At 63.0% G+C, this 57,671-nt stretch carries 48 protein-coding genes, 1 pseudogene and 1 riboswitch (1 of these 50 running past the window's edge); of the genes and pseudogenes, 32 read left to right on the top strand and 17 right to left on the bottom strand.

Annotation, left to right across the window (positions count from 1 at the left end; translation table 11 throughout):
• Nucleotides 1-507: 507 nt before the first annotated feature.
• Nucleotides 508-819 carry a DUF485 domain-containing protein gene (locus PFU01S_RS04295; protein WP_023533810.1) on the top strand — a complete coding sequence of 104 codons (312 nt, stop codon included), beginning with the start codon at nt 508-510 and terminating at the stop codon, nt 817-819.
• Complete coding sequence (locus PFU01S_RS04300) at nt 816-2,480, top strand: cation acetate symporter (RefSeq protein WP_027915845.1); 1,665 nt, start codon at nt 816-818, stop codon at nt 2,478-2,480. Before PFU01S_RS04295 ends, PFU01S_RS04300 begins: the two co-directional genes overlap by 4 nt.
• 48 nt (nt 2,481-2,528) lie before the next feature.
• Here the strand turns inward: PFU01S_RS04300 and PFU01S_RS21615 are convergent, their stop codons facing one another.
• Nucleotides 2,529-2,681: a DUF3309 family protein gene (locus PFU01S_RS21615; RefSeq protein WP_012271016.1), complete on the bottom strand. Its 153-nt coding sequence runs from the start codon at nt 2,679-2,681 to the stop codon at nt 2,529-2,531.
• Nucleotides 2,682-2,904: 223 nt separating this feature from the next.
• On the opposite strand from PFU01S_RS21615, the gene PFU01S_RS04310 reads away from it, so the two are divergent.
• Together PFU01S_RS04310 and csrA are read left to right on the top strand one after the other, a co-directional pair.
• A complete protein-coding gene (locus tag PFU01S_RS04310) occupies nt 2,905-3,714 on the top strand; it encodes an SDR family oxidoreductase (RefSeq protein WP_028688056.1) in 810 nt (269 codons plus the stop codon).
• Between the two features lie 129 nt (nt 3,715-3,843).
• Nucleotides 3,844-4,044 carry a carbon storage regulator CsrA gene (gene csrA, locus PFU01S_RS04315; protein WP_028688055.1) on the top strand — a complete coding sequence of 67 codons (201 nt, stop codon included), beginning with the start codon at nt 3,844-3,846 and terminating at the stop codon, nt 4,042-4,044.
• Between the two features lie 28 nt (nt 4,045-4,072).
• On the opposite strand, the gene PFU01S_RS04320 is transcribed toward csrA, so the two are convergent.
• From PFU01S_RS04320 to PFU01S_RS04340, 5 genes are all read right to left on the bottom strand, one after another.
• Nucleotides 4,073-4,300, bottom strand: a complete 228-nt coding sequence (locus tag PFU01S_RS04320) for a YheU family protein (protein WP_027915848.1) — start codon at nt 4,298-4,300, stop codon at nt 4,073-4,075.
• Nucleotides 4,301-4,385: 85 nt separating this feature from the next.
• A complete protein-coding gene (locus PFU01S_RS04325; RefSeq protein WP_023533809.1) occupies nt 4,386-5,570 on the bottom strand; it encodes an osmoprotectant NAGGN system M42 family peptidase in 1,185 nt (394 codons plus the stop codon).
• 105 nt (nt 5,571-5,675) lie between these two features.
• Complete coding sequence (ngg, locus tag PFU01S_RS04330) at nt 5,676-7,421, bottom strand: N-acetylglutaminylglutamine synthetase (RefSeq protein WP_028688054.1); 1,746 nt, start codon at nt 7,419-7,421, stop codon at nt 5,676-5,678.
• Between the two features lie 4 nt (nt 7,422-7,425).
• Nucleotides 7,426-9,213, bottom strand: a complete 1,788-nt coding sequence (locus PFU01S_RS04335; RefSeq protein WP_027915850.1) for an N-acetylglutaminylglutamine amidotransferase — start codon at nt 9,211-9,213, stop codon at nt 7,426-7,428.
• 28 nt (nt 9,214-9,241) lie between these two features.
• The gene (locus tag PFU01S_RS04340; protein WP_050438016.1) at nt 9,242-9,616 is read right to left on the bottom strand and encodes a site-specific integrase; all 375 of its coding nucleotides are present in this window, start codon (nt 9,614-9,616) and stop codon (nt 9,242-9,244) included.
• Between the two features lie 270 nt (nt 9,617-9,886).
• Nucleotides 9,887-10,094: riboswitch (cobalamin riboswitch) on the top strand.
• A 109-nt stretch (nt 10,095-10,203) separates the two neighbouring features.
• Here PFU01S_RS04340 and PFU01S_RS04345 point away from each other — a divergent pair.
• The 4 genes from PFU01S_RS04345 to PFU01S_RS04360 are packed head-to-tail and all read left to right on the top strand — an operon-like array spanning nt 10,204 to nt 15,154.
• Nucleotides 10,204-12,342 carry a TonB-dependent receptor gene (locus PFU01S_RS04345; RefSeq protein ID WP_028688053.1) on the top strand — a complete coding sequence of 713 codons (2,139 nt, stop codon included), beginning with the start codon at nt 10,204-10,206 and terminating at the stop codon, nt 12,340-12,342.
• Nucleotides 12,343-12,387: 45 nt separating this feature from the next.
• Entirely contained in the window at nt 12,388-13,173 is a 786-nt protein-coding gene (locus tag PFU01S_RS04350; RefSeq protein WP_027915852.1) for an ABC transporter ATP-binding protein, read from the top strand.
• Nucleotides 13,170-14,138 carry an ABC transporter substrate-binding protein gene (locus PFU01S_RS04355; RefSeq protein ID WP_081783992.1) on the top strand — a complete coding sequence of 323 codons (969 nt, stop codon included), beginning with the start codon at nt 13,170-13,172 and terminating at the stop codon, nt 14,136-14,138. The genes PFU01S_RS04350 and PFU01S_RS04355 overlap by 4 nt, the downstream gene beginning before the upstream one ends.
• Nucleotides 14,135-15,154 (top strand): FecCD family ABC transporter permease, encoded by a 1,020-nt coding sequence (locus PFU01S_RS04360; protein WP_027915854.1) that lies wholly within the window; start codon nt 14,135-14,137, stop codon nt 15,152-15,154. Before PFU01S_RS04355 ends, PFU01S_RS04360 begins: the two co-directional genes overlap by 4 nt.
• A gap of 41 nt (nt 15,155-15,195) precedes the next feature.
• On the opposite strand, the gene PFU01S_RS04365 is transcribed toward PFU01S_RS04360, so the two are convergent.
• The 3 genes from PFU01S_RS04365 to mnmC form a co-directional block, all read right to left on the bottom strand.
• A complete protein-coding gene (locus PFU01S_RS04365; RefSeq protein WP_028688051.1) occupies nt 15,196-17,247 on the bottom strand; it encodes a TonB-dependent receptor in 2,052 nt (683 codons plus the stop codon).
• 76 nt (nt 17,248-17,323) lie between these two features.
• The gene (locus PFU01S_RS04370; RefSeq protein ID WP_023533821.1) at nt 17,324-17,731 is read right to left on the bottom strand and encodes a DUF2946 family protein; all 408 of its coding nucleotides are present in this window, start codon (nt 17,729-17,731) and stop codon (nt 17,324-17,326) included.
• A 108-nt stretch (nt 17,732-17,839) separates the two neighbouring features.
• The gene (gene mnmC / locus PFU01S_RS04375) at nt 17,840-19,810 is read right to left on the bottom strand and encodes a bifunctional tRNA (5-methylaminomethyl-2-thiouridine)(34)-methyltransferase MnmC2/FAD-dependent 5-carboxymethylaminomethyl-2-thiouridine(34) oxidoreductase MnmC1 (RefSeq protein ID WP_028688050.1); all 1,971 of its coding nucleotides are present in this window, start codon (nt 19,808-19,810) and stop codon (nt 17,840-17,842) included.
• Nucleotides 19,811-19,940: 130 nt separating this feature from the next.
• Here mnmC and pap point away from each other — a divergent pair, with 130 nt between their 5' ends.
• Nucleotides 19,941-21,434: a polyphosphate:AMP phosphotransferase gene (gene pap, locus PFU01S_RS04380; RefSeq protein WP_027915857.1), complete on the top strand. Its 1,494-nt coding sequence runs from the start codon at nt 19,941-19,943 to the stop codon at nt 21,432-21,434.
• A gap of 182 nt (nt 21,435-21,616) precedes the next feature.
• On the top strand, nt 21,617-22,579 hold the full coding sequence (locus PFU01S_RS04385; RefSeq protein ID WP_027915858.1) for a DMT family transporter: 963 nt from the start codon (nt 21,617-21,619) through the stop codon (nt 22,577-22,579).
• Nucleotides 22,580-22,790: 211 nt separating this feature from the next.
• On the opposite strand, the gene PFU01S_RS04395 is transcribed toward PFU01S_RS04385, so the two are convergent.
• On the bottom strand, nt 22,791-24,185 hold the full coding sequence (locus PFU01S_RS04395) for a class II fumarate hydratase (protein ID WP_027915860.1): 1,395 nt from the start codon (nt 24,183-24,185) through the stop codon (nt 22,791-22,793).
• A 152-nt stretch (nt 24,186-24,337) separates the two neighbouring features.
• Here PFU01S_RS04395 and PFU01S_RS04400 point away from each other — a divergent pair, with 152 nt between their 5' ends.
• From PFU01S_RS04400 to PFU01S_RS04420, 5 genes are all read left to right on the top strand, one after another.
• Nucleotides 24,338-24,862 (top strand): DUF2059 domain-containing protein, encoded by a 525-nt coding sequence (locus tag PFU01S_RS04400; protein WP_027915861.1) that lies wholly within the window; start codon nt 24,338-24,340, stop codon nt 24,860-24,862.
• Nucleotides 24,863-24,870: 8 nt separating this feature from the next.
• Complete coding sequence (locus tag PFU01S_RS04405) at nt 24,871-25,167, top strand: BolA family protein (RefSeq protein WP_027915862.1); 297 nt, start codon at nt 24,871-24,873, stop codon at nt 25,165-25,167.
• 217 nt (nt 25,168-25,384) lie between these two features.
• Complete coding sequence (gene trhO, locus PFU01S_RS04410) at nt 25,385-26,317, top strand: oxygen-dependent tRNA uridine(34) hydroxylase TrhO (protein WP_027915863.1); 933 nt, start codon at nt 25,385-25,387, stop codon at nt 26,315-26,317.
• 3 nt (nt 26,318-26,320) lie between these two features.
• A complete protein-coding gene (locus PFU01S_RS04415; protein WP_027915864.1) occupies nt 26,321-26,953 on the top strand; it encodes a DsbA family protein in 633 nt (210 codons plus the stop codon).
• Entirely contained in the window at nt 26,946-28,778 is a 1,833-nt protein-coding gene (locus PFU01S_RS04420; protein ID WP_027915865.1) for an ABC transporter ATP-binding protein, read from the top strand. Before PFU01S_RS04415 ends, PFU01S_RS04420 begins: the two co-directional genes overlap by 8 nt.
• Before the next feature lie 87 nt (nt 28,779-28,865).
• On the opposite strand, the gene PFU01S_RS04425 is transcribed toward PFU01S_RS04420, so the two are convergent.
• Nucleotides 28,866-29,738 carry a LysR family transcriptional regulator gene (locus PFU01S_RS04425; protein WP_028688048.1) on the bottom strand — a complete coding sequence of 291 codons (873 nt, stop codon included), beginning with the start codon at nt 29,736-29,738 and terminating at the stop codon, nt 28,866-28,868.
• A gap of 129 nt (nt 29,739-29,867) precedes the next feature.
• On the opposite strand from PFU01S_RS04425, the gene PFU01S_RS04430 reads away from it, so the two are divergent.
• From PFU01S_RS04430 to PFU01S_RS04450, 5 genes are all read left to right on the top strand, one after another.
• Nucleotides 29,868-31,160 (top strand): CitMHS family transporter, encoded by a 1,293-nt coding sequence (locus tag PFU01S_RS04430; RefSeq protein ID WP_028688047.1) that lies wholly within the window; start codon nt 29,868-29,870, stop codon nt 31,158-31,160.
• Nucleotides 31,161-32,525, top strand: coding sequence for an acyclic terpene utilization AtuA family protein (locus PFU01S_RS04435; RefSeq protein WP_028688046.1), 1,365 nt, complete (start codon nt 31,161-31,163; stop codon nt 32,523-32,525).
• Complete coding sequence (locus tag PFU01S_RS04440; protein ID WP_027915869.1) at nt 32,522-32,842, top strand: AtuA-related protein; 321 nt, start codon at nt 32,522-32,524, stop codon at nt 32,840-32,842. Before PFU01S_RS04435 ends, PFU01S_RS04440 begins: the two co-directional genes overlap by 4 nt.
• Nucleotides 32,843-33,147: 305 nt before the next feature.
• The gene (locus PFU01S_RS04445; protein ID WP_028688045.1) at nt 33,148-35,604 is read left to right on the top strand and encodes an EAL domain-containing protein; all 2,457 of its coding nucleotides are present in this window, start codon (nt 33,148-33,150) and stop codon (nt 35,602-35,604) included.
• 30 nt (nt 35,605-35,634) lie between these two features.
• Nucleotides 35,635-36,420, top strand: a complete 786-nt coding sequence (locus tag PFU01S_RS04450) for an iron-containing redox enzyme family protein (protein WP_028688044.1) — start codon at nt 35,635-35,637, stop codon at nt 36,418-36,420.
• A 103-nt stretch (nt 36,421-36,523) separates the two neighbouring features.
• On the opposite strand, the gene PFU01S_RS04455 is transcribed toward PFU01S_RS04450, so the two are convergent.
• The 3 genes from PFU01S_RS04455 to ubiG are packed head-to-tail and all read right to left on the bottom strand — an operon-like array spanning nt 36,524 to nt 38,663.
• On the bottom strand, nt 36,524-37,264 hold the full coding sequence (locus tag PFU01S_RS04455; RefSeq protein WP_028688043.1) for a YciK family oxidoreductase: 741 nt from the start codon (nt 37,262-37,264) through the stop codon (nt 36,524-36,526).
• A gap of 26 nt (nt 37,265-37,290) precedes the next feature.
• On the bottom strand, nt 37,291-37,962 hold the full coding sequence (gene mupP / locus PFU01S_RS04460) for an N-acetylmuramic acid 6-phosphate phosphatase MupP (RefSeq protein ID WP_028688042.1): 672 nt from the start codon (nt 37,960-37,962) through the stop codon (nt 37,291-37,293).
• Nucleotides 37,963-37,964: 2 nt separating this feature from the next.
• Nucleotides 37,965-38,663, bottom strand: coding sequence for a bifunctional 2-polyprenyl-6-hydroxyphenol methylase/3-demethylubiquinol 3-O-methyltransferase UbiG (ubiG, locus tag PFU01S_RS04465; RefSeq protein WP_023533768.1), 699 nt, complete (start codon nt 38,661-38,663; stop codon nt 37,965-37,967).
• 360 nt (nt 38,664-39,023) lie between these two features.
• On the opposite strand from ubiG, the gene mtnA reads away from it, so the two are divergent.
• The 9 genes from mtnA to PFU01S_RS04510 all read left to right on the top strand — a co-directional run bounded on the left by mtnA (nt 39,024) and on the right by PFU01S_RS04510 (nt 52,338).
• On the top strand, nt 39,024-40,100 hold the full coding sequence (gene mtnA / locus PFU01S_RS04470; protein WP_028688041.1) for an S-methyl-5-thioribose-1-phosphate isomerase: 1,077 nt from the start codon (nt 39,024-39,026) through the stop codon (nt 40,098-40,100).
• A 387-nt stretch (nt 40,101-40,487) separates the two neighbouring features.
• Nucleotides 40,488-43,253: a DNA gyrase subunit A gene (gene gyrA / locus PFU01S_RS04475; RefSeq protein ID WP_027915875.1), complete on the top strand. Its 2,766-nt coding sequence runs from the start codon at nt 40,488-40,490 to the stop codon at nt 43,251-43,253.
• A 136-nt stretch (nt 43,254-43,389) separates the two neighbouring features.
• Nucleotides 43,390-44,475, top strand: coding sequence for a 3-phosphoserine/phosphohydroxythreonine transaminase (gene serC, locus PFU01S_RS04480; protein WP_023533733.1), 1,086 nt, complete (start codon nt 43,390-43,392; stop codon nt 44,473-44,475).
• Nucleotides 44,475-45,569: a prephenate dehydratase gene (gene pheA / locus PFU01S_RS04485; RefSeq protein WP_023533762.1), complete on the top strand. Its 1,095-nt coding sequence runs from the start codon at nt 44,475-44,477 to the stop codon at nt 45,567-45,569. The genes serC and pheA overlap by 1 nt, the downstream gene beginning before the upstream one ends.
• A gap of 110 nt (nt 45,570-45,679) precedes the next feature.
• Nucleotides 45,680-47,887: a bifunctional prephenate dehydrogenase/3-phosphoshikimate 1-carboxyvinyltransferase gene (locus tag PFU01S_RS04490; RefSeq protein WP_028688040.1), complete on the top strand. Its 2,208-nt coding sequence runs from the start codon at nt 45,680-45,682 to the stop codon at nt 47,885-47,887.
• Nucleotides 47,884-48,570 (top strand): (d)CMP kinase, encoded by a 687-nt coding sequence (gene cmk, locus PFU01S_RS04495; protein ID WP_023533778.1) that lies wholly within the window; start codon nt 47,884-47,886, stop codon nt 48,568-48,570. The genes PFU01S_RS04490 and cmk overlap by 4 nt, the downstream gene beginning before the upstream one ends.
• 124 nt (nt 48,571-48,694) lie before the next feature.
• On the top strand, nt 48,695-50,371 hold the full coding sequence (rpsA, locus tag PFU01S_RS04500) for a 30S ribosomal protein S1 (protein ID WP_003252673.1): 1,677 nt from the start codon (nt 48,695-48,697) through the stop codon (nt 50,369-50,371).
• 154 nt (nt 50,372-50,525) lie between these two features.
• A complete protein-coding gene (locus PFU01S_RS04505; RefSeq protein WP_027915877.1) occupies nt 50,526-51,401 on the top strand; it encodes a carboxylate/amino acid/amine transporter in 876 nt (291 codons plus the stop codon).
• Nucleotide 51,402: 1 nt separating this feature from the next.
• A complete protein-coding gene (locus PFU01S_RS04510) occupies nt 51,403-52,338 on the top strand; it encodes an AEC family transporter (RefSeq protein WP_027915878.1) in 936 nt (311 codons plus the stop codon).
• Between the two features lie 129 nt (nt 52,339-52,467).
• Here PFU01S_RS04510 and PFU01S_RS04515 read toward each other — a convergent pair.
• Together PFU01S_RS04515 and PFU01S_RS04520 are read right to left on the bottom strand one after the other, a co-directional pair.
• Nucleotides 52,468-53,475, bottom strand: a pseudogene (locus PFU01S_RS04515) (DUF2314 domain-containing protein).
• Between the two features lie 102 nt (nt 53,476-53,577).
• On the bottom strand, nt 53,578-54,885 hold the full coding sequence (locus tag PFU01S_RS04520; RefSeq protein WP_028688039.1) for a mechanosensitive ion channel family protein: 1,308 nt from the start codon (nt 54,883-54,885) through the stop codon (nt 53,578-53,580).
• 140 nt (nt 54,886-55,025) lie between these two features.
• Here PFU01S_RS04520 and PFU01S_RS04525 point away from each other — a divergent pair, with 140 nt between their 5' ends.
• Nucleotides 55,026-56,348, top strand: coding sequence for a DEAD/DEAH box helicase (locus tag PFU01S_RS04525; protein WP_033695144.1), 1,323 nt, complete (start codon nt 55,026-55,028; stop codon nt 56,346-56,348).
• A 57-nt stretch (nt 56,349-56,405) separates the two neighbouring features.
• Here PFU01S_RS04525 and PFU01S_RS04530 read toward each other — a convergent pair whose 3' ends face one another.
• Nucleotides 56,406-56,678 (bottom strand): hypothetical protein, encoded by a 273-nt coding sequence (locus PFU01S_RS04530; RefSeq protein ID WP_027915883.1) that lies wholly within the window; start codon nt 56,676-56,678, stop codon nt 56,406-56,408.
• Between the two features lie 200 nt (nt 56,679-56,878).
• On the opposite strand from PFU01S_RS04530, the gene PFU01S_RS04535 reads away from it, so the two are divergent.
• Nucleotides 56,879-57,286: a hypothetical protein gene (locus tag PFU01S_RS04535; RefSeq protein WP_028688038.1), complete on the top strand. Its 408-nt coding sequence runs from the start codon at nt 56,879-56,881 to the stop codon at nt 57,284-57,286.
• Between the two features lie 95 nt (nt 57,287-57,381).
• Nucleotides 57,382-57,671: the start of a DMT family transporter gene (locus PFU01S_RS04540; RefSeq protein WP_028688037.1), read on the top strand. 637 nt of this gene lie beyond the right edge of the window; 290 of the gene's 927 nt are visible here — the first part of the coding sequence; its start codon is at nt 57,382-57,384; the stop codon falls past the right edge of the window.

Here is a 57,671-nt window from a genome sequence, read left to right on the forward strand (position 1 = left end):
TCAAGATCAAGATCAAGATCAACAGCAACAGCAACAGCAACAGCAACAGCAACAGCAACAGCAACAGCAACAGCAACAGCAGAGTAGGGCGGAGTGAGTGGCTTGGCAAGATCTTTGGAAGTTACCAAGGTTGCCAGGTTGCACTCATTAAATATTGAAAATGATTGATTGAAACATTGGGCGCAGTATTAAACCCTGTAGCAGATTACTGGAAATCCACCGATGCCCACACCCGTCGCACGCGTACAACCCCCGGGTATATGTAGTCTGAAGTCCGATTCACCGATTGCTCGGTACGCGATGTGCTGAGCTCTGAGGGAGGGCCATCTCTGTCTGCGCACGATCAGGCAGAAACTCCCCTCGAACCCCACCTCCGTCACCCACTTTGTTGCGCAATCGGTAAAACACCGTTGCATCTAAGACTAAGGTCGTCTGGTTGCCGTCCAACAGCCGCATAAAGTAAGGACGTGGGTTACATTCCCTCTCTGTGCTGCTAGGACAAAAACAATGAACGACAGCATTTACCTCTCGATACAAAACAGCCCCCGTTTCAAGGAGCTGGTCAGCAAGCGCGAACGGTTCGCCTGGATACTCTCGGCGATCATGCTCGGCCTGTACTGCGCTTTCATCCTTCTGATCGCCTACGGTCCCCAGATACTGGGCGCCAAGATCAGCCCTGAGTCATCGATCACCTGGGGCATTCCCCTGGGCGTCGGGCTGATCATCTCGGCATTTGTCCTGACCGCCATCTACGTGCGCCGAGCCAACGGCGAATTCGATGAGCTGAACAAGGCCATCCTGAAGGAGGCGCAACAATGATTCGTCATGCCAAGACACTGGCCGTTCTGGCCTGCGGCGTCTTCGCACCCGCCGTGTGGGCCGCCGATGCCCTGACCGGCGAGGTGCAGAAACAACCGCTGAACGTTTCTGCCATCGCCATGTTCGTGGCGTTCGTGGCTTTCACCCTGGGCATCACCTACTGGGCCTCCAAGCGCAACAAATCCGCCTCGGACTACTACGCTGCCGGTGGTCGCATCACCGGGTTCCAGAACGGCTTGGCCATCGCCGGGGACTACATGTCGGCAGCCTCGTTCCTGGGTATTTCCGCACTGGTGTTCACCTCCGGCTACGATGGCCTGATCTACTCCATCGGTTTCCTGGTAGGCTGGCCGATCATCCTCTTCCTGATCGCCGAGCGCCTGCGCAACCTGGGCAAGTACACCTTCGCCGATGTGGCCTCCTATCGCCTGGGGCAAAAGCAGATCCGCACCCTGTCGGCCTCAGGCTCGCTGGTGGTGGTGGCCTTCTACCTGATTGCGCAGATGGTCGGTGCAGGCAAGTTGATCGAACTGCTGTTCGGCCTGGACTACCACGTGGCCGTGATCCTGGTCGGTATCCTGATGTGCCTGTACGTGCTGTTCGGCGGTATGCTGGCCACCACCTGGGTACAGATCATCAAGGCGGTGCTGTTGCTGTCGGGTGCAAGTTTCATGGCGCTGATGGTGATGAAGCACGTGGGCTTTGACTTCAACACCCTGTTCTCCGAAGCCATCAAGGTGCATGCCAAGGGCGAGGCCATCATGAGCCCCGGCGGTCTGGTCAAAGACCCCATCTCGGCCTTCTCGCTGGGCCTGGCCTTGATGTTCGGTACGGCTGGCCTGCCACACATCCTGATGCGCTTCTTCACCGTCAGCGATGCCAAGGAAGCCCGCAAGAGCGTGCTCTATGCCACAGGTTTCATCGGTTACTTCTACATCCTGACCTTCATCATCGGCTTCGGCGCCATCCTGTTGGTCAGCACCAACCCGGACTTCAAGGACGCCGCCGGCGCCTTGCTGGGCGGTAACAACATGGCCGCCGTGCACCTGGCCAATGCCGTAGGCGGAAGTGTGTTCCTGGGCTTCATCTCGGCCGTGGCCTTCGCCACCATCCTGGCGGTTGTGGCAGGCTTGACCCTGGCGGGTGCCTCGGCGGTGTCCCATGACCTGTACGCCAGCGTGTGGCGCAAGGGCAAGGCCAATGACAAGGACGAAATCCGCGTCTCGAAGATCACCACCGTAGCACTGGGCGTCCTGGCCATTGGCCTGGGCATCCTGTTCGAGAAACAGAACATCGCCTTCATGGTGGGCCTGGCCTTCTCCATTGCGGCCAGCTGCAACTTCCCCGTACTGCTGCTCTCGATGTACTGGAAGAAGTTGACCACCCGTGGCGCCATGATTGGCGGCTGGCTTGGCCTGATCAGCGCGGTGACGCTGATGGTGCTCGGCCCGACCATCTGGGTGCAGATCCTTGGTCACGAGAAAGCGATCTACCCTTACGAGTACCCGGCCTTGTTCTCGATGCTGATTGCCTTCGTGGGTATCTGGTTCTTCTCGATCACCGACAAGTCCACGGCTGCCGAAAACGAGCGGGCGCTGTTCTTCCCGCAGTTCGTACGCTCGCAGACTGGCCTGGGCGCTTCAGGGGCGGTATCGCACTGATTCGCAGGAATGAAAAAACCGCGCCTCGGCGCGGTTTTTTTTGCTGCACTAAATCATGCCGAGTAACAGCAAAACCAACAAGATCACCAGCACCACACCGACGATGCCGGACGGGCCATAACCCCAGCTGCGCGAGTGCGGGAACACTGGCAAGCCGCCAATCAACAGGAGGATCAGGATGATGATGAGAATCGTGGTCATGGAGGAGTCCTTGCGTGGTTGAGGGTCAAGGGCCCAGGTTGCCGGCCTCTTGTAACTAATGACCGGCGCCGCTTGTGAAAGATTCCATCGGCGTGTTGGTCATCGCCCCGTCTTTGTGCGCAGCGGGCGGTTCATGGCCGCTCATTCACTTGCCTGATAAGCACCCGCTCTGGGCATAGGCTTGATTAGACTGGGGCCACAACCTCTGAAAAAGGCAGTCGCCATGCACAAGCGCATCATGATCACGGGCGCAGGCTCCGGGCTGGGCCGCGAAATTGCCCTGCGTTGGGCGCGCGAAGGCTGGCGCCTGGCGTTGGCCGACATCAGTGAGGCTGGGCTGCGTCAGACGCTGGAAATGGTGCGTGCCGCAGGCAGCGACGGGTTCGTACAACGGTGCGATGTACGTGACTACAGCCAGCTCACCGCGCTGGCCCAGGCCTGCGAGGAGCACTTCGGCGGCATCGATCTCATCGTCAATAACGCCGGCGTGGCATCAGGCGGGTTCTTCGCCGAGTTGTCGCTCGAAGACTGGGACTGGCAGATTTCGGTAAACCTCATGGGCGTGGTCAAAGGCTGCAAGGCTTTTCTGCCGCTGCTTGAGCGTAGCAAAGGGCGCATCGTCAACATCGCCTCCATGGCAGCGCTCATGCAGGGCCCCGGCATGAGCAACTACAACGTCGCCAAGGCGGGGGTGCTGGCGCTCTCGGAAAGCCTGCTGGTGGAGCTGCGCCAACTGGGGGTGGGTGTGCACGTGGTCTGCCCGTCATTTTTCCAGACCAATCTGCTGGACTCCTTCCGTGGGCCGGACCCGGCCATGAAAGCGCAGGTCGGCAAGCTGCTGGAAGGCTCGCCCATCAGTGCCAGCGATATCGCCGACTGCATCTACCGCCAGGTGGCTGACGGGCAGTTCCTGATCCTGCCCCACGAAGCGGGCCGTCAGGCCTGGGCGTTGAAATGCCAGGCACCTGAGCGGCTGTACGATGAAATGGCCGACATGGCAGTGAAGATGCGTGCGAAGGCCCGAGCCCGTTAAGGCGTAGGGTGGATCCGTAAGAAAGGTTACCTAGGCGCGTCGGGTCTTTCTGAATGAGGGTGGAAGTATTGAGTAGCCAAATGGCTACACTGCACGCTCCGGTTTTCCCTTTCGCTGGAGGACCGGAACATGTTGGTAATAGGACGCGAAGTGGGCGAGGTCATCGTGATCGGCGATGACATCCGAATCATGGTGGTAGAGACCCGGGACGGGGTGGTGCGCTTCGGTGTCGATGCACCCAGGGAAGTGCCGGTGCACCGCGCCGAGGTCTACAGGCGCATCAAGGAAACGCAATGTGCCAGGGCGCGCAGGGCGAACAAGGCTTCATGAGGCCGACTGGCGTCGACGCGCACGGGCATCATTCCAGCAGTTCGCGGGGCACGTCGTGCTTGGCCAGCAGCTGGCACTGCTGGCTTTCCGGATCGAACAGGATGAACGCCTGCCCCTTGGATAGCGCTTGGCGAACCCTCAGCACACGGGTTTCCAACGGTGTGTCATCGCCATTGTCGGTGCCGTCGCGGGTGACGAAGTCCTCGATCAGGCGGGTGAGGGTGTCGGCTTGCAGGTGTTCGTAGGGTATCAGCATGGGTAACGTGTCTGAATGAGTTGTAGGCATCCTACGCGTTTTCGATGGCGCAGGGACCGCCCGCCAGGCGGTCCCGCGCATTCCGTCAGGTCTTCTGACCGACCAGGCTGTCCACCGCCGGCACGCGAGTGTCGCTCTCCATCTGCGCATCGTGCTCGAGCTGGTGACTGAAGCGCTCCAGGGACGCATTGGCCGGCTGCGAGTCGCTGGCGAACACGGGCGGGCTCAACAGGTAAGCCGACAACAGCTGGCTCAACGCGGCCAGGCTGTCGATGTGCGTGCGCTCATAGCCATGGGTGGCATCGCAGCCGAAGGCGACCAGCGCCGTGCGGATGTCGTGGCCTGCGGTCACCGCAGAGTGGGCATCGCTGAAGTAGTAGCGGAACAGGTCGCGGCGTACCGGCAATTCCTGTTCGCCTGCAAGTTTGAGCAAGTGCCGGGACAAGTGGTAGTCGTACGGCCCGGACGAATCCTGCATGGCCACGCTGACGGCGTGCTCACTGGAGGCTTGGCCGGGGGCGACCGGGGCGATATCGATCCCGACGAACTCGCTGACATCCCAGGGCAGGGCGCCGGCGGCACCCGAGCCGGTTTCTTCGGTGATGGTGAACAGCGGGTGGCAATCGATCAGCGGCTGACGGCCGCTTTCCACCACGGCTTTCAAGGCCGCCAGCAAGGCGGCGACCCCGGCCTTGTCATCCAGATGACGGGCGCTGATGTGACCGCTGTCGGTGAACTCGGGCAGCGGATCGAAGGCCACGAAGTCGCCAATCCCCACGCCCAACGCCTCGCAATCGGCACGGGTGGCGCAGTAAGCGTCCAGGCGCACTTCCACATGGTCCCAACTGATGGGCATCTGGTCGATGGCGGTATTGAAGGCATGCCCACTGGCCATCAGCGGCAGTACGCTGCCACGAAATACGCCCGTATCGGTGAACACGCTGACGCGGCTGCCTTCGGCGAAGCGGCTGGACCAGCAGCCCACCGGCGCCAGGGCCAGGCGACCGTTGTCCTGCACCTGGCGCACGCTGGCGCCAATGGTGTCCAAGTGCGCGGAGACGGCGCGGTCCGGGGAGCTTTGACGCCCTTTGAGGGTGGCGCGAATAGTGCCGCGTCGAGTCAGCTCGTAGGGAATGCCCAGCTCGTCCAGGCGCTCGGCCACGTAGCGCACGATGGTGTCGGTGAAGCCTGTAGGGCTGGGGATGGCGAGCATCTCCAGCAAGACACGCTTGAGGTACTCGAGATCGGGTTCGGGATGTCGTTCGGACATGTCCAGGCCTCCGGTCGGTTGAAAAATCGTTGGATGATCCGGTCGTAACAGTCGAGCGGGAGCGGCGCTGGCGCCGGGCTCCCGTCGAAGCGGAGCATGGGTGTATCAGGCCAGCGGCCTGCTATGGGGGAACAACAAGTCGATGAAGCGCTCTGCCGTGGGTTGTGGCTCGTGATTGGCCAGGCCTGCGCGCTCGTTGGCTTCGATGATGACGTAGTCGGGTTCGCTGGCATCCTTGACCATGAAATCAAGGCCCACCACGGATATCTCCAGTGCCCGCGCTGCACGAATGGCCGCATCGGCAAGTGTAGGGTGAAGGCGTGCCGTGACATCCTCGAGCGTGCCGCCGGTGTGCAGGTTGGCGGTGCGCCGCACGGCCAGCTGGCGACCTGCGGGCAACACATCCTCGAACCCAAAGCCGGCCGCGGCCAGCGTGCGCTCGGTTTCATCGTCCACCGGGATCTTGCTTTCGCCCCCGGTGGCCGCTTGGCGGCGCCGGCTTTGTGCGTCGATCAGTTCGCGGATGCTGTGCGTACCATCGCCCATCACCTGCGCCGGGTGGCGAATCGCGGCCGCGACCACTTCATAGCCGATGACCACGATGCGCAAGTCATGCCCGGCATGGAAGCTTTCCAACAGCACGCGGCTGTCGAACTGACGGGCGTGTTCGACCGCACGCGTGACGTCTTCGAGGGTAGTGAGGTTGACCGCTACGCCCTGGCCCTGTTCGCCATCCACGGGTTTGACCACGACCGCGCCGTGGTCCTCGAGGAACGCCAGGTTGTCATCGGCGTTACCGGCCAATTGCTGCGCCGGCACAAGCAGACCTGCGGTGTGCAGGGCGTATTGGGTCAGGCGCTTGTCCTGGCACAAGGTCATGGTCACGGCGCTGGTCAGGTCGCTGAGCGACTCCCGGCAGCGTACACGGCGACCGCCCAGGCTCAGGGTGAAGAGCCCGGCAGCCGCGTCGCACACCTGCACCTCGATACCCCGGCGCAGGGCCTCATCGACGATGATCCGCGCATAGGGGTTGAGGTCAGCCTGTGGCCCAGGGCCCAGGAACAGGCGTTCGTTGATGACGTTCTTGCGCTTGACGGCGAACGTGGGCAGGTTGCGAAAGCCCAGTTTTTCGTACAGGCGCTTGGCCTGGCGGTTGTCATGCAACACCGACAGGTCCAGATAGGCAAGGCCGCGGCTCATGAAGTGCTCGATCAGATGACGCACCAGTACTTCACCCACCCCGGGGCGGGTGCAGTGCGGATCGACGGCCAGGCACCACAGGCTGCTACCGTGTTCCGGGTCGTCGAAGGCCTTGGCGTGGTTCAAGCCCATGACACTGCCGATGATCGCGCCACTGTCTTCGTCCTCGGCCAGCCAGTACACCGGCCCACCCAGGTGGCGCGGGGTGAGCAGCTCCGGGTCGACGGGCAGCATGCCGCGTGCCTGGTAGAGCGTGTTGATGGCTTGCCAGTCACTGGGGTTTTGCGCACGGCGCACGCGAAACCCGCGAAATACCCGTTGCGCCGGGCGATAGTCGGTGAACCACAGGCGCAGGGTGTCCGAGGGGTCCAGGAACAGTTGCTGCGGCGCGTGTGCCAGCACCTGCTGGGGCGCTGCCACGTACAGGGCGATGTCGCGTTCGCCGCGGCATTCGCCCAACAGGTCTTCGGCTAGCTTGGCCGGGTCGGCATAGGTATGCCCGATCAGTAGTCGTCCCCAGCCACAGTGCAGGGCACGTGGCTGATCGTGAGGCTCGCTGCCATCGCCCGCAAGGCGTGCCTGCAGGCGCTCGTAAGAGGGCGCCTGGCCGCGCAGCAGGCGCTGGCCATAGGCCGTTTCGTGGGCTTTCATGGGTTCAGAGTCCTTGTTCGGTCAGCCACAGGTTCAGCGCCGCCAACTGCCACAGTTTGGAACCGCGCAGGGGGGTGAGCTGGCCGTGCGGGTTGCTTAGCAGACGGTCGATCATGGCCGGATTGAACAGGCCGCGGTCCTGGCTGGGGTCGGTCAGCAGGTCGCGGACCCAACCCAGGGTGGCGCCTTCGAGGTGCTTGAGGCCAGGCACCGGGAAGTAACCCTTCTTGCGGTCGATGACCTCGTGCGGAATCACTCGGCGCGCCGCCTCCTTGAGCACCTGCTTGCCGCCGTCGGGCAGCTTGAAGCGTGCCGGAATGCGGGCCGACAGTTCTGCCAGGCGGTAGTCCAGGAACGGCGTACGGGCTTCCAGCCCCCAGGCCATGGTCATGTTGTCCACGCGCTTGACCGGGTCGTCCACCAGCATCACCGTGCTGTCCAGGCGCAGGGCCTTGTCCACGGCGGCGTCGGCGCCAGGGCGGGCGAAGTGTTCACGGACGAAGTCGCCGGCGGCATCGTTCTCCAGCTGCCAGGCCGGCTGCACGGTGTCACGGTATTCGGCATGGCTGCGGTCGAAGAACGCTTCGCGGTACGCCGCGAATGCATCGTTGGCGCCATCGACCTGCGGGTACCAGTGGTAGCCGGCAAACAGCTCGTCGGCTCCCTGGCCGCTCTGCACGCCCTTGCAGTGCTTGGCCACTTCCCGCGACAGCAGGTAGAAGGCGATGCAGTCGTGGCTGACCATCGGCTCGCTCATGGCGCGGAACGCCGCGGGCAGCTGGTCGATGATCTCGTGCTCGGCAATGCGCAGTTGGTGGTGGCGGGTACCGTAGTGCTTGGCGATCAGGTCCGAGTACTGGAATTCGTCTCCGCGCTCGCCGCCTGCATCCTCGAAACCGATGGAGAAGGTCGACAGGTCATCCACACCCACTTCGCGCAGCAGGCCGACCAGCAGGCTGGAATCGACACCGCCGGAGAGCAGCACGCCCACGTCGACGGCGGCGCGCTGGCGGATGGCAACCGCATCGCGGGTTGCGTCCAGTACGCGTGTGGTCCAATCCTCGAGGGTCAGGTCACGCTCATCCGGGTTGGGGCCGTACTGGAGTTGCCACCAGGTGCTGCGCTCGACTTCGCCGTGGCGGTCGATGCGCATCCAGGTCCCGGGTTCGAGCTTCTGCACGTTGGCCAACAGCGTGCGCGGTGCCGGGACCACGGCATGGAAATTCAGGTAATGGTTCAGCGCCACCGGGTCGAGCATCGGGTCGATGTCGCCCCCTTTGAGCAGCGCCGGCAAGGTGGAGGCAAAGCGCAGGCGCTCGCCGTTGCGCGAGAGGTACAGGGGCTTTACGCCCAGGCGGTCGCGGGCCAGGAACAGGCGCTGACTGTCGCGCTCCCAGATAGCCAGGGCGAACATGCCGTTGAGCTTGGGCAGCAACGCCTCGCCCCAGGCGTGGTACCCCTTGAGCAGCACTTCCGTGTCACCGTCGGACCAGAAGGTATAGCCCAGGTCCAGCAGTTCCTGGCGCAGTTCAGGGAAGTTGTAGATGGCGCCGTTGAAGGCCAGTGACAGGCCTAACGTGCTGTCCTGCATGGGCTGGGCGGAGCCGTCGGACAGGTCCATGATTTTCAGGCGACGGTGGCCGAGGGCGATCGGCCCCTGGCTGTGAAAGCCCCACGCATCCGGGCCACGTGGCGCCAGGTGATGAGTGATTCGCTCAACGGCAGCCAGGTCGGCTGGGCGAGGGGCTTGACCGAGGGGGGTGAAACGCAATTCTCCAGCTAGTCCGCACATGTAACGTAAACCCTTTGAGTTTCGGCACTCATGGCGTCACTGGCTTTTCACTCGTACCCCATTTGTACCGCCTCCAAACGCCAGGGCTGATCAAGCCCCGCCCAATCGTGAGGGGGTGATCCACCTGGCGCATGCAGAGCAGCACCTGCACGCTGTGCCCGAGTTGCGCGGCGATGAATGCCGGGTTCATGCCGGCCACCAGGCACATGGTCGCGTACGTGTGGCGCGTGTCGTACAGCCTGCGGTGCCTGATACCAAGCGTACGCAAAGCTGCCAGCCAGTAACGTTGTTGACTCGCTTCGGGGCGTATGAACAGCGCCGAACGGTCGTCTGTCCCACTGGGCGCGAACACGTCATCTGAACGCGCCTCGGTGAGCGGTCTGGGTTTTTCGAGGGCCTGCAAGGCCCGATCGTTCAATAAAACTTTACGTGAGCGCCTGGTTTTGGTGCGATTTTCAGTGATTCCTCGTGGCTGAAGTCCGCCTCCAGGGGTCGGCTTCTGGCATCGATCAATCGCGTTCAAACCCAGTGCTACGCCTACCTGAGCGCGCCTTCGCAAGCTCGGATGAAGCCCGCCAGGCGGGGGGCGTTAATCTTCGCAATGCCGTTCGTCGACGCTTGGCGGCGGCTAATCATCCACACGGGATGTTGACCCAGGACGATTTTGGTGGTCATCTGCGCGCCTGTTTCAGGTGCCCCCTGCCGCCGTGCATGGGGTGAAACGGGAAGCCGGTTCGTCGCCCCAGGGTGATCAGTCCGGCGCTGCCCCCGCAACGGTATGCGAGCGATGCTTTCGACAGACCACTGTGCCACAGGCATGGGAAGGTGACGGCATCATGACCCTCGCGAGCCCGGAGACCGGCCTGAAGCCTTGTTTGGCAAACCCGCGGTGGGCGGGCGCAGGCCGGTTTCCGTGGGCGCGTGCGCCTGCGCGTTCCCCATGCGTTGTTCCCTCCGGGATTCTTTCATTCCTGCTGCAAAAGGAAAGATATGTCCCGCTTTAGTGTTTTTCATACCCCTCAAGGGGCGTTGCTGGGTGCGAGCCTGGTGCCCTGTGTGTGCATGGCCGTACCGATTCAGGCAGCCGAAGACGGCCTTGCACTGGCATTGCCCGCCACGGCCATCACCGGCACTGCCGAGCAGAACCCTCCCATGGACTTGCACACCCCTGGCACCAGCGGTTCGCGCCTGCACCTCACGCCCTTGGAAACGCCAGCCAGCGTCACCAGCATCAGCGCCGAGCACATCAGTGGACGCAACAACGCCACGGTGCAGGAAGCAGTGACCCGCACCCCCGGCATCACCTTCATCGGCACGCCTGGCAACGGTGGCACTGCGCTTTCGGCCCGTGGCTTCACCGGGCACAGTTCGACCATGCAGCTGTATGACGGCACCCGCCTGTACGTGGGTGCTGGCACCGTCACGTTTCCCGTGGACACCTGGGCCGTGGACCGCATCGACGTACTGCGCGGCCCGGCTTCGGTGTTGTACGGGGAGGGCGCCACCGGTGCGGTGATCAACGTGGTGCCCAAGAAGCCCTTCGACGGCGAGGTTCGCAATCATGTCCGCCTGGGCTACGGTTCCAATGATCGCCGGCAGTTGGCGTTGGACAGCGGCGGTTCGCTGACCGATACCCTGAGCTATCGCTTGAACCTCAATAAACTGGACAGCAATGGCTGGGTCGACCGTGGTGAGTCAGCCAGCGTTGCTGTCAGCGGTTCATTGCGCTGGCAGCCGAACGACGATTTCAGCATCACCCTCAGCCATGACTACGGTGACCAGGACCCGCAGCAGTATTTCGGTACGCCGCTGGTCAATGGGCATTACCATGAGTCGCTGCGTGACCACAACTACAACGTGGCCAATGCCGAGGTGCATTACAACGATCAGTCCACTCGCCTGGTCACGGACTGGGTGATCACCGACAACCTGACCGCCAGCAATCAGCTGTACTTCATCAAGGCCCAGCGCCGGTGGCGAAATGCCGAAAGCTACACCTGGCTGCCTGGCGACCAGGTGCAGCGCAGCAGTTTCATCAGCATCAAGCAGACCCAAGAGCAGATCGGGGATCGCCAGTCGTTCACCCTGCAGCACGCGTTGTTCGGCCTGGACAGCCAGACCGTTGTTGGCGCCGACTACAATGCGATCCGCTTCGTGCGCAAACATGATTTCGGCAATACCTTTACCGACACCGTGCCACTGTCGGGCTCGGGCGGCGGTGACTACATCAGCACTGACCCCTATCGCTCGCGCGAAGCCAACCAGGCACGGCAATTCTCGCTGTTCGCCGAAAACCGCACGCAACTCACCGAGCGTCTGTCGCTGATCACCGGTGTGCGGCGTGATCAGGTGCATCTGAACCGTGACGATCTGGACACCGATACCCGCTCGGACCGCAGCCTGAGTGGCGACAACTGGCGGGCGGGCCTGGTGTTCGCGCTGACCGAGGACCTCTCGGTCTATGGTCAGTACGCCACCAGCACCGAGGGCGTGAGCAACCTGCTGACGCTCAGTACAGCGCAACAAAGCTGGGACCTGAGTACCGCCAAACAGACCGAAGTCGGTGTCAAACAGATGCTCCCCGATGGCCGTGGCGAGTGGACGCTTGCGGCCTACCACATCGTCAAGAAAAAGCTCTTGAGCAGCGACCCGCTCAACCCTGTCCTTCAGCAACAGGTCGGCCAGCAATCCTCGGACGGCATCGAGGCCACCTTGGCGTTGCGCCTGCCCTACGATGTGCAGCTTTCGGCCAACGCCGCCTGGGTGCGCGCGGAGTACGACGAGTTTGCCAGTGGCACCAGCAACTACAGCGGCAATCGGCCGGTCGATGTGCCCCGGCGATCGGCCAACCTGTGGTTGAGCAAGGACTTTGGTCGGTTGCTCAGTGCCGGGGCGGGTGCGCGGTATGTCGACAGCCGCTATGGGGACAATGCCAACACCGTGCAGGTGCCGAGCTACACCGTGGTCGACGCCAACGTTGACTGGCACGTGCAGCCGGACCTGACCTTGGGCTTGCAGCTCAACAACCTGTTCGATCGCCAGTACGCGACCACCACCGGCAACAATGGGCGCCAGTGGTACCTGGGCGAGCCAAGGTCATTTTTCGTCACGGCGGATTACCGCTTCTGACCTGTTGCACCGTCCTTCGGGCCGGTGCTTGCTGGAGTGAATCCGATGACTCGACTGAGTATCGAGGGCCTGCACTGGGCAGTGCCCGAGGCGGGGCGCAGGGTGCGCCAGATCCTGCAAGGCGTGGACCTGCATGTGGACGACGGTGAGTGCGTAGGGCTTATCGGCCCTAACGGCAGTGGCAAGACCAGCCTGCTACGTTGCGCCTACCGCGCCACGCCACCCACCGCAGGCAGCGTCAGCTTGAGCGGTGCCGATATCTGGCAACGCAGCCCGCGCTGGTGTGCGCAGCGTATCGCGGTGGTGCTTCAGGAGTTTCCTGGCGAGTTTGGATTGAGTGTTGCCGAAGTGGTGGCCATGGGGCGCACGCCGCACAAGGCCCTGTTTGACGGCGACTCGCCCGAGGACCGGCAAAGGGTTGCTCACACGCTCGTGCTGGTTGGGCTGGCAGGTTATGACGGGCGCACGTTCGCTTCGCTATCCGGGGGCGAGAAGCAGCGCGTGCTACTGGCCCGGGCACTGGTCCAGGCCCCTGAACTGCTGATTCTCGACGAGCCAACCAACCACCTCGACCCGCGTTACCAGCTTGGGCTTTTGCGGCATTTGCGCAGCCTGGGGCTGAGCACCCTGGCCAGCTTCCACGACCTCAACCTAGCGGCGGCATTCTGCGACCGCCTGTATGTCATCGACGCTGGCCGAATCCGTGTCAGTGGCACGCCCCAGCAGGTGCTGACCGGCGAACTGATCCAGGAGGTGTTTGGTGTCCAGGCGCTGGTCGACCTTCATCCGCTGCACCCTTACCCCCGCATTACCTGGATAACCCGACCATGAACGCTCGCTTTCTGATTGCCCTGATAACGCTCTTGTTTGCGCTGCCTGCCGTGGCCAGCGAGTACCCGCTGAACGTGCGCAGTTGTGAGCGCCTGGTGACGTTCAACAAGGCTCCCCAGCGGGTGGTGGTGCACGATGTGAACATGACCGCCATGCTGCTGCACCTGGGGCTGCGAGACAGCATCATCGGCTACACAGGGTTCACCCGAAGTAAACACCGTGACCCATGGATTGACGCTGCGCTGGAGGGCATACCGCAACTGGCCAGTCGGTATCCTTCCATTGAAACGCTGCTGGCAGTCGATACCGACCTGTTTTTCGCCGGCTGGAACTATGGCATGCACGTAGGAGGGCCGGTCACCCCCGCGACGCTGGCACCCTTTGGGGTCCCGGTCTACGAGTTGAGCGAGTCCTGCTCTTGGGTCATGCCTGGCCAACGTGGGAGTTTCGATGACGTTTACCGCGATCTGGACAACCTGGGGCGCATGTTCGATCACCCGCGCCAGGCGCAAGCGCTGATCCACCAGATGCGCCAGCGAATCGCCACGGTGCAAGCGCGGGTAGGGCAGGCGCAACACCGACCACGGGTCTTTTTGTACGACAGCGGCGAAGATCGTCCGATGACATCGGGGCGTCTGGGCATGCCGCAGGCACTGATCGACGCAGCCGGTGGCGTGAACGTGATGGACGAGGTGGCTGCCAGTTGGACCCAGGTCAATTGGGAAAGCATGGTAGAGCGCGACCCTGATGTGATCCTGATCGTCGACTATGGACCAAGGACCTGGCAGCAGAAACGTGATTTTCTGATGCAGCAGCCTGCGTTGAAAGAGGTACGGGCCATTCGCGAGCAGCGCTTCTTACCCCTGACCTACCTACAGGTCACCCCCTCGGTGGAGAACGTCGAGGCGGTGGAGAACATTGCCCGCGCCCTGCACCCCGAGCTGTTCGCAGCGGGGGCACCGTGACCTTGGCGCGCAGCCCGGTGCATTATGGTTGGCTGATCGTGATGCTGGTCATCCTGCTGGTGTCGTCATCGGTCGTGTCGCTGGCATTTGGCCCGGCATCGGTGCCCTTGACCCACGTCATCGGGATCGTCGCGCAGCAATTGGGCATCGACTGGGGGCCTGCGCTCAGCAAGAGCCAGGTGCACATCGTCTGGCTCATCCGTGCCCCGCGTGTGCTGTTGGGCGCACTGGTCGGGGCAGGGCTTGCCTTGGTGGGCACAGCCCTGCAGTCCGTCACCCGAAACCCCCTGGCAGATCCGCATTTGCTGGGCGTCAGCGCCGGCGCGGCGTTGGGCGCGGTGCTGGTGATGCTCTATGTCGGGGACTTTGTCGGTGTACTCAGCCTGCCGCTGGCTGCGTTCGCGGGGGCAATAGGGAGCATGCTGCTGGTGATCGGCGTGGCGCGTCGCAGTGGGCGCCTGGAAAGCGATCGCCTGCTGTTGGCGGGGGTCGCGGTGTCCTTCGTACTCATGGCCGTGGTCAACGTGCTGCTCTATACCGGTGACCAGCACGCTGCGGCGTCGGTGGTGTTCTGGATGCTGGGTGGGCTGGGGGCTGCCCGTTGGGAGGTCATCTGGCTGCCGGCACTGTGCGTGCTGCTTGGGCTGTGTGCCCTACAGGTGATGGGGCGCGGCCTGAATGCACTGATGAGTGGAGAGCAGACCGCGATCAGCCTGGGCGTCTGCGGCCGGCGCCTGCGCCTTCAGGTGTTCATCTGCACGTCCTTGTTGACCGGGGTGCTGGTCTCGCTGTCGGGCGCCATCGGTTTCGTTGGCCTGATGGTGCCCCACGTAGCGCGCCTGCTGGTGGGGGCGGACAATCGGCGGCTAATGCCGGTCAGTGCGCTACTGGGTGGGGTGTTTCTGGTGTGGGTGGATGTGGCTGCCCGTACCCTGATCGCACCGCAGGACCTGCCGATCGGCATTGCGACCGCAGCACTGGGCGGGGTGTTCTTCATGCTGTTGCTCAAGCGGTGACGCCACGGCAAGCCACGCTGGAGGGCTTGCCGTGGCCTGCATCAGAAGTCCAGGGTGAGCCCTGCATACAGCGCACGGCCGTCTCCGGGGGAGTGCAGTGACGCATCTGCCCCATCCGGGTCGTACCAGACGTACTCGAAGTAGCGGTTGGTCAGGTTCTTCAACTGCAAGTCCACGCTCATGGTTTCGCTGAGCTTGTAGGTTGCACCGAGGTTCATCAGTACGTAGCCGCCATACGTACCTTGGGTGTTCTCCCGCTCCAGGTAGTAGTGGGTCTGCCCGTTCGCCCAGGCAGTCAGCTGCAGCGCGGGCGTGGCCTGGTAGCTGACACCGGTGTTCCACAGATGGTGGGGCACGTGATCGATTTCCTGGCCTTTGCTGCCTGGTAACACGCTGCTGGGCTCGAGGATCTTGGAGTACTGCCAGGAGTACGACATCCATACCTCGGTGCGCTCGTCCGGGTGCAGGTTGACCTGCAGGTCGTAGCCCCAACGGCGTGTCTCACCGACATTGTCTGACTCCCCGCTGGGGTCGTTCAGGCGCCGGCTCACTTCGCCAGAGGCATCCTGACGCCAGTAGGCCACGCGGCCATCGACCCAGCTGGCCGGGGTGAACTTGATGCCGGTTTCCCAGCCTTCGTTGATCGAAGGGGCCAGGTCCTCGTTGCGCGGCGGCACCTTGTACGCTGCGGCGCCGGTCCCGACCTGGAAGGTGCGGCCCCAGTTGGCATAAACGCTGGCGAACTTCCATGGCGAATAGACAATGCTGAGCTTGGGCTGTTTGATCAGCCCGTAGTCGTTGATGTCGTAGCCCTGCCCGGTCATCTTGTTGGTGAAGTCACCACTGATCTTGTCCACCCGGTAGGCCGGCACGATCTTCAACGATTCGAACGGCTCGATCTGCGCCTGCACGTAGGCACCGACCGTGTTGAAGTCGAAGTCCTGGTCGCGTGTCTGCGCCTGGCGTACACGCTCCACGGTGCGGTAGCGCTCGCTGCGGTTCTGTTGCTTCTGCACATCGCTGCCACCTTCCAGCGCAAAGGCGTGCAGCCAGTCCACCTGGGGTCGCCAGGTCAGCGAGGTGATGGCGCCGTACTGGTCCTCGTAGGTGTCGCGCTCCTGCTGTGAACTCGTGCGCCAGTACTGGGTCCAGCGACGGTCGTCATAGGTATTGAAGTAGGTCTTGGCCGACCAGGACAGGGTCTCGGCCAGGTCGGCGTCCAGGTGCACACTGACCTGATTCATTCGCCGCGTGCCTTTGTCCGTGGCGTTGTAGTCATTACTCATGCGCGGATGATGGCGGGCGTCATCCTCGGTCAGGTAGCCGGCCTCCTGAGCTTCTGACTCGTAGTGGCGGGCGATCAGGCCAAGGCGATAGCTGCCATCGTCAGGGGTATAGAACCACTTGCCGCCAAAACTGTAGCGTTCGGTGTCGGCATGATCGCGGTAACCGTCGACCTGCTGGCGGGCGAAGAAGTAGTTCTGCGTCCAGTTGCTGGTCTCGATGCCTTTGGCCAGTTGCACCTCGCGGGTGTTGAAACTGCCGTAGCGCAGGCGCGCCTTGTTGTAGTTGCCGCCAGTGCGGGTGTTGATGTTGACGTTTCCGGCGATGTTGTTCAGGCCATAGCGCGGGTCGCTGGTGCCGCGCACCACGTCGATGCTGTCGATGTCCATGGGGAACACCGCGTCGATGAAGGGCATGTTGCCGTCATTGGTGTTGCTGGGGATCCCATCGATCAGCAACTTGACCGCATTCACTTCGCCTTCGCCATTGAAGCCGCGAAACGACAGCTTGCCCGAGGTAGTGCCTTGGTTGAACTCGGTGAGCATCACCCCCGGTGCCCGGCGCAACAGCTCCCAGCTGTAGGCCACTGGCATTTTTTCGAGGATGTCACCGCCTAGAATATCCACCGAACTGAGCACGCTGCGGGTGGCCAGCGGGCCGCTTTCGGTACTGGTCACGCTGACCGCACCGAGGGTCATTATCGAGTTCTCGGCAGAGCGTGTTTCGGCAACGGCCGATGACAAGGGGCTAAGGCTGTAAACAGCGAGCACGGGCAGGACGGCGCGTGCGGTATGACGAAACGCAGACATGAAGTGTTTCCTGGAGACAGTCGAGCAGCGCTGCGCGCCGCATGGTGCGGGGCAGCATTGGGTAAGCGGCGACGGGTCAGGCCAGGGGAGAGGCGCGGGGGTTGAGCTTGGGCCACTGCTCACGCGGCAACGGCAGCTTGTGGCTGTCGCCAATCAGCAGTGCGTCGGGCCAGTAGCGGGGGAACAGGTGGCGATAGTAATTGCTGGCCATCAAGGCATGCCCGGCATGGCCACAGCAGCAGTCACCGACCTGGTGTTTCATTTCTGGCTGATCGTCAAGCTGCGGCAGTTCGGCCTTGAGCTGGGCCAGCAGTGACTTGGGCAGGCTTTGCGCACCGTGCAGGCTGCAGAAGCTGCCCAGGATCAGCGATTGGCTGTCGATGCTGGGGGATTGCAAGGCGCGGTCGAGCGGCATCGCCAGCAGGTTGAACAGCACGGCAATGGCTGCAAGCAAACACACAAGTGAGCGTGCACGTACGGTCATCCGACCCCCAGGCGAACAAGGCCCGTATTAAGCCTTATTCGCGCTCGGGGGTGAAAGGTCGCAGCTGCGCCCTATTGTCGCAGGGCGCCTGCCTGGACGAGGCACCTGCTATCTGCCCCGAACCAGCCGGCGCAGTGCAAAGCGGTTGGGGTGGCAGGCTTCGGCGACCGTTCGCGGTACCGGCAGCGGCTCGCCGCTGACCCAGGCCGCCACCAGCTCACCGCTGAGCGGCGCGGTGATCAAACCCCGTGAGCCGTGGCCGCTGTTGACGTACAGGCCCTCGAGCCAAGGGCATGCCACCTGCGGCACTTGTCGTGCGTCCCGGGCAAGGGCTGCATAGGCCTGGGCGAAGGCAGGGTCGTCGGCCAACGGCCCAACAATAGGCAGGTAGTCCGGGCTGGTGCACCGGAAAGCGGCGCGGCCTTCAAGCGCCTGCACATTGAACCCCGTTGCGCCAAGGCGGCGGGACAGGTCAGGAGAAATCTCGTCCAGCAGCGCCAGGTTGCCCTCATGCTCGGCCGCCGTGGGGGTCAGGTCAGTGCTGTGGAAATCGAAGCTGGCGCCCAGGGTGTGTTCGCCGCATCGCGCAGGCGCTACATAGCCTTGCGCGCAGACAACGGTGCCCAGCCCTTGGCTCTGGGGTGTTGCGGGCAGCCGGGTGATCTGCCCACGGATGCGCTTGAGCGGCAAGCCGGCACAAGGCTCGAGCCGTTTGACCTCGGCAGCACTGGCCAGGACCATCACTGGCGCGTCGGCCAGCAACTGATCACCGGCCCAGGCCTGCCACCGCCCAGCGACCTTGTGCAGCGACAGAACCTCTTGGTGCGGGACCAGGCGGATGTTCGGATGCTCAAGCTGTTGGCGGCACAGCGCTGGTGGATGCACCCAGCCGCCTTCGGGATAGAACAGCCCACCTGCCGGTAAGGTGATGCCGGCAGCGGCCTGGGCCTGGTCCTTGGTCAATGCGTGTACCAGCCCGGGCTCGAAGGCCTGCACCAGCTTGTCCTGGCGCGCCGCCTCCTTGTCGTCGAAGGCCAGTTGCAGGACGCCGCAGGCGTCCCAGTCCTCGCCGCGCTGAAGGTGCTCAAGCTGACGGCGGGTGTAGCCGAAACCGGCGAGAATCATTCGGGACAAGGCCGTGCCGTGCGCCGATAGCTTGAGGTACAGCACCCCCTGCGGGTTGCCGGACGCTTCCTGCGCCGCTGCCGCATGCCGCTCCAGTACCGTGACCTGCCAGCCTCGACGGGCCAGGCTTGCCGCCGTGCAGCTGCCGGCCAGCCCTGCACCCACCACCACGGCCTGACGCGGCCCATCACCTGAAGGCGGTCGGGCGTACCAAGGTGCTGTCGGGGCAGGGGGTGGGCCCACATACGCCCCGCTCATTACTTCCCACTTCTTGCCGATGCCAGGCACCTTCTTCATGGCAAAACCCGCCTCCACGAGGCTGCGGCGTACCCAGCCGGTGGTGGTGAACGTACCCAGCACGGTACCGGGGTGGGACAGCCGCGCCAGTTGCGCGAACAGTGCCGGGGTCCACATGTCGGGGTTCTTGGCAGGGGCAAAGCCATCGAGGAACCAGACATCGACCTGGGCGTCGAGCTCTGGCAATTGCTCGAGCACATCACCAATCAGCAGGGTGAGGGTGACGCGCCCACCTTCGAAGGTGAATTGCTGATACCCCGGGTGCACTGCCACGTATTGCGCCAGCAAAGGCTGGCTGTAAGCGGCAAGCTCTGGCCACAGGCTGATGGCACGGGCCAGGTCATCGCGGTCCAGGGGGAATTTCTCGACGCTGACGAAATGAAGCCGGGCGTCTGCGTGGGCATGTTGCGCGAACAGTTGCCAGGCGCAGTAGAAATTCATGCCGGTGCCAAAGCCCGTCTCGCCGATGACCACGCAGGCATGGGGCGCCATTGCAGTGAAACGTTCCGCCAGGCGGGTCTGTCCGAGAAACACATGGCGGGTTTCATCGATGCCTTCGTTGACGGCGAAGTACACGTCATCGTAATGCCGCGAATGAGGGCGGCCCTGTTCGTCCCAGTCGATCTGGGCGTGCTGGAGAGGGGGAGATACGGTCATGGCGGGTGCGCAGCGACAAGCGACTGAAGAAGTGGCGATAGTCGCATGGCTGGGGCTTTCTTGCAGCCCAAACCCCCGCCCCAGGTGTGCTTTTGCGCTAGTCTTGTTTATCCATTGAAGGAGCCCGTGCATGTTCGAATCTGCCGAGATTGGTCACAGCATCGACAAGCAAACCTACGACGCCGAGGTTCCAGCCCTGCGTCAAGCACTGCTCGAGGCCCAGTATGAGCTCAAGCAGCAAGCGCGTTTTCCGGTCATCGTGCTGATCAATGGCGTGGAGGGGGCCGGCAAGGGCGAGACGGTCAAGCTGCTCAACGAGTGGATGGACCCGCGCATGATCGATGTGCTCACCTTCGATCAGCAGACCGACGAGGAACTGGCGCGGCCACCGGCCTGGCGTTACTGGCGCGCCTTGCCGCCCAAGGGGCGCATGGGGGTGTTTTTTGGCAACTGGTACAGCCAGATGCTGCAAGGGCGCGTGCATGGAGTGTTGAAGGATGCGGTGCTGGACCAGGCCATCAACGGCGCCGAACGCCTGGAGCAGATGCTGTGCGATGAAGGCGCGTTGATCATCAAGTTCTGGTTTCATCTTTCCAAGAAGCAGATGAAGGCGCGGCTCAAATCCCTCAAGGACGACCCCTTGCACAGCTGGAAGATCAGCCCGCTGGATTGGCAGCAGTCGCACACCTACGACCGCTTCGTGCGCTTCGGGGAACGTGTGCTGCGCCGCACCAGCCGCGATTACGCGCCCTGGCATATCGTCGAGGGGGTTGATCCCAATTACCGCAGCCTGGCCGTCGGGCGTATCCTGCTCGACAGCTTGCAGGCGGCCCTGGCCAACAATCCCAAGGGCAAGCACGTGGGCAATGTCGCGCCGCTCGGGCGCAGCATTGATCAGCGCAGCCTGCTCGGTGCCTTGGACCTGACAGTGCGTCTGGACAAGGCCGACTATCAAGAGCAACTGGTCACCGAGCAGGCGCGCCTGGCCGGTTTGCTGCGTCACAAGCACATGCGCCGTCATGCCCTGGTAGCGGCCTTCGAAGGCAATGATGCGGCGGGCAAAGGCGGTGCGATCCGGCGCGTGGCCGCTGCCCTGGACCCCCGTCAGTACCGGATCGTGCCCATTGCCGCGCCGACCGAAGAAGAACGCGCGCAGCCTTACCTGTGGCGTTTTTGGCGGCACATTCCCGCGCGTGGCAAGTTCACCATCTTCGACCGCTCCTGGTATGGCCGGGTGCTGGTGGAGCGGGTCGAGGGGTTCTGCAGCCCTGCCGACTGGATGCGCGCCTATGGCGAAATCAACGACTTCGAAGAGCAACTGGTGAACGCGGGCGTGGTAGTGGTCAAGTTCTGGCTGGCCATCGACCAGCAGACCCAGCTCGAACGCTTCGAGGAGCGTGAGCAAACCCCATTCAAGCGCTACAAGATCACCGAGGACGACTGGCGCAACCGCGACAAGTGGGACGACTACAGCCAGGCCGTAGGCGATATGGTCGACCGCACCAGCAGCGAGATCGCGCCCTGGACGTTGGTCGAAGCCAACGACAAGCGCTGGGCGCGGGTCAAGGTCCTGCGCACTATCAACGAGGCGCTGGAAGCGGCGTTCGCCAAGCACAAGAAGTAGGCGGGGCGCGTACCCCTGACAGGCAGGTGGGCATGTGCAACACGGCTGCGCTCCGGTGTGTTGCCCGCATCATGCCCCCATAGAATGACGTGATGAATTCTTTTCCCGGCATGCCTGCGCTGGTTACCTGCGCAACCCCGTAGAATTCAGCCACCCCCACCACGGATCTGATCGAGGACACCATGCATACCACCTCCGGCCGTTGGGTTCACGGCCTGCTGCTTGCCCTGTTGACTGCATTGCTATGGGGCATCCTGCCGATCAAGCTCAAGCAGGTGTTGCAGGTGATGGACCCGTTGACGGTGACCTGGTATCGCCTGCTGGTGTCCGGTGGGCTGCTGTGCGCCTGGCTGACGGCCAACCGTCGCCTGCCGTCTTTGGGCAGGCTCACGCGCAAGGGCAGGGGCCTGGTGGGGGTGGCGGTGCTGGGGCTGATGGGCAATTACGTGCTGTACCTGATCGGCTTGAAGCTGCTCAGCCCTGGTACGGCGCAGCTGGTGGTGCAGCTGGGGCCGGTGCTGTTGCTGGTGGCCAGCGTATTCGTGTTTCGCGAGCGATTCAGCGTAGGGCAGGGGGTGGGGCTGTTGATCCTGCTGGCAGGTTTCGGGCTGTTCTTCAACCAGCGCCTGGAAGAACTGTTGACTTCGCTTGGCGCCTATACCACAGGTGTGCTCACCATTGTGCTGGCCACCAGTATCTGGGTGTTCTACGCCTTGAGCCAGAAGCAGTTGCTGACGGTGTGGAACTCGCAGCAGGTGATGATGGTGATCTACCTGTGCTGCGCGGCGCTGCTGACGCCTTGGGTGCAGCCGCTGGAAGTCTTGCAACTGAGCCCCGTACAGAGCTGGCTGCTGCTGGCGTGCTGCCTGAACACGCTGGTGGCCTATGGCGCCTTTGCCGAAGCCCTGGCGCATTGGGAGGCTTCCCGGGTCAGTGCGACGTTGGCATTGACGCCCTTGGTGACGTTCGTGGCGGTGGCACTGGCTGCGCTGGTGTGGCCTGAGTATGTGCAGGCGGAGCAGATCAACCTGCTCGGGTATGTAGGGGCTGTGGTCGTGGTGGCAGGCTCGGCGCTGGTTGCGCTCGGGCCTTCACTGGTGGCGGGATGGCGGGCACGTCGCGCGCGGCTTGCGCAGGTGTCCTAGGTGTTGGGGGCGGGTGGCGCCTCTGATCAGACGCCGGTTGGGCAGCAGGAGCAGCAGGAATGGTTGCGGCCGCTCGGCAGCCTATCCCTGCCGCTCACACGGGGACTCGCTGGCCCGGATGCGGTGCAAGACAGTTGCTCCCACACCCAATGCGCGAGCCTTTTTGGCGTTGCCGAATAAAAGGGGGCAACGCAAGCCGCCCCCACAGACTTCAACCCTTGCCACCCGGCGCCAGCATGTTCTCCGGCCTTACCCACTCATCGAACTGCTCGTTGGTGAGGTAGTCCAGCTCAAGCGCCGCCTCACGCAGGGTCTTGCCCTCGCCATAGGCTTTCTTGGCGATCTCTGCGGCCTTGTCGTACCCGATATGCGGGTTGAGTGCCGTTACCAGCATCAGCCCTCGCTCCAGGTGTGCGGCCATCTGCTCGGTATCTGGCTCGATGCCCGCTACGCAATGCTGCTGAAAGTTGCGGCAACCGTCTGCCAACAGCTCGATGGACTGCAGCAGGTTGTGGATGATCACCGGCTTGAACACGTTCAACTGCAGATGCCCCTGGCTGGCGGCAAAACCGATGGTGGTATCGTTGCCAAGCACCTGGCAGGCCAGCATCGACAGCGCCTCGCACTGTGTCGGGTTGACCTTGCCCGGCATGATCGAACTGCCGGGCTCGTTGGCGGGCAAGCGCACCTCGGCCAACCCCGCACGGGGCCCTGATCCGAGCAGGCGCAGGTCGTTGGCGATCTTCATCAAGGCCACCGCCAAGGTTTTCAGCCCCCCAGCCAGGCTGGTCAGCGGCTCGTGCCCGGCCAGCGCTGCAAACTTGTTGGGTGCGGTCACGAAGGGCAGCCCGGACAGAGCGGCCAGCTCGGCAGCAATGGCTTCGGCGAACCCCTGGGGCGCATTGAGGCCCGTGCCCACCGCCGTGCCGCCCTGGGCCAGCTCATAGACCGCCGGCAGGCTGGCGCGGATGGCGCGCTGGGCATAATCGAGTTGCGCCACGAACGCCGAGACTTCCTGGCCGAAGGTAATCGGCGTGGCATCCATCATGTGGGTGCGTCCGGTTTTGACCAGGCGATGGTGCCGTGCCGACAGCTCAGCCAGGCCCGAGGACAGCTCGGCGATGGCCGGCAGCAGTTGCGCGTGCACGGCCTGGGCGGCTGCGATGTGCATGGCGGTGGGGAAGCAGTCGTTGGAGCTCTGGGAGCGGTTGACGTGATCGTTGGGGTGCACCGGCGACTTGCCGCCGCGCACCTGGCCGGCCAGTTCGTTGGCGCGACCTGCGATCACCTCGTTGACGTTCATGTTGCTCTGCGTGCCACTGCCGGTCTGCCAGACCACCAGCGGGAACTGATCGTCGTGCTTGCCGTCCAGGACCTCATCGGCGGCCTGCTCAATCAGCCGGGCAATGTCGGCGGGCAGTGCACCGTTGCGGTCGTTGACGCGGGCAGCGGCCTTCTTGATCAGCGCCAGGGCATGCAGGACGGCGAGCGGCATACGTTGCTGGCCGATGGCGAAGTTGATCAACGAGCGCTGAGTCTGCGCGCCCCAGTAGGCGTGCTCAGGAACTTCAACCGGCCCAAGGCTGTCTGTTTCGATACGGCTCATGCTGCATTCACTCCCTGTCAGTCAGAATCAGCAGTTTAGGCCCTCATGCGACCTGGCGGTTCAATCGCCTGTCGTGCCACTTGAGCAGCTCGCCCTGGCGGGCGCAGAATGCTCGCTCTGAGGTACCGCCTCCCCCTCCTGAAGGAAATGCAATGACCCGTCTTCGTGTCCTCTGTGCTGCTGTCGCCCTGGCTTGCGCCAGTGGCCAGGTCCTGGCCGCCACCCCCAGCCACAACGCCGCTGCCGAGAAATTCCTGACCTTGGCCAATGCCGACAAACTGGGCACGCCGGTGTACATGCAAGTGCAGCAGATGTTCGCCCAGCGCTTTGCCCAGACCAAGGCGCCTGCCTCCAAGCAGCCTGTGCTGGAAAGCTACCAGGCCAAGGCCAACGCCGCGCTGGACAACGCCATCGGCTGGAAGAAGCTCAAGCCCAAGATGGTCGACCTCTACACCCAGACCTTTACCGAGCAAGAGCTCAAGGACCTGGTCAAGTTCTACGAGTCGCCCCTTGGCCGCAAGGTGCTGCGCGAGATGCCCAAGGTCACCCAGCAATCGGCTCAGCTGACCCAGCAGACCCTCGAACCGGCGGTGCCGGTGGTCAACAAGCTGCTTGAAGACATGACCAAGGAGCTGGACCCTAACTACGGCAAGGCAGCCGCGCCAGCCAAGAAGTGAGCACGGCCATGAACATGCAACAGCGTATCGAACAGCAACTGGCGAGCCTGGCGCCTCAGCACCTGCAGGTGCTCGATGAAAGCCACATGCACAGCCGTGGTCAGCAGACCCACTACAAGGCCGTGATCGTGAGCGAGGTGTTCGAAGGCTTGAACAGCGTCAAGCGGCACCAGAAGGTGTATGCGACCATGGGCGAGCTGATGGGCCAGATTCATGCGCTGGCGATTCACACCTATACCGGCGATGAATGGGCACAGGTCGGCAGCGCGCCGGCATCGCCTGTCTGCGCCGGCGGCGGGCACTGAAAGCTTGCTGTTGTTCTGGTAGAATCCGCTTCATCCCAAAAAGGGGCTGCTGCACAGCCCATCGCTGGTACGCCAGCTGCTTCAGGTAACCCCACTGCGTTGACGCACCGGGCACCTGAAGCGGCATGTGTGCCTGCGATGGGCGTGCGGCGGCCCTTTGTTCATTGTGTAACCCGGTCCGCCCCTTACGAGGGCAGCCACCTGGAGAACCTGATTCATGTCACACCCCATCGTCGTCGCGGCGCTGTACAAGTTCGTCACCTTGCAAGACTACGTCGAGCTACGCGAGCCGCTGCTCAAGGCCATGCTCGACAACCATGTCAAAGGCACCTTGCTGTTGGCCCATGAGGGCATCAACGGCACCGTGTCGGCCACCCGCGAAGGCATCGACGGCCTGCTGGCCTGGCTGCGCAGCGACCCGCGCCTGGTGGACATCGACCACAAGGAGTCGTACTGCGACGAGCAGCCCTTCTACCGTACCAAGGTCAAGCTCAAGAAAGAGATCGTCACCCTGGGCGTGCCTGGGGTCGACCCCAATCAGGCGGTGGGCACCTACGTCGAGCCCAAGGACTGGAACGCGCTGATCAGCGACCCCGAGGTGCTGCTGGTCGACACGCGCAACGACTACGAAGTGGCCATCGGCACGTTCAAGGGGGCCATCGACCCCAAGACCGAAACGTTCCGCGAATTTCCCGACTACATCAAGGCCAACTTCGACCCGGCCCGCCACAAGAAGGTCGCCATGTTCTGCACTGGCGGCATCCGTTGCGAAAAAGCGTCCAGCTATATGCTCGGTGAAGGCTTCGAGGAGGTCTATCATCTGAAAGGTGGCATCCTGAAGTACTTCGAGGAAGTGCCACAGGAACAAAGCCTGTGGGAGGGCGACTGCTTCGTGTTCGATAACCGCGTCACGGTTCGCCATGACCTGAGCGAGGGTGAATATGACCAGTGCCACGCCTGCCGTCACCCGATCAATGCCCAGGAGCGTGCCTCGGAGCACTACTCGCCAGGTGTAAGCTGCCCGCACTGCTGGGATTCGCTGAGCGAAAAGACCCGCCGCAGCGCCATCGACCGGCAGAAGCAGATCGAGCTGGCCAAGGCCCGCAACCTGCCACATCCGATTGGCCACAACTACAAAGCCGAGGCCTGAGTGATGTCTGCGCGCCTGATCTACGTGATGGACCCGATGTGTTCCTGGTGCTGGGGCTTCGCACCGGTGGCCAGTGCGCTGATCGATCAGGCCAGTCAGGCGGGCGTGCCTACCCATCTGGTGGTCGGCGGGCTGCGCAGCGGCAGTGCCGCGCTGGACGGCGCCACCCGCAAGTACATTCTCGAGCATTGGCAGGCCGTGGCCCAGACAACGGGGCAGCCTTTCAATTTCGAGGGCGCCATGCCCGACGGCTTTGTCTACGACACCGAACCGGCCTGCCGAGCACTGGTAGCTGCCCGCGAGTTGGATGGCGAGCGCCTCTGGCCTCTGCTGGCAGCCATACAGTCTGCGTTCTATGAAGGGGCTCATGACGTGACCACCGCCCCGCACCTGGTGGAGCTGGCCGAGCAGGCGGGTTTTGAGCGCGGGCCGTTCGCCGAGGCGTTCACCCGCGCCGAAACCCGCGCTGCCACCGCCGCGGATTTCGCCTGGGCGCAAGGCTTGGGCATCGCGGGCTTCCCGACCTTGCTCGCTGAGCGCAACGGCCAACTGGCCTTGCTGACCAACGGTTATCAGCCGCTTGAGCGTCTGCAACCGTTGCTTGGCCGCTGGCTGCAGCAGGCTGCCAATGCTTGATGTGCCCGGGTCGCCCGACCCGGCGCCGTCCAAGCCGGCGGGCTCGGCCGACCGGTTGAGCTGGTCGGAAATCCGCCGGCTTGCCCTGCACCACAAAAAGCAGCTGTGGACGGCGAACCTGATTGCCGTGCTGGCAGCCTGCTGCAGTGTCCCGATCCCATTATTGCTGCCGCTGCTGGTGGATGAAGTGCTGCTCGGGCACGGCGATGCCGCGCTCAAGTGGATGAACCAGCTGCTGCCGTCTGGCTGGCAGGTCGCAGCAGGCTATATCGGCCTGATGTTGTGCCTGACCTTGTGCCTGCGCCTGGCGGCACTGGCGTTCAACGTCATCCAGGCCAGGCTGTTCGCCGGATTGGCCAAGGACATCGTCTACCGGCTACGCATTCGCCTGATCGAACGGCTCAAGCGTATTTCCCTGAAAGAGTACGAGAACCTGGGCAGCGGCACGGTCACCACGCACCTGGTCACGGACCTGGACACCCTCGACAAGTTCGTGGGCGAGACCCTCAGCCGCTTTCTGGTCGCCATGCTCACCCTCACCGGCACGGCCGCCATCCTGCTGTGGATGCACTGGCAACTGGCGCTGCTGATCCTGCTGTTCAACCCGCTGGTCATCTACTTCACGGTGCAGTTGGGCAAGCGGGTCAAGCACCTGAAAAAGCTCGAGAACGACAGCACGGCCCGCTTCACCCAGGCGTTAGCCGAAACGCTCGATGCCATCCAGGAGGTCCGCGCCAGTAACCGCCAGGGCTATTTCCTCGGTCGATTGGGCGTCAAGGCTCGCGAGGTGCGCGACTACGCCGTGGAATCGCAGTGGAAGAGCGACGCCAGCGGCCGCGCCAGCGGACTGTTGTTCCAGTTCGGCATCGACATCTTCCGCGCAGCGGCCATGTTGACGGTGTTGTTCTCGGACTTGTCGATCGGCCAGATGCTTGCCGTCTTCAGCTACCTCTGGTTCATGATCGGCCCGGTCGAGCAGTTGCTGAACCTGCAATATGCCTACTATGCCGCTGGCGGTGCGCTCAACCGCCTCAATGAGCTGCTGGCACGCGCCGACGAGCCCCAGTACCCGGCAGCCAGTGACCCTTTCGCCGGGCACGCAACGGTGGGCATCGAGGTACGGGACCTGTCCTTTGCCTACGCCGACGAGCCGGTGCTGGATAACCTGAACCTGGCCATCGCACCCGGTGAGAAGGTTGCCATTGTCGGCGCCAGCGGGGGTGGCAAGAGCACGCTCGTGCAGCTGCTGCTCGGGCTGTACAGCGCGGATGCAGGCACCATTCGCTTCGGCGGTGCCACCCTGCAGGAAATCGGCCTGGAAACCCTGCGTGAGCAGGTGGCCGTGGTCTTGCAGCACCCGTCGCTGTTCAACGACAGTGTGCGGGCCAACCTGACCATGGGCCGGGACTGCACCGATGATGCCTGCTGGCAGGCACTGCGGATCGCTCAGCTCGACGGCACCATCGCCGCGCTGCCTCACGGCCTGGACAGCGTGGTCGGGCGTTCGGGTGTTCGCTTGTCCGGCGGTCAGCGTCAACGGTTGGCCATTGCCCGCATGGTACTGGCCGAACCCAAGGTGGTCATTCTGGACGAAGCCACCTCGGCGCTGGACGCTGCCACCGAATACAACCTGCATCAGGCGCTGGCGCGTTTTCTCAAGGGCCGCACCACGCTGATCATTGCCCACCGCTTGTCGGCGGTGAAACAGGCGGACCGGGTGCTGGTGTTCGACGGCGGTCATGTGGCCGAGGACGGCGACCATCAGCAGTTGATTGCCGAGGGCGGGTTGTACGCCAAACTGTACGGGCACCTGCAGCAGCTCTGAGCGCTGTGTGAAGTGCCTTGGGGCGACGGTCAGACGGGGCTGCTTGCAACACAGTCTCACCGAGTATTCGAGCGTTTCACACCCAGGCTAGGGCCTGAGCAATCGCAGGAATTCGACACCGGCCGGCGCCATCACCTGTTCAGCCCGCGTGATCACGCCGATCTCGCGTACCACTCCCGGATGATCCACCGCCACCTTGCTCACTTCGTGACGGCCCTCGTCGGCCGACTCGGGCAACAACGCCACGCCCTGGCCCTGACGCACCAGTGCCAGCACCGTCGACATGTAGTTAGCTTCAAGCCCTGCCGCCAGGGGCAGGCGCGCGTCGGCGAACAGCCGCTCGACCAGGTTGCGCACGCTGCTGTCCCGTCCGGTCAGCAGCATGGGGTATGCCGCCGCTTCGGCCAGCGTCACCGCCGTATGCCTGGCCAAGGGGTGGTCGTGCGGTACGTACAGGCACAGGCGATCTTCGAGCACGGCCTTGAACGCCAGCCCTTGGGTAGGCCGTGCCTGCACACTCAGGCCGAAATCCACTTCCTGCTCCAGCACTAGCGTATCGATGCGCTGGGCTACCACGTCACGCAGCCTGACCTCGATGCCGGGGAAGCGTTCGCGAAAGCGCTGCACCACGCCTGGCAGCAACCCCGAGCACAGCGAGGGCAGGGCCGCGATGGTCAGTACACCACGGCGGGAGGTGGCATGGTCACGGGCCGCCTCGACGATGTTGTCCAGATCGAGCAGCAACTTTTCCATCGGTAGCAACGCATGCTGACCGGCAGCGGTGAGGCCTACGTGACGCGGGCTGCGTTCGAGCAAGGTCACCCCAAGCCAGTCTTCGAGTTGGCGAATCTGCACGGTGAGCGCCGAGGGCGACAGGTTCAGGGTCAGGGCGGCCTTGGAAAAGTTACCGGTTCGCGCCACCGCCAGGAACGCACGGATGAGCTGGATCGCATTCTTCATTTTGTTTTTCCGAACGTGGCCTGCCGAATATTTCAATTCACAGAGCCTAACGCCGTTGTTATTACTCTTGCAAAACAACAACAGGGCCTTCTCTCGCAACCGCGGACCAGAGGCCCAAGAGGAAACCCCATGCTCGCCACCCTCGGTGTCGCTACTGTCCTGTGCATGCTCGTGAGCATCATGAGCAAACGCATCTCCCCCCTGGTCGCCCTGATCGCCCTGCCCATCATCGCAGCGTTGCTCGGTGGCTTCGGCCTGCAAACCAGCGGCTTCATCATCACCGGCATCAAGAACGTCGCCCCGGTCGTGGGCATGTTCGTTTTTGCCATCCTGTTCTTCGGCATCATGACCGACGCCGGCATGCTCGACCCGATCATCGACCGCATCCTCAAGCGCGTCGGCACACGCCCGACGCGCATCGTCATGGGCACGGCCCTGCTGGCCCTGCTGGTGCACCTGGACGGTTCGGGCGCAGTGACCTTCCTGGTGACCATCCCCGCGATGCTGCCGCTGTACACCCGCCTGGGCATGGACAAGCGCATCCTGGCCTGCGTCACGGCCATGGCGGCCGGGGTCAACTTCCTGCCCTGGACCGGCCCGGTGCTGCGGTCATCGGCAGCGCTGCACGTGCCGGTGGCTGACCTGTTTCAGCCGCTGATTCCGGTGCAGATCGTCGGGCTGATCTTCGTCTTCGCCTGTGCCTACTGGCTTGGGCGACGCGAAGAACGGCGCCTGGGTCTGGGCCGGGACGCGCTCGACGTCACCCCTCACCAGCGTGTGCTCACCGACGCCGAACGCGAGCTGCGCAAGCCGCGCCTGTTCTGGCCCAATTTGCTGCTGACCCTGGTGGTGATGGGCGTAATGATCGCAGGGGTGGTGGACCCGGTGGTGATGTTCATGGTCGGTACCGTGCTCGCCTTGTGCCTGAACTACCCCAACGTGGACGCGCAGCGGGCGCGCATCGACGCCCATGCCAAGACCGCGCTGACCATGGCCAGCATTCTTCTGGCCGCGGGCGTCCTCACTGGCATCATGCAAGGCACCGGCATGCTCAAAGCGATGGCCGAGGTGGCGGTGGGGCAGATTCCTGCAGGGCATGGCCAACTGATTCCTGCGGTAGTCGGTTTTCTTTCCATGCCCCTGAGCCTGCTGTTCGACCCGGATTCGTTCTACTTCGGCATCATGCCGGTGGTCGCCGAGGTTGGCAGAGCCCTGGGCGTGGACCCGATGCAAGTAGCCCAGGCTTCGCTTCTGGGCGTGCACACCACGGGTTTTCCGGTCAGTCCACTGACCCCCGCGACCTTCCTGCTGGTTGGCCTGTGCAAGATCGAACTGGCCGATCACCAGCGCTTCACCATCCCTTTCCTGTTCGCGGCCTCGGTTCTGATGACCTTGACCGCCCTGGTCATTGGAGTTTTCTAGATGAAGACCATACGCATCGGCGCTGGCGCCGGTTATTCGGGCGACCGCATCGAGCCGGCCATCGAGTTGGCGCAACAGGGTGAACTGGACTACCTGGTGTTCGAATGCCTGGCCGAGCGCACCATCGCCCTGGCGCAGCAAGCGCGGTTGCTGGACCCGCACGGTGGTTTCGACCCCTTGCTGGGCGAGCGCATGCGCCGCGTGCTGCCTTACGTAGGTCCAGGGGCCGACGGCACGCGGCGGCGCCTGCGCATCATCACCAACATGGGTGCGGCCAACCCACTGGGCGCGGCCTCTGAAATCCGCCGCATCGCGGCTGAGCTTGGCTTGCCTGGTATCAAAGTGGCGGCGCTGACCGGCGACGATGTGCTCGCCACCTTGCAGCAATGGCCCGAGCAGACCCTCGACAACGGTGCCACCCTCTCTGAACTGGGCGATCGATTGATTTCAGCCAACGCTTATGTGGGCGCAGAGGGTATCGTGCAGGCCTTGCAGGCCGATGCAGATATCGTGGTCACCGGCCGTGTGGCCGATCCGTCGCTGTTTCTCGCACCGCAGCTGTTCGAGTTCGGCTGGCGCGTCGACGACTGGACGCTACTGGGGCGCGGCACCCTGGTCGGGCACCTGCTCGAATGCGCAGGGCAAATCAGCGGCGGCTACTTCGCCGACCCCGGGGTGAAGGAAGTGCCCGAACTCGACCGCCTCGGCTTCCCGCTGGCCGAAATCGATGCCATGGGCCATGCGGTGATCAGCAAGGTGGCCGGTTCCGGCGGGCGCATCGATACCGCTACCTGCACCGAGCAACTGTTGTACGAAGTGCATGATCCGGCCGCTTACCTTACGCCCGATGTGACGGCTGATTTCAGTCAGGTGACGTTTCAGGCCCTGGATCAAGATGAGGTCCAGGTGCGAGGCGCCAGTGGGCGCGCGCGCCCGGAGGCGTTGAAGGTGTCGGTGGGTTTTCTCGACGGTTGGATCGGCGAAGGGCAGATGTCCTATGGCGGCCCTGGTGCGGTGGCCCGCGGGCGCCTGGCCGAAGCGATCGTACGCAAGCGCCTGCAACTGACCGGTGTGGCCTGCGACGATATACGCAGCGAGCTGATAGGCGTCAGCGCCTTGCACGGTGACGACCTGGCCCAGCGCGCCCAGGGCGAGCCCTGGGAGGTGCGGCTGCGTGTGGCGGCGCGCTGCGCCACCAAAAATGATGCGGTGCGCATCGGCAACGAGGTGGAAACCCTCTACACCAACGGCCCCTATGGCGGCGGTGGAGCGAGCAAGTCGGTGCGTCAGGTGGTGGCGGTGGCTTCGCTGTTGCTGCCCAGGGACGCGGTCGCCTTGCAGGTGCATCTGGAGGAGGTGGCATGAGTACCCACACGAAATTGCGCGATATAGCCCACAGCCGTACTGGCGACAAGGGCGACACGTCGAACATCTCGGTAATCGCCTTTGATTCGGCTGACTACCCGCGCCTGGCCCAGTGGCTGACGGTAGAGCGCGTCACGGCCCACTTTGCCGAGTTGCTGGACCCGGCAGGCCCCCCCGTTCGCCGGTACGAGCTGGCGCAGCTCGGGGCGTTGAACTTCGTGCTGCCCGGCATCCTGCGTGGCGGTGTGACCCGATCGCTGGCCTTGGATGCCCATGGCAAGACGCTGGGGGCGGCGCTGCTGGATCTCGAACTCTGACAAGCGGTCGGCCCGCGCCGTGCGCACGGGTCAAGCCCGGCCCCTGCGGTGCGCACTTGAGTGGGCCGAAAACCAGGCTGGCATGACGTGATTGACGGGGTCCGTGCGGTGTCTGCGACAATGGGTCCAGCACCGCGCCACGCTCAAACCGGCGAGCCAGACGCTGCGCCCTGCAGGCAGCAGGCGCGGCGGCTATCATTGACTGAAATCGGGCCCCTAAATTTTCATCGCGTTAATGGCAGATGGCCTACGCTGTGCTTTGTCTGGGTTGATTCGCGCCTTATCTGCTCTGTGACAGGGACTCCATGAAGGGACATCGCACTCAAGAAGCGCCCAAGCTCCTCGGGCTCACCTGGCCATTCATCGCCGTGGTGGTTTTCCAGGTCGCCCTTGGCAGCCTCAGCCTCTACACGCTTTCTGCCGTGCGTGCCTACGTGGCGGGCGAAAGCTTGTGGTCAAAGGCGCAAAAAGACGCCATCTACTACCTCAATCTGTACGCCACCACGCGCGACGAAGCCACCTATGGCCGCTACCAGCAGGCCATCGTGGTGCCCCAGGGCGATCACCGCGCGCGCAAGCTCATGGATCAGTCGAATCTGGACCTGGAGGCGGTGCGCCAGGCCGTCCTGCAAGGTGGCAACCACCCCGACGACGTGGAACGCATCATCTGGTTCTACCGCCACTTTCGTACTGTCAGCTACCTGCAGACAGCCATCAATTATTGGGACATCGGCGACGACTACCTGGCCAAGCTGAACGTGCTGGCGGGCGAGATGCACCAGCGCTTCGCCAGCGGGCCGGTCGATGAGCAGGTGATTCGTGCCTGGAAAAGCCGCATTGCCACCATCAACGAGGGGGTGACGCCGGCTGCCAAGGCGTTCAGCGATGCCCTGGGCGAGGGGTCGCGCGTCCTGCTGCGGGTGCTGCTGATCACCAACCTGCTGACTGCGATGATCCTGATCACCATCGCCTGGCGGCGCTCCAGCAAACTGCTGGCCCAGCGCCAGGCATTTGCCAACGCGCTGCAGGAAGAAAAGGAGCGTGCGCAGATCACTTTGCAGGCTATCGGTGATGCGGTAATCACCACGGATGTGGAGGGCTTGATCGGCTACATGAACCCGGCGGCCGAGCAGCTGACCCACTGGAAGGCCGTCCAGGCCCTGGGCCTGCCGTTGTCGGCCCTGTTCACCCTGGTGGACGAGCACGACGTGGACGAGGGCCGCAGCCTGGTGGAGCAGGTGCTCAGTGGCAGTTTGAAAGGGGGCGCCGAACATGCCCGGCTGATTCAGCGCCTGGACGGCAGCACGGTGTCGATCAACCTGGTGGGCTCGTCCATTGTCAATGACGGACAGGTCAATGGCATCGTGCTGGTGCTGCACGACATGACCCAGGAGCGCCAGTACATCGCCAACCTCTCCTGGCAGGCCACGCACGATGCGCTGACAGGCCTGGCCAACCGTCGCGAGTTCGAATACCGGCTGGAGCAGGCGCTCAATGCGCTGGCGCGCCAGCCTGGGCGCCATTCACTGATGTTCCTGGACCTGGATCAGTTCAAGCTGGTCAATGATACGTGCGGGCATGCCGCCGGGGATGAGCTGCTTCGGCACATTTGCGCCGTGCTGCAATCGGGCCTGCGAGAAGGTGACACGCTGGCGCGGCTGGGGGGCGATGAGTTTGGCGTGTTGCTGGAGAATTGCCCGTCCGAGCAGGCCGAGCGGATTGCCGAGCAGTTACGCCAGACCGTCCAGAGCCTGCACTTCGTGTGGAAAGGCCGGCCGTTCGTGACCACGGTCAGCATCGGGCTGGTGCATATCGCTCAGGCCCCCGGCACCCTCGAGGCATCACTGCGGGCTGCTGACATGGCCTGCTACATGGCCAAGGAAAAGGGGCGCAACCGGGTTCAGGTGTACCACGCCGATGACAGCGAGCTGTCCATTCGGTTTGGCGAGATGGCCTGGATTCAGCGCTTGCACGTGGCCCTGGAAGAGAACCGGTTCTGCCTGTACGCCCAGGAGATCGCGCCGTTGAAGGCTTTCGAGGGGCCCGGCCACATCGAAATCCTGCTGCGCCTGCACGATGAAAGCGGGCGCACCATACTCCCCAACAGCTTCATCCCGGCTGCCGAGCGCTACGGGCTGATTACCGCGCTCGATCGCTGGGTAGTGCGCAACGTCTTCATCATCATCCGCCAATGCCTGGATGCAGGCCACCAGGGGCCGCTGTCGACCTGCGCCATCAACCTGTCCGGTGCAAGCATCGGCGATGACAAGTTCCTCGAATACCTGCAGCGCCTGTTCGCCGAATATGCCATTCCTCCGCGCATGATCTGCTTCGAGATCACCGAAACCAGCGCCATTGCCAACCTGGGCAGCGCCATTCGCTTCATCAACGAGCTAAAAGGCCTGGGTTGTCGTTTTTCACTGGATGATTTCTGTGCAGGCATGTCATCGTTCGCCTACCTCAAGCATCTGCCCGTCGACTTCCTCAAGATCGACGGCAGCTTCGTCAAGGACATGCTGGACGATCCGGTCAACCGGGCCATGGTGGAGGTCATCAACCATATTGGCCATGTCATGGGCAAGCGCACCATTGCAGAATTCGTGGAAACACCCATGATCGAACAAGCGCTACAGGAAATTGGTGTCGATTACGCCCAGGGCTATCTGATCGAGCGGCCCCAGGTATTCACATGTGACAGTCTGCATCGCCAACGGATTGCCGCCCGGCCTCTGTTGCAGCGGGCGCCTGGCACCTTTCGTTAGCTGGAAATCACAAGGAACAAGGAGTAGACAGTGATTGATGCATTCGTTCGTATCGGGCCATTGATGGACCCGGCCAGTTACCCCAAATGGGCCCAGCAACTGCTTGCCGATTGCCATGAGAGCAAGCAGCGAGTGGTTGACCATGAGGTGTATCGACGTCTGCGTGACGGCAAATTGAAGCAAGCGACTATTCGCCAGTACCTGATCGGCGGCTGGCCGGTGGTCGAGCAGTTCTCGTTGTACATGGCCCATAACCTCACCAAGACCCGTTATGGCCGGCACCCAGGCGAGGACATGGCGCGGCGCTGGTTGATGCGTAATATCCGCGTGGAGCTTAACCATGCCGATTACTGGGTGAACTGGGCCCACGCCCACGGCATTCACCTGCACGACCTGCAGGCTCAGGATGTGCCGCCTGAGCTCAATGGCCTCAACGATTGGTGCTGGCGTGTGTGTGCCACGGAAAACCTGGCCATTGCCATGGCCGCCACCAACTATGCCATCGAAGGGGCCACCGGGGAGTGGTCGGCGGTGGTGTGTTCCACCGACACCTACGCGATGGGCTTCCCGGAAGAGCAGCGCAAGCGGGCCATGAAGTGGCTCAAGATGCACGCGCAGTATGACGACACCCACCCGTGGGAGGCGCTGGAGATCATCTGTACGCTGGTAGGCGAGAACCCGAGCACGGCCTTGCGCACCGAATTGCGCCGGGCCATCTGCAAGAGCTATGACTGCATGTACCTGTTCCTGGAGCGGTGCATGCAACTTGAAGCCACCCAGCACGAGCGGGCGAGCCCGGCGTTGGCGGCGGGGTGATTGCGCGCCTGTCGTGACGCAGGCTCAGCCCATCGCCGATACGCCGGCGATGGGCTGCGAAACGGCCGAGAACGCGCAAGGCGGCCTCAGGTAGACGAGCCGCTCACTGGGCGTTGAATGCCTGCCCGTTCACATCCTTGCTGTCAGGCCCCATCAGATAGAGGTAGACCGGCATGATTTGCTCGGGCAGCGGGTTGTCCTGGGGGTTCTCGCTCGGGTAGGCCTGCGCGCGCATGGCCGTACGCGTCGCGCCCGGGTTGATGCTGTTGGAGCGCACCGGCGCCACCCCTTCGAGTTCGTCGGCCAGGGTCTGCATCATGCCTTCGGTGGCGAACTTGGAGATGCCGTAGGCGCCCCAATAGGCGCGGCCCTTGCGCCCGACACTGCTGCTGGTGAACACCACCGAAGCGTCTTCGGACTGCTTGAGCAGCGGCAGCAGGGTGCTGGTGAGCATGAAGGTGGCATTGACGTTGATGTGCATGACGCGCATGAAGTTGTCGCCCGACAACTGTTCCAGGGGCGTGCGTGGACCGATGATCGAGGCGTTGTTGAGCAACCCGTCCAGGCGCCCGAACTGTTCCTCGATCATGACCGCCAGCTCGTCGTACTGATGGGCCAGGGCGGTTTCCAGGTTGAACGGGATCACCACAGGCTGGGGATGCCCGGCCGCTTCGATCTCGTCATAGAGCGCATTGAGGTTCGCTTCGGTCTTGCCGAGCAACAGCACCGTGGCGCCCAGGGCGGCGTAGGCTTTGGCCGCGGCAGCACCGATGCCGCGCCCGGCACCGGTGACCAGGATGACCCGGCCTTTGAGCAGGTCGGGGCGGGCAGTGTATTCGAACATGTCAGATCCTTTGGCGTTAGCGGTGATCAGCAACCACACAGGGCGCTGTCGATGACTTTACGCAGCTCCTGCGGGCTGTCCACCACCACGTCGGCACCCCAGTTGTTGGGGTTGTCCTCAGGATGGATGTAGCCGAAGCGTACCGCGGCGGTGCGGGTGCCAGCATCTCGGCCGGATTCGATATCGCGCAGGTCGTCACCGACGAACAGCACACTGGCAGGGTCCAGCGCCAGGGTCTTGCAGGCCAGGATGAGCGGCTCCGGGTCGGGTTTGCTGTTCTTTACATGATCCGGGCAGATCAGCAAGGCCGAACGCTCGGCCAGGCCCAGGCGCTGCATGATCGGCTCGGCGAAGCGCACCGGCTTGTTGGTGACCACGCCCCACAGCAGCTTGCCTCGCTCGATGTCCTCCAGCAGCTCGCTCATGCCATCGAACAGGCGGGTATGCACGGCGCAGTCGCGCTGGTAGCGCTCCAGGAACTCCAGGCGCAGGGCTTCGAAACCCTCGGCCTGCGGGTCCATGGCGAAGGTGGCGGCCACCATGGCGCGAGCACCACCGGAGATCACACCCCGGATCAGCTCGTCGTCGACGGCCGGCAGGCCTCGATCGGCGAGCATGGCCTGGCAGATGGCGATGAAATCGGGCGCCGTGTCCAGCAAGGTGCCGTCCATGTCGAAGAGTACCGCTCGCAGGCGCATGCTCATTCCTCGCGCAGGGTCTGGATCATGTAGTTGACATCCACGTCGCTGCTGAGCTTGTAGTGCTTGGTCAGCGGGTTGTAGGTCAGGCCGATGATATCCTTGACCTCAAGGCCGGCGACGCGGCTCCAGGCACCCAGCTCGGAAGGGCGGATGAACTTCTTGAAGTCATGGGTCCCGCGCGGCAGCATCTTGAGGATGTACTCGGCGCCGACGATGGCCAGCAGGTAGGCCTTGGGGTTGCGGTTGATGGTGGAGAAGAACACCTGGCCGCCTGGCTTGACCATGCGGTAGCAAGCGCGGATTACCGATGACGGGTCAGGTACGTGCTCGAGCATCTCAAGGCAGGTGACCACGTCGAAGGCACCGGGCATTTCTTCGGCCAGGGCCTCGGCCGTGACCTGACGGTATTCGACCTCCACGCCCGACTCCAGTTGATGCAGGCGGGCGACGGCCAGGGGCGCCTCGCCCATGTCGATGCCGGTCACCGAGGCGCCGCGCAGGGCCATGGCTTCGCTGAGGATGCCGCCGCCGCAACCCACGTCCAGCACTTTCTTGCCAGCCAGGTGGGCGCGCTCGTCGATCCAGTTGACGCGCAGCGGGTTGATATCGTGCAGCGGCTTGAACTCGCTCTCGCGGTCCCACCAGCGGTGGGCCAGCGCTTCGAATTTGGCGATTTCAGCGCGGTCGACGTTGCTCATTGAACAGTCCTCAGAAACGTGGGAATCAGCTTCACGTGGCAAGCTGCAAGGTACATGACATACAGACGGTGGCGTTGGCCCAAGCGTTCGCACGGCGTTCAGGCCGGGCTCGTGCACACCCCGTGGGCCTTTTGCCTGTCGGGCAGTGCGGTGGCTTTCTGTGCGTGGCCGTAAAGGCCCATGCCAGAGGGCGGGCGGCGATGGCGCCTCGGCCAGCGACGCTGTGCCCAACCTTGCTTGTGCTGCCGGATGTCTGCGGCGCGCAGCTTGCGCTGGAAAAGGCCGAAGTATACCCGAGCGCTCGGGGCGCCGGGTCGCTATAATCGCCGGCTTTTGATACGCGAACGACGGGGAGAGGTGATGCGCGAGCAACTTTTGGCGGCCGAGAAGGTGACCGGAATCCGCTGGCAGGGCGGCGTTCTGCATCTGCTCGACCAGCGCCTGCTGCCGTCCCAGGAACACTGGCTGGCCTGCGACACTGTCGCCCAGGTGGCCACCGCCATTCGCGACATGGCCGTGCGCGGCGCATCGGCCATCGGTATCGTGGCCGCGTATGGGCTGGTACTGGCCGCCGAGGAGCGTCTGGCAGAAGGTGGCGACTGGGAGATGGACCTCGAAGAGGATTTCATGCTCCTGGCCGAGGCGCGCCCTACCGCAGCCAACCTGTTCTGGGCCTTGAACCGGATGCGCGAGCGCCTGCAACGCCTGCGTCCCGACGAGAACGTGCTGGGCGCACTGGAAGCCGAGGCGCTGGCCATTCACGAAAGCGATCGCGAGGCCAACCTGACCATGGCCCAGCACGGCACCGAACTGATCCGCCGACACCAGGGCAATGCCCAGACGCTGCTGACCTACGGCAATGCCGGCGCCTTGGCCAGCGGCGGTTTCGGAACCGCGCTGGGGGTGATTCGCGCAGGCTTTCTGGAAGGCATGGTGGAGCGGGTGTACGCCGGGGAAACTCGCCCGTGGCTCCAGGGATCGCGGCTCACGGCCTGGGAGCTGGCCAACGAAGGCCTGCCGGTCACCCTGTGCGCCGATTCGGCCCTGGCGCACTTGATGAAGACCAAGGGCATCACCTGGGTCGTGGTCGGCGCTGATTGCATCGCTGCCAATGGGGATGTGGCCAGCAAGATCGGCACTTATCAACTGGCGGTCAGCGCCATGCACCATGGTGTGCGCTTCATGGTGGTAGCCCCGAGCAGCAGTATCGACCTGAACCTGGAGACGGGGGACGACATCCCGCTTGAAGAGCGCGAGCCGGATGAACTGCTCGACTATGCCGGCACGCGGGTGGCACCGGAGGTGGAGGTATTCAATCCGGTCTTCGACGTGACCCCGGCGGACCTGATTGATGTGATCGTGACCGAGCGCGGCATCATCGAACGCCCGGATACCGCCAAGCTGGCGCAGATGATGTGCCGCAAGCGCCTTCACTGAAGGGCGGCGCAGCAGACCCTTCGTGCGCCATAGCCTGCTGCCGACCTAGCAGGTGTTTACACGCGCCCAGGCGCACCTGCCCGGCGCGCTGTCGAGCGCGGGCCTGTGGGGCTCGCGGCTACCGTTCACCCCGGCGTGCACCGCTCGGCCAGGGCATGAATTCGCGGCCCGGCTGGCCACTTGCCGCATCTCCCACTACCCCTGCCGTTGTGGTAATATCCGGCAGTTTCCAAGACCCCGCTGTGCGGCGGTCTTCATTGCGCAGATCCATGGCACAACTCATTGATTTGTCGTAAGTCGTCACAGGCGAGTGCACTGCGGCGGCGAGCTTCGTTCGGCCCTTGATGGCGCTGCGAAGTTTCACCAGAAAAAGGAATCAGGCTTCTCATGGGCGAACTGGCCAAAGAAATCCTCCCGGTCAATATCGAAGACGAACTGAGACAGTCTTACCTCGACTACGCGATGAGCGTGATTGTCGGGCGAGCGCTGCCCGATGCGCGTGACGGCTTGAAGCCCGTGCATCGCCGCGTTCTCTTTGCGATGAGCGAACTGGGCAACGACTGGAACAAGCCGTACAAGAAATCCGCCCGTGTGGTCGGTGACGTGATCGGTAAGTACCACCCGCACGGCGACACTGCGGTCTACGACACCATCGTGCGTATGGCCCAGCCTTTCTCGCTGCGCTACCTGCTGGTCGACGGCCAGGGCAACTTCGGTTCGGTGGACGGCGACAACGCCGCGGCCATGCGATACACCGAAGTGCGCATGGCCAAGCTGGCTCATGAGCTGCTGGCCGACCTGCACAAGGAAACCGTCGACTGGGTGCCCAACTACGACGGCACCGAGCAGATCCCGGCGGTCATGCCGACGCGTATTCCCAACCTGCTGGTCAACGGTTCCAGCGGCATCGCCGTGGGCATGGCCACCAACATTCCGCCGCACAACCTGGGCGAAGTGATCGATGGCTGCCTGGCGCTGATCGACAACCCGGACGTCACCATCGATGAGCTGATGCAGCACATCCCCGGTCCCGATTTCCCTACCGCAGGCCTGATCAACGGCCGCCAGGGCATCATCGAGGCCTACCGCACCGGCCGTGGCCGCATCTACATGCGGGCCCGCTCCCAGATCGAAGACATCGACAAGGTGGGCGGTCGTCAGCAGATCGTGGTGACCGAGCTGCCGTACCAGTTGAACAAGGCGCGCCTGATCGAGAAGATCGCCGAGCTGGTCAAAGAGAAGAAGATCGAGGGCATCACCGAGCTGCGCGACGAGTCCGACAAGGACGGCATGCGCATCGTCATCGAGCTGCGTCGCGGCGAGGTGCCGGAGGTGGTGCTCAACAACCTGTACTCGCAGACCCAGCTGCAAAGCGTGTTCGGCATCAACGTCGTGGCCCTGGTCGATGGCCGTCCGCGCCTGCTCAACCTCAAGGACTTGCTCGAAGCCTTCGTGCGCCACCGCCGCGAAGTGGTCACCCGGCGCACCGTGTTCGAACTGCGCAAGGCGCGTGAGCGCGGCCACATCCTCGAAGGCCAGGCGGTTGCGCTGTCCAACATCGACCCGGTCATCGCGATGATCAAGGCCTCGCCCACCCCGTCGGAGGCCAAGGAAGCCCTGGTGTCCACCGCCTGGGAATCGAGTGCCGTGCAGGTCATGGTCGAACGTGCCGGTGCCGATTCGTGCCGCCCGGCCGACCTGCCTGAACAATACGGCCTGCGCGACGGCAAGTACTACCTGTCGCCGGAACAGGCCCAGGCGATCCTTGATCTGCGCCTGCACCGCCTGACTGGCCTGGAGCACGAGAAGCTGCTGGCCGAGTACCAGGAAATCCTGGAGCAGATCGGTGAGCTGATCCGCATTCTCAACAGCGCCGAGCGCCTGATGGAAGTGATCCGCGAAGAGCTCGAGGCGATTCGCGCCGAGTACGGCGATGCCCGCCGCACCGAGATCCTCAATGCCAGCCACGACCTCAACTACGGCGACATGATCCCCGAAGAAGAGCGCGTGGTGACCATTTCCCATGGTGGGTATGCCAAGACCCAACCATTGTCCGCCTACCAGGCCCAGCGCCGTGGCGGCAAGGGCAAGTCGGCCACCGGCGTGAAGGACGAGGACTACATCGAGCACCTGTTGGTCGCCAACAGTCACGCCACCCTGCTGCTGTTTTCCAGCAAGGGCAAGGTGTACTGGAAAAAGACCTACGAAATCCCCGAGGCATCTCGCGCTGCCCGTGGTCGCCCGCTGGTCAACCTGCTGCCGCTGGAAGAGGGTGAGCGCATCACCGCCATGCTGCAGGTCGATCTTGAGGCCTTGCAGCAGAACGCCGACCTTGAAGAAGAACTCGAAGACGCCGATGACGCCGTGCTCGAAGGCGAGCTGGTCGAAGTCGAGGAAGTGGACGAGGAAGAAGGCGACACCCCCGAGTGGGCGGCAGAGCCTACTGGCGCCTACATCTTCATGGCCACCGCTTCCGGCACTGTCAAGAAGACGCCGTTGGTCCAGTTTGCCCGTCCTCGCTCCAACGGCCTGATCGCCCTGAAGCTCAAGGAAGGTGACACCCTGATCGCTGCGGCCATCACCGATGGTGCCAAGGAAGTGATGATGTTCTCCGACGCCGGCAAAGTCATCCGCTTTGCCGAAAGCGTGGTGCGCGAAATGGGCCGTACCGCCCGCGGCGTGCGCGGCATGAAGCTGGGCAAGGGGCAGCAGATCATCTCGATGCTGATCCCGGAGTCCGGTGCGCAGATCCTCACCGCGTCCGAGCGTGGCTATGGCAAGCGTACCCCGCTGTCCAAGTTCCCTCGTCGCGGCCGTGGCGGCCAGGGCGTGATCGCCATGGGTACCAAGGGGCGCAATGGGTTGCTGATCGGCGCCATCCAGGTGCAGGAAGGTGAGGAAATCATGCTGATTTCCGATCAGGGCACACTGGTACGTACCCGGGTCGGCGAGGTGTCCAGCCTGAGCCGTAACACCCAGGGCGTGACGCTGATCAAGCTGGCCTCCGACGAGACGCTGGTGGGCCTTGAGCGCATCCAGGAGCCGTCCGAGGAAGAGCTCGATGCGCTCATCGAGCTTGACGAGGAGGGCGTGGAGGCCCAGGCCCCTGACGAGCAAGATGCAGCGGGCGCCGAAGAAGCCCCGCAAGAGTAAGTGCGCTGAACCCGAACGGGGCGACCAAGGTCGCCCCGTTTGACTGATCAAGCCAGGCATTTGGCCTGCAAGGGCCCCAGGCAGGCCTGGGCCACCGAATTACGATGTTGTTCTATTTGGCAGAGCGAGAGTGGATGTGAGCAAACGAGCCTTTAACTTCTGCGCAGGCCCTGCCGCGCTTCCTGATGCCGTGCTGCAGCGCGCCCAGGCCGAGATGCTGGACTGGCACGGCAAGGGCCTGTCGGTCATGGAGATGAGCCATCGCAGCGACGACTACGTGGCCATCGCCGAGAAGGCCGAGCAGGACTTGCGTGACCTGCTGTCCATCCCCTCCAATTACAAGGTGCTGTTCCTGCAGGGCGGCGCCAGCCAGCAATTTGCCGAAATCCCGCTCAACCTGTTGCCTGAAGACGGCACCGCCGACTACATCGAGACCGGTATCTGGTCGAAGAAAGCCATCGAGGAAGCGCGCCGCTTCGGCAACGTCAACGTGGCTGCCAGCGCCAAGCCCTACGACTACCTGGCCATCCCTGGTCAGAACGAATGGAACCTGACCGCCAACGCAGCCTACGTGCACTATGCCTCCAACGAGACCATCGGTGGCCTGCAGTTCGACTGGGTGCCACAGACCGGCGATGTGCCGCTGGTGGTCGACATGTCCTCCGACATTCTCTCGCGCCCCATCGACGTGTCGCAGTTCGGCCTGATCTACGCAGGTGCCCAGAAGAACATCGGCCCCAGCGGGCTGGTGGTGGTCATCGTGCGTGAAGACCTGCTGGGCCATGCCCGCAGCAGCTGCCCGACCATGCTCGACTACAAGGTTTCGGCAGACAATGGCTCGATGTACAACACGCCTGCGACTTATGCCTGGTACCTCTCGGGCCTGGTCTTCGAGTGGTTGAAGGAGCAGGGCGGCGTGGACGCCATGGAGCAGCGCAACCGTGCCAAGAAAGACCTGCTGTACGGGTTCATCGATGCCAGCGCGTTCTACAGCAACCCGATCAGCGTCAATGCCCGGTCGTGGATGAACGTGCCGTTCCGCCTGGCCGACGAGCGTCTGGACAAGGCCTTCCTGGCCGGTGCCGACGCCCGTGGCCTGCTCAACCTCAAGGGACACCGGTCAGTCGGAGGCATGCGTGCATCCATCTACAATGCCTTGGGTCTGGATGCGGTCGAAGCCTTGGTGGCCTACATGGCTGAATTCGAGAAGGAGCACGGTTGATGTCCGAGCATGAACTGCAGGCACTGCGTGTGCGCATCGACAGCCTCGACGAAAAGATTCTCGAGCTGATCAGCGAGCGTGCCCGCTGCGCCCAGGAAGTGGCCAAGGTCAAGACGGCGTCGTTGGCCGAGGGCGAGGCGCCGGTGTTCTATCGTCCCGAGCGCGAGGCTGCCGTGCTCAAGCGCGTGATGGAGCGCAACAAGGGCCCGCTGGACAACGAGGAGATGGCGCGGCTGTTCCGCGAGATCATGTCCTCGTGCCTGGCATTGGAAGAGCCGCTCAAGATCGCCTACCTGGGCCCTGAAGGCACCTTTACCCAGGCCGCCGCCATGAAGCATTTCGGTCATGCGGTAGTCAGCCGCCCGATGGCGGCCATCGACGAGGTGTTCCGCGAAGTGGCGGCCGGGGCCGTGAACTTCGGCGTGGTGCCGGTGGAAAACTCCACCGAAGGCGCAGTGAGCCACACCCTGGACAGCTTCCTCGAGCACGACATGGTGATCTGTGGCGAAGTGGAGCTGCGTATTCACCACCATCTGCTGGTGGGCGAGAACACCAAGACCGACAGTATCAGCCGCATCTACTCCCATGCCCAGTCATTGGCCCAGTGCCGTAAGTGGCTCGATGCCCACTACCCCAATGTCGAGCGGGTAGCGGTGTCGAGCAACGCCGAGGCTGCCAAGCGGGTCAAGGGTGAGTGGAACTCGGCGGCCATCGCCGGCGACATGGCGGCCAACCTGTACGGGCTGACCCGCCTTGCGGAGAAAATCGAGGACCGCCCGGACAACGCCACGCGGTTCCTGATGATTGGCAGCCAGGAAGTGCCACCCACTGGGGACGACAAGACCTCGATCATCGTCTCGATGAGCAACAAGCCCGGTGCCCTGCACGAGCTGTTGGTGCCGTTCCACCAGAACGGCATCGACCTGACCCGCATCGAGACCCGGCCTTCGCGCAGTGGCAAGTGGACGTATGTCTTCTTCATCGACTTCGTCGGTCATCACCGCGATCCGTTGATCAAGGCAGTGCTCGAACAGATCAGCCAGGAGGCGGTGGCGCTGAAAGTGCTGGGGTCTTATCCGAAGGCGGTGCTTTGAAGCGCAACCTTCCGGGCCGATGCATGGCCCCGTAAGCCCTCAAGGACTGCCTCGATTTTCGTACAGGGTTCATACCAGTGGTAAAAGCAGCAAAAACCAAACCCGTCCCGATCATCGACCGCCTGGTGGTGGTCGGTCTCGGTCTGATCGGTGGCTCGTTCGCCAAAGGCCTGCGTGAAAGTGGCCTATGCCGCGAAGTGGTCGGCGTCGACCTCGATGCGCCTTCGCGCAAGCAGGCCGTTGCCCTGGGCGTGGTCGACCGCTGCGAAGAGGATCTAGCCACGGCCTGCCTTGGCGCCGACGTGATCCAGCTGGCCGTGCCGATCCTGGCCATGGAGAAAGTCCTGGCGCGCCTGGCCCGGCTCGATCTGGGTGAGGCCGTGATCACTGACGTCGGCAGCGCCAAGGGTAACGTCGTGCGCGAAGCGCGTTCGGTCCTTGGCGAGCGCTTGTCGCGCTTCGTGCCTGGCCACCCCATCGCCGGCTCCGAGCAGAGCGGGGTGGAGGCGTCCAACGCCAGCCTGTTCCGTCGGCATAAGGTCATCCTCACGCCGCTGGCCGAAACCGACCCTGCTGCGTTGGCCCTGGTCGATCGCCTGTGGCGTACGCTGGAGGCTGACGTTGAGCATATGCCCGTCGAGCGCCACGACGAAGTGCTGGCTGCGACCAGCCACTTGCCACACCTGCTGGCCTTCGGGCTGGTCGATTCGCTGGCCAAGCGCAATGAAAACCTGGACATCTTCCGGTACGCTGCGGGAGGCTTTCGCGATTTCACGAGAATCGCCGGTAGCGACCCGACCATGTGGCATGACATCTTTCTCGCCAACCGCGACGCTGTCCTGCGCACACTCGATACATATCGCAGTGATCTCGACGCCTTGCGCGACGCGATCGCTGAAGGGGACGGGCACCAGCTGCTGGGTGTTTTCACCCGCGCTCGGTTTGCCCGCGAGCATTTCAGTAAAATCCTGGCCCGCCGGGCCTATGTGGACGCTATGAACGCCAACGATCTGATTTTCCTGGCCCAACCCGGTGGCCGCCTGAACGGGCGAATCCGCGTACCGGGCGACAAGTCGATTTCCCATCGCTCGATCATGCTCGGCTCGCTGGCCGAAGGCACCACCGAGGTCGAGGGTTTCCTCGAAGGTGAAGATGCCCTGGCGACCTTGCAGGCATTTCGCGACATGGGCGTCGTCATCGAAGGCCCCCATCAGGGCCGCGTGACCATCCATGGTGTCGGCCTGCACGGCCTGAAGCCGCCGCCGGGTCCACTGTACGTGGGTAACTCCGGCACCTCGATGCGCCTGCTGTCGGGCCTGCTGGCCGGCCAGTCGTTCGACGTCACCATGACCGGCGACGCCTCGCTTTCCAAGCGCCCGATGAACCGGGTGGCCAACCCGCTGCGCGAAATGGGCGCCGTGGTCGAGACCGGCCCCGAAGGCCGTCCGCCGCTGACCATTCGCGGCGGCAAGCCGCTCAAGGGCCTGACCTACACGCTGCCGATGGCCAGCGCCCAGGTCAAATCCTGCCTGCTGCTGGCCGGCCTGTACGCCGAGGGGCGCACCACCGTCACCGAGCCGGCGCCAACGCGCGACCACACTGAGCGCATGCTGCGCGGTTTCGGATACCACGTGCAGTCCGATGGCCCGGTCGCCTCGTTGCAGTCCGGCGGCAAACTCACCGCCACCCGCATCGAGGTGCCGGCCGATATCTCGTCTGCAGCGTTCTTCCTGGTGGCGGCATCCATTGCCGAGGGGTCGGAACTGGTGCTCGAACATGTCGGCATCAACCCGACCCGCACCGGCGTCATCGACATCCTGCGCCTGATGGGCGGCGACATCACCCTGGAGAACCAGCGTGAGGTGGGCGGTGAGCCGGTGGCGGACCTGCGTGTGCGCGGTGCCAAGCTCAAGGGTATCGAGATCCCGGAGGCGCTCGTGCCACTGGCCATCGACGAATTCCCCGTGCTGTTCGTCGCCGCTGCCTGCGCCGAAGGGCGTACCGTGCTGCGCGGTGCCGAAGAACTGCGCGTGAAAGAGTCCGACCGCATCCAGGTGATGGCCGATGGCCTGCTCACTTTGGGCATCCAGTGTGAGCCCACCCCCGATGGCATCATCATCGACGGCGGGCAACTGGGCGGCGGTGAGGTGCACGGGCACGGTGACCACCGCATCGCGATGGCCTTCAGCGTCGCATCGCTGCGCGCCAGCGCGCCGATTCGTATCCATGACTGCGCCAACGTCGCCACTTCGTTCCCCAACTTCCTGTCGCTGTGCGCTGAGGTTGGCATCCGCGTGGCCGAAGAGGGCAAGTCGTGAGCGCCTTGACGCCAGTCATTACTATCGACGGGCCCAGTGGTTCCGGCAAGGGGACCGTGGCCGGTCTGATGGCGCGCGAGCTGGGCTGGCGGCTGCTGGATTCGGGCGCGCTGTACCGTCTGCTGGCCTTCAATGCCAGCAACCATGGCGTGGACCTGACCAACGAGGAGTTGCTGACTCAGCTTGCCGCCCATCTGGATGTGCAATTCATTGCCGCCGAGCCCGGTAAACTGCAGCAGATCATTCTCGAGGGTGAGGATGTCAGCAACGTGATTCGCACCGAGACCGTCGGTGCCGGTGCTTCCATGGTTGCTTCGCTGCCTGCGGTGCGCGATGCGCTGCTGGTGCGCCAGCGCGCCTTTCGCGAGGCCCCAGGCCTGATTGCCGATGGCCGTGACATGGGCACGGTGGTGTTTCCGGACGCGCCGCTGAAGGTATTTCTGACCGCCAGTGCCGAGGAACGTGCCCGCCGCCGTTACCTTCAGTTGAAGGGCAAGGGTGAAGATGTTAGTCTGTCGAGTCTGCTGGATGAGATTCGTGCGCGTGACGAGCGCGACACCCAACGTGCAGTGGCCCCGCTCAAACCAGCGGCCGATGCCATTCAGTTGGACTCAACCGAGTTGTCCATCGAGCAGGTGTTGCAACGTATCAGGAGCGAGCTCGCCTTGCGCGATCTCCTCTGATAACCAGGAAGGCAGGCAGGGGCACCAGTCAACGTCCTGCCCGCTTTCCTTTATCTAAACGAAACCCACATTGTCTGGAATGTGGCGATGGGCGTCTGTTTCGCCCGAATCTACAGGAATTAAAATGAGCGAAAGCTTTGCAGAACTCTTTGAAGAAAGCCTGAAAACCCTCAATCTTCAGCCGGGTGCGATCATCACCGGTATCGTTGTCGACATCGACGGCGACTGGGTTACCGTACACGCTGGCCTGAAGTCCGAGGGCGTCATCCCGCTCGAGCAGTTCTACAACGAAGCTGGCGAGCTGACCATCAAGGTCGGTGACGAAGTGCACGTTGCGCTGGACGCGGTCGAAGACGGCTTTGGCGAAACCAAGCTGTCCCGTGAAAAAGCCAAGCGCGCCGAGTGCTGGATTGTTCTGGAAGCAGCTTTCGCCGCCGAAGAAGTGGTCAAGGGCGTTATCAACGGTAAGGTTAAGGGCGGCTTCACTGTCGACGTTAACGGCATCCGTGCGTTCCTGCCGGGCTCCCTGGTTGATGTCCGCCCAGTGCGCGACACCACCCACCTGGAAGGCAAAGAGCTGGAATTCAAGGTCATCAAGCTCGACCAGAAGCGCAACAACGTTGTCGTTTCCCGTCGCAGCGTGCTGGAAGCCGAGAACTCCGCCGAGCGCGAAGCCCTGCTGGAAACCCTGCAGGAAGGCCAGCAAGTCAAAGGTATCGTCAAGAACCTCACCGACTACGGCGCATTCGTGGACCTGGGCGGTATCGACGGCCTGCTGCACATCACCGACATGGCTTGGAAGCGTATCAAGCACCCATCGGAAATCGTTAACGTTGGCGACGAAGTCGACGTACGCGTTCTGAAGTTCGACCGCGAGCGCAACCGCGTTTCGCTGGGTCTGAAGCAGATGGGCGAAGATCCGTGGGTAGCTATCACTGCCCGTTACCCAGAAGGTACTCGCGTACAGGCTCGCGTAACCAACCTGACCGACTACGGCTGCTTCGCTGAGCTGGAAGAAGGCGTTGAAGGTCTGGTACACGTTTCCGAAATGGACTGGACCAACAAGAACATCCACCCGTCGAAAGTCGTTCAGGTTGGCGACGAAGTGGAAGTCATGGTTCTGGACATCGACGAAGAGCGTCGTCGTATCTCCCTGGGCATCAAGCAGTGCAAGTCCAACCCATGGGAAGACTTCTCCGGCCAGTTCAACAAGGGTGACAAGATCACCGGTACCATCAAGTCGATCACCGACTTCGGTATCTTCATTGGTCTGGACGGCGGCATCGACGGCCTGGTTCACCTGTCCGACATCTCCTGGAACGAAACCGGCGAAGAAGCCGTACGTCGTTTCAAGAAGGGCGACGAGCTGGAAACCGTCATCCTGTCGGTCGATCCAGAGCGCGAGCGCATCTCCCTGGGCATCAAGCAGCTGGAAGACGATCCGTTCTCCAACTTCGTTGCTGTCAATGACAAGGGCGCTATCGTCAAGGGCATCGTGAAAGAAGTTGACGCCAAAGGTGCCATCGTCACCCTGGCCGACGACATCGAAGCCACTCTGAAAGCTTCCGAAATCAGCCGTGACCGCGTTGAAGACGCGCGTAACGTTCTGAAGGAAGGCGAAGAGATCGAAGCCAAGATCATCAGCGTTGACCGCAAATCGCGTGTCATCAGCCTGTCGATCAAGTCCAAAGACGACGCTGAAGAGCGTGAAGCCATCCAGAGCCTGAAAAACGCTCCGGAAGCGGCTGCCGATACCACCATGGCTGCGCTGCTGCGCGAAGCAATGGCCAAGCAGAACTGAGTTCTGTTTGATCGGTAAAAAGGGCGACCCTCGGGTCGCCCTTTTTTATGGGCGTTATCTTCGCCTCGTTTAGGGCGTGTCCCTACGTTTTTCGTGGTTGAACTCGCTTGCCTCAACCCGCTAAGGTCCCGACCTTGATTTTCGAGAGACAACCATGGGCTATCTGATCATCGTTGCGCTTATCCAGGCGTTCTCTTTCAGCTTGATAGGCGAGTACCTGGCCGGCCACGTCGACAGCTATTTTGCCGTGCTTGCACGCGTGGTGCTGGCGGGCCTGGTCTTTCTGCCGTTGACCCGATGGCGGCAGGTAGAACCGCGCTTTGTCCGCTCGATGCTGCTGATAGGTGCCTTGCAGTACGGCATCACCTACGTGTGCCTTTACTTGAGCTTTCGCGTGCTCAGCGTACCTGAGGTATTGCTGTTCACCATTCTTACGCCGTTGCACGTGACCCTGATCGAAGATGCCATGAACCGGCGGTTCAACCCATGGGCGCTGCTGGCAGCGCTGGTGGCCGTAGCCGGCGCGGCGGTGATTCGCTTCGACAGCATCAGTGGCGAATTCTTCATGGGCTTCCTGTTGCTACAGCTGGCCAACTTCACGTATGCCGCGGGCCAAGTGTTGTATCGGCATCTGGTTGCCCGTTTTCCCAGTGACCTGCCGCACTATGCGCGGTTCGGCTATTTCTACCTGGGGGCACTGTTGGTGGTCCTACCTGCGTTTGTGTTGTTCGGCAACGGCGCACACCTGCCCAGCACGTCGGTGCAGTGGGGCGTGTTGGTGTTTCTGGGGCTGTGCCCTACGGCGCTGGGCCTGTACTGGTGGAACAAGGGTGCTTGCCTGGTATCGGGTGGCACGCTCGCCGTGATGAACAACCTGCACGTGCCGGTGGGGCTGCTGCTCAACCTGCTGATCTGGAACCAGCATGAACCGCTTGGGCGGCTTCTGGCAGGCGGAGCCATCATTCTGGGATCGGTATGGTTGAGTCGTTTCAGTGCACGGGCACAGGCCCCAATGCCCGGCAAAGCCTGACATGCACACCGTTTTCGTGATTGTCGCACCGATCTTCGCCTTGATCATCGTCGGCTACCTGTGCCGCCGTACCCATAAACTGGGCGACAAGGCAGCGGCCGAAATCAACAAGATGGTGGTCTGGCTGTGCCTGCCGGCCTTGCTGTTCAAGGTCACCGCCACGGCCACCTGGGCTGAAATCTGGCACCCTGGTTTCATCGCCGCATTTGGCGCCGGGGCCCTGGCGATGTTTGCGATTACCCTGCTATGGCGGCTGCGCGGCGGCCATGGATTAGTGGCGTCGAGCATCGATGGGCTGAGTGCCGGCTACGCCAACACCGGCTACATCGGCATTCCCTTGTGCTTGCTGCTGTTCGGTCAGCCTGGCTTGCAACCAGCGCTGATTTCATCGTTGATTGTGGTCTGCCTGGTATTTGCCCTGTCGCTGATGCTGATCGAAATCGGCTTGCAGGATGAGCCCGAAGTGGGCCGCGCCGTGGGTCTGGTGCTCAAGGCGTTGGCCAAAAACCCGCTGGTCGTCGCGCCGCTGGCAGGTGCAGCGTGGGCCATGACCGGGCTGGGGCTGGCCGAACCGGTGATGCACTTGCTCGACATGCTCGCATTGGCCACCACGCCCTGTGCACTGGTGTCGCTCGGAGCCTTTCTGGCAGAGAAACAGCCGCGCGCACAGGCCAGCCCCTGGCCGCTGGTGGCGTTGAAATTGATCGGCCAGCCGGCGCTGACCTGGGTGCTGGCGTACAAGGTGTTTCACCTGCCCGACATGTGGGCCGCCTCGGCCGTGCTGCTGGCTGCACTGCCCACCGGTACTGGGCCGTTCATGCTGGCGGAGTACTACAACCGGGATGCGGGCTTGATCTCCAGGACCATTCTCTGGTCAACGGTGGTCTCACTGCTGACCTTGACGGCGCTGCTTTACCTTTTGGGGTATGCGCAGTGAATGAGCGGTTCGAACGCTCAGAGATTCCGATCGCGTTCAGCGACATGCTGGCCGGGACCTGAACACTGAGGGTGAGGCGCTGGTCCAGAACGCCTCACCGACACGGCTGCTTGACCGCCGGGTAGGTCGCTAGCGCACCAGCAGCCAGATCAAGGCCACCACGATTACCACGCCAGCCACGATCATCCAGCGCGGCCGGCTGTTTTGCTGTGGCTGCGCCTGGGCGTGGGGCCGGGTGTGCGTCTGCTCCTCGTCAGGTTCAGCGGGTCGCGCCTGCGGGGCAGGGGCGTGCGGCGCTGCAAGCGGCACCTCCTCCCCGCGCAACAATCGCACCAGTCGCGGCCAGCCTGCCTGCTCGGCCAGTTGCAACGGCGTTTGACCCAGCGGGTTGAGCGCCGAGGTGTCGGCCCCGTGCTCAAGCAGAGCGCTCACCACCGGGTAGTTGCCCGCCAGCGTTTCGCGGTGCAGCAGCAACCAACCGCCCTCATCGGGATCGGTCACCATGGCAGGATGTTGCACCAGTGCATCGTGCACCTGCGCCACCATGTTCACGGCCATGGGATGGTCAGCCTCTTCCAGCCGCTTGAGCGCTTCGGCGTCAGCAGGAGTATCCAGGGCCCGCGAGAGCAATACCTGAGGTTGCCCTTTGGGTGCCGGTACGAGCGCCACGAACCCGGGCTCACCAAATTCCAGGCCCCACGCCGCATCGTGTTCAGCACGTTCGGTTGCGGGCATCTCGCTGCGCATTGCATCGATGGTGAAGCCTCCATAGACCTCACCGGCAGACACGTACATCCAGTCAGTGAGCGCCGAAAACGGCAGCGTCACACGCTGCGCTGCATCGAAGCCCGTAGCCTATTCCGGTTCGTTGAGCAGTACGCCGCTGATCGAGACGCCGTCGAGCGCCACTTCGCTGAGCCACATGTTCTCGACGGTTGGCAGTTCCGGGTCGTTGCCCTGGACCGGGAAAGCCATCTTCACGGCGGCCATTTCCAGGCCCTTGATGATCCGGCGCGCCTCCCAGGAGAGCTCGCGCCAGAAGAACTTGAACGTGGCCTGTGCATTGGCGATGGCGGCTTGAAGGGCAGGGCTGTTGTCGTCGGCCGGGTAGATGATTTGCTCGGTCATGGGGTACATCCGTGTGAGTGCGCGTTGATGACGAAGAGTATCAAGGTCATCTGACCGAAGAGCAGGGAGCTGGTTCGAGAGGCTGGCGAGCCTTGAACACAGCCGCCTGGCTTAAGCCTCGCTCATTTCCTCCAGATGCCGCGGCATCGGCTCCTGCACGGGCGCATTGTGCCCGGCCAGGCCTACGCGCATGTCATTGCCACTGGGCTGCTGATACAAGCTCAACCCGAACTCCGGCAGCACCGCCAACAGGTAATCGAAGATGTCCCCTTGGATGCGCTCGTACTCGGCCCACACCGTGGTGGTGGTGAAGCAGTAGATTTCCAGCGGCACGCCTTCTGCCGTGGTCTGCATCTGGCGGACCATGCAGGTCATGTTCGCGTGCACGTTGGGATGGTTTCTCAGGTAGGCCAGAGCGAAGGCGCGGAAGGTGCCGATGTTGGTCAGCTTGCGGCGGTTGGCCGAGAGTTCCGCCACCGGCCCCAAGGCTTCGTTCCAGCTTTGCAGCTCCTGACGCTTGCCGGCCAGGTAGTCACCCAGCAGGCGCACCTGGCCCAGGCGCTGTTCCTCTTCTCGGGTCAGAAAACGGACCCCGGCGGCATCGATGAACAGGCTGCGCTTGATGCGCCGGCCGCCTGATTGCTGCATGCCACGGTAGTTGCGGAACGATTCGCTCATCAGGCGCCAGGTGGGGATGGAAACGATGGTCTTGTCGAAGTTCTGTACCTTGACCGTGTGCAGGGTAATGTCCACCACATCGCCATCGGCGCCGACCTGCGGCATTTCGATCCAGTCGCCGACGTGCAACATGTCGTTGCTGGTCAGCTGCACGCTGGCCACGAACGACAAGAGCGTGTCCTTGTACACCAACAGCAGCACGGCCGACATCGCGCCCAGGCCAGACAGCAGCAGCAACGGCGAACGGTCGATCAGGGTAGCGACGATGACGATGGCCGCGAAGATCCACAGCATCATCTTGGCCAGTTGCACATAGCCCTTGATGGAGCGAGTGCGGGCGTGCTCGGTGCGGGCATAGATGTCGAGCAGGGCATCGAGCAGGCACGACAGGGCCATGGTCATGAACAGCAGCGTGAAGGCCAACGCCAGGTTGCCCAGAAAGTGCTGGGCGGTGTCGGACAGCTCCGGCACCAGCTTGAGCCCGAACTGCAGCACCAGCGACGGTGTGGTCTGCGCTAGGCGGTGGAAGACCTTGTTGTGACGCAAGTCGTCGAGCCATTTCAGGGCTGGCTGGCGTGCCAGCAGGCGGGCGCCGTGCAGCACCAGAAAGCGCGCCAGGCGCCCTAGAATCAGCGATATCACCAGCAATACGGCCAGGCCGATGGCGGCGTGCAGCATGGGGTGTTGGTCGAGTGTGCCCCACAGGTCGAGGGAGTCGCGCCAGAAGCGTTGGATGTCCATGGGCTTGCTTACAGTCTTGTTGCCAAACGAAGCGTTATTAGAACGCGGATGGGCAGGCCCATGCCAAAAGAAATTCGGCTAAATCGCTAGAAAACGTTACCCTATGCAGCTGATTTCCGTACTTGCCTGAGGTTACCTCCGTGTTCTCCCAATTCGCCTTGCACGAACGCCTGCTCAAAGCCGTGGCCGAGCTTAAATTCGTCGAGCCTACCCCGGTGCAGGCCGCCGCCATTCCCCTGGCGCTGCAAGGGCGGGACCTGCGTGTCACCGCGCAGACCGGCAGTGGCAAGACGGCAGCGTTCGTTCTGCCGCTGCTCAATCGTCTGGTCGATCTGCGCGAGCGTCGTGTGGAGATTCGCGCGCTGATCCTGCTGCCTACCCGTGAGCTGGCACAGCAGACCCTCAAGCAGGTGCAGCTGTTCTCGCAGTTCACCTACATCAAGTCGGGCCTGGTGACCGGGGGCGAAGACTTCAAGGAACAGGCCGCCATGCTGCGCAAGGTGCCGGACGTGCTGATCGGCACACCGGGCCGTTTGCTTGAGCAGCTCAACGCCGGCAACCTCGACCTGTCCCACGTCCAGGTGCTGATCCTGGACGAGGCCGACCGCATGCTCGACATGGGCTTCGCCGAAGACATGGAGCGCCTGTGCAAGGAATGCGAAAACCGCGAGCAGACCCTGCTGTTCTCGGCCACTACCGGCGGCGCGGCCTTGCGCGACATGATCGGCAAGGTCCTGAAGGACCCTGAGCACCTGATGCTCAACAGCGTGTCACAATTGGCCGAGGGCACTCGCCAACAGATCATCACCGCCGACCATGACCAGCACAAAGAGCAGATCGTGCAATGGCTGCTGGCCAACGAAACCTTCGACAAGGCGATCATCTTCTCCAATACCCGCGCCATGGCCGACCGTATCTACGGTCACCTGGTCGCCAAGGACGTCAAGGCGTTCGTGCTGCATGGCGAGAAGGACCAGAAAGACCGCAAGCTGGCCATCGAGCGCTTCAAGCAGGGCAGCTCCAAGGTGTTGGTCGCCACCGACGTGGCCGCGCGGGGCCTGGACATCGATGGGCTGGACCTGGTCATCAACTTCGACATGCCACGCAGCGGCGATGAATACGTGCACCGGGTGGGCCGTACCGGGCGCGCCGGCGGCGAAGGCCTGGCGATCTCGCTGATCACCCATAACGACTGGAACCTGATGTCCAGCATCGAGCGCTACCTCAAGCAGCAGTTCGAGCGCCGGGTCATCAAGGAAGTCAAGGGCACCTATAGCGGGCCCAAGAAGGTCAAGGCGTCTGGCAAGGCTGCCAGTACCAAAAAGAAGAAGACGGACAAGAAAGGTGGTGACAAGAAGGCCACTGCCAAGCGCAAGCCTACGGCCAAGCCCAAGGCCAACGCACCGTTGACCAGCTCTGATGGGCTCGCACCGTTGAAGAAGCGCAAGCCCTCAGCCGAGTAATACCAGGGGCCTGGGCCAGGGCAGCGCTCAGCGCTGCTCTGGCCTAACGTCCCTGTATCACCCTGCCTTTTTCTCGGCCGCTTTCAATTCCTTGATACGCGTGTCGATCAACTGACACTTGTCCGGCAAGTCCTTGCTGGCGGTTCCCAGCTGCATGCCTTGCAGTTCCTCGTTGATTTCCTTGGCCTTCGCCGGGTTCTGTTCGGTCAGTTGAGCCACCAGCCCAGCCAGTTCCTCGCGCTTTTGCGTCGCTTCTTCCGGCGTGCATGCCCAGGCGGGCAACGCGCTGCACAAGGTAACCAGGCAAGTGATACGCAGCAGTGGTTTCATCCTTTAGCCCTCCGGCGTTGTTGATGGACGGTTGAGGTGCAGCAAACCGATTGGTTCACAGCCTTGGATGAATGGGCAGAAGCTGGCGTGGTTTCTTGCAGCTAATGCACGCGACCTTCAGGCCATTTGCGTGGAACGTGCGAAGATTCGGAAGGTCCCAAGCCTGTGTACATCCTCGACGCACACCAGGAGGTAATCGCATGCGTACTGTCTATAACTGGGACCTGATCGAACGCTTGTTGCATGAAGTACAAAACGGTAGCGGGCAAAACTTCACGCCCCGCCCTTATGCCGAAGCGCATGCCGCTGACCTGGCGGCCAAGGGTGAGCCGGTCGGTGACCTGGATCGCCTCAAAACCCAGGCCTGCGACTATGAGAAGCTGCTTCTGGAGCGAGGCTATATTCAAAGCCGCCCGGAAGAGGAGGGTGGTAACGGCGAGAACTTCGTACTGACCGAGCGAGGATCGCGCCTGATGAGCCTGATCGACAGCAGCATTCCAGGCTTTGAACACCCGCGGCAAGTGCTGGACGATCAGGAAGATGCGTTGGATGAAAGCACCTTCGAGCACGTCTCGTCCAAGGCGCAGATTGCCGGTGGTGCCATTTAAGGCTGGCCAGTGAGGCATGCGTGAATCGATAATCTCCTGTCCCTCTCTTCAGGTGAATCACTGCGCATGCCTTTGTACCGTCTCGAGGTCCGCCGATGAGCGTGGCCCGCAAAAACCCCGATGCCTTCGCGTTCCAGGTCATGGTGGTGCTCTGCCTGATCTGGGGCAGCCAGCAGGTGCTGATAAAAACGGCCGCCGTGGACATTGCCCCGGTGATGCAGGCAACCCTGCGCAATTGCATCGCTGCGGTGCTGGTCGGGTTGATGGTGCTTTGGCGCGGCGACTGGAAGCAGATGGGGGTGACCTGGCGCGCGGGTGTACTGGCGGGTGGGTTGTTCGGGCTTGAGTTTCTGTTCATTGCCGAAGGGCTCAAGCTGACCACGGC

The sequence above is a fragment of the Pseudomonas fulva NBRC 16637 = DSM 17717 genome, from assembly GCF_000730565.1.
Lineage (GTDB): Bacteria > Pseudomonadota > Gammaproteobacteria > Pseudomonadales > Pseudomonadaceae > Aquipseudomonas > Aquipseudomonas fulva.

Coding starts and splice junctions, on each gene's coding strand:
- PFU01S_RS04400 (WP_027915861.1), top strand. CDS start 24,338: ATGACCCGTCTTCGTGTCCTCTGTGCTGCTGTCGCCCTGGCTTGCGCC.
- PFU01S_RS04425 (WP_028688048.1), bottom strand. CDS start 29,738: ATGAAGAATGCGATCCAGCTCATCCGTGCGTTCCTGGCGGTGGCGCGA.
- csrA (WP_028688055.1), top strand. CDS start 3,844: ATGTTGGTAATAGGACGCGAAGTGGGCGAGGTCATCGTGATCGGCGAT.
- mupP (WP_028688042.1), bottom strand. CDS start 37,962: ATGCGCCTGCGAGCGGTACTCTTCGACATGGACGGCACCTTGCTGGAC.
- PFU01S_RS04325 (WP_023533809.1), bottom strand. CDS start 5,570: ATGTCCGAACGACATCCCGAACCCGATCTCGAGTACCTCAAGCGTGTC.
- PFU01S_RS04430 (WP_028688047.1), top strand. CDS start 29,868: ATGCTCGCCACCCTCGGTGTCGCTACTGTCCTGTGCATGCTCGTGAGC.
- PFU01S_RS04365 (WP_028688051.1), bottom strand. CDS start 17,247: ATGTCTGCGTTTCGTCATACCGCACGCGCCGTCCTGCCCGTGCTCGCT.
- PFU01S_RS04535 (WP_028688038.1), top strand. CDS start 56,879: ATGCGTACTGTCTATAACTGGGACCTGATCGAACGCTTGTTGCATGAA.
- PFU01S_RS04510 (WP_027915878.1), top strand. CDS start 51,403: ATGCACACCGTTTTCGTGATTGTCGCACCGATCTTCGCCTTGATCATC.
- ngg (WP_028688054.1), bottom strand. CDS start 7,421: ATGAAAGCCCACGAAACGGCCTATGGCCAGCGCCTGCTGCGCGGCCAG.
- PFU01S_RS04345 (WP_028688053.1), top strand. CDS start 10,204: ATGTCCCGCTTTAGTGTTTTTCATACCCCTCAAGGGGCGTTGCTGGGT.
- ubiG (WP_023533768.1), bottom strand. CDS start 38,663: ATGAGCAACGTCGACCGCGCTGAAATCGCCAAATTCGAAGCGCTGGCC.
- PFU01S_RS04300 (WP_027915845.1), top strand. CDS start 816: ATGATTCGTCATGCCAAGACACTGGCCGTTCTGGCCTGCGGCGTCTTC.
- PFU01S_RS04420 (WP_027915865.1), top strand. CDS start 26,946: ATGCTTGATGTGCCCGGGTCGCCCGACCCGGCGCCGTCCAAGCCGGCG.
- PFU01S_RS04530 (WP_027915883.1), bottom strand. CDS start 56,678: ATGAAACCACTGCTGCGTATCACTTGCCTGGTTACCTTGTGCAGCGCG.
- mtnA (WP_028688041.1), top strand. CDS start 39,024: ATGCGCGAGCAACTTTTGGCGGCCGAGAAGGTGACCGGAATCCGCTGG.
- PFU01S_RS04455 (WP_028688043.1), bottom strand. CDS start 37,264: ATGTTCGAATACACTGCCCGCCCCGACCTGCTCAAAGGCCGGGTCATC.
- PFU01S_RS04350 (WP_027915852.1), top strand. CDS start 12,388: ATGACTCGACTGAGTATCGAGGGCCTGCACTGGGCAGTGCCCGAGGCG.
- PFU01S_RS04395 (WP_027915860.1), bottom strand. CDS start 24,185: ATGAGCCGTATCGAAACAGACAGCCTTGGGCCGGTTGAAGTTCCTGAG.
- PFU01S_RS04405 (WP_027915862.1), top strand. CDS start 24,871: ATGAACATGCAACAGCGTATCGAACAGCAACTGGCGAGCCTGGCGCCT.
- PFU01S_RS04440 (WP_027915869.1), top strand. CDS start 32,522: ATGAGTACCCACACGAAATTGCGCGATATAGCCCACAGCCGTACTGGC.
- PFU01S_RS04370 (WP_023533821.1), bottom strand. CDS start 17,731: ATGACCGTACGTGCACGCTCACTTGTGTGTTTGCTTGCAGCCATTGCC.
- gyrA (WP_027915875.1), top strand. CDS start 40,488: ATGGGCGAACTGGCCAAAGAAATCCTCCCGGTCAATATCGAAGACGAA.
- PFU01S_RS04445 (WP_028688045.1), top strand. CDS start 33,148: ATGAAGGGACATCGCACTCAAGAAGCGCCCAAGCTCCTCGGGCTCACC.
- PFU01S_RS04385 (WP_027915858.1), top strand. CDS start 21,617: ATGCATACCACCTCCGGCCGTTGGGTTCACGGCCTGCTGCTTGCCCTG.
- PFU01S_RS04335 (WP_027915850.1), bottom strand. CDS start 9,213: ATGTGCGGACTAGCTGGAGAATTGCGTTTCACCCCCCTCGGTCAAGCC.
- PFU01S_RS04310 (WP_028688056.1), top strand. CDS start 2,905: ATGCACAAGCGCATCATGATCACGGGCGCAGGCTCCGGGCTGGGCCGC.
- PFU01S_RS04435 (WP_028688046.1), top strand. CDS start 31,161: ATGAAGACCATACGCATCGGCGCTGGCGCCGGTTATTCGGGCGACCGC.
- mnmC (WP_028688050.1), bottom strand. CDS start 19,810: ATGACCGTATCTCCCCCTCTCCAGCACGCCCAGATCGACTGGGACGAA.
- PFU01S_RS04520 (WP_028688039.1), bottom strand. CDS start 54,885: ATGGACATCCAACGCTTCTGGCGCGACTCCCTCGACCTGTGGGGCACA.
- rpsA (WP_003252673.1), top strand. CDS start 48,695: ATGAGCGAAAGCTTTGCAGAACTCTTTGAAGAAAGCCTGAAAACCCTC.
- PFU01S_RS04415 (WP_027915864.1), top strand. CDS start 26,321: ATGTCTGCGCGCCTGATCTACGTGATGGACCCGATGTGTTCCTGGTGC.
- PFU01S_RS04355 (WP_081783992.1), top strand. CDS start 13,170: ATGAACGCTCGCTTTCTGATTGCCCTGATAACGCTCTTGTTTGCGCTG.
- PFU01S_RS04295 (WP_023533810.1), top strand. CDS start 508: ATGAACGACAGCATTTACCTCTCGATACAAAACAGCCCCCGTTTCAAG.
- PFU01S_RS04505 (WP_027915877.1), top strand. CDS start 50,526: ATGGGCTATCTGATCATCGTTGCGCTTATCCAGGCGTTCTCTTTCAGC.
- pheA (WP_023533762.1), top strand. CDS start 44,475: ATGTCCGAGCATGAACTGCAGGCACTGCGTGTGCGCATCGACAGCCTC.
- pap (WP_027915857.1), top strand. CDS start 19,941: ATGTTCGAATCTGCCGAGATTGGTCACAGCATCGACAAGCAAACCTAC.
- PFU01S_RS04320 (WP_027915848.1), bottom strand. CDS start 4,300: ATGCTGATACCCTACGAACACCTGCAAGCCGACACCCTCACCCGCCTG.
- trhO (WP_027915863.1), top strand. CDS start 25,385: ATGTCACACCCCATCGTCGTCGCGGCGCTGTACAAGTTCGTCACCTTG.
- PFU01S_RS21615 (WP_012271016.1), bottom strand. CDS start 2,681: ATGACCACGATTCTCATCATCATCCTGATCCTCCTGTTGATTGGCGGC.